Source organism: Roseimicrobium gellanilyticum, from assembly GCF_003315205.1.
Taxonomy (GTDB): Bacteria; Verrucomicrobiota; Verrucomicrobiia; order Verrucomicrobiales; family Verrucomicrobiaceae; genus Roseimicrobium; species Roseimicrobium gellanilyticum.
The window spans coordinates 1-57,671 of the sequence record NZ_QNRR01000021.1; the positions used below are offsets into that span (position 1 = coordinate 1).

The 57,671-nt window shown below is 60.3% G+C and carries 47 protein-coding genes (1 of these 47 running past the window's edge); 33 read left to right on the forward strand and 14 right to left on the reverse strand.

Features of this window, described 5'->3' with window-relative positions:
* Positions 1 to 142: 142 nt before the first annotated feature.
* Together DES53_RS31200 and DES53_RS31205 are read left to right on the forward strand one after the other, a co-directional pair.
* Positions 143 to 610 (forward strand): VOC family protein, encoded by a 468-nt coding sequence (locus DES53_RS31200; protein ID WP_113962266.1) that lies wholly within the window; start codon positions 143 to 145, stop codon positions 608 to 610.
* Complete coding sequence (locus DES53_RS31205) at positions 610 to 1,260, forward strand: hypothetical protein (RefSeq protein ID WP_147263738.1); 651 nt, start codon at positions 610 to 612, stop codon at positions 1,258 to 1,260. Before DES53_RS31200 ends, DES53_RS31205 begins: the two co-directional genes overlap by 1 nt.
* Positions 1,261 to 1,451: 191 nt before the next feature.
* On the opposite strand, the gene DES53_RS31210 is transcribed toward DES53_RS31205, so the two are convergent.
* On the reverse strand, positions 1,452 to 2,669 hold the full coding sequence (locus DES53_RS31210; protein WP_113962268.1) for a L,D-transpeptidase family protein: 1,218 nt from the start codon (positions 2,667 to 2,669) through the stop codon (positions 1,452 to 1,454).
* A gap of 41 nt (positions 2,670 to 2,710) precedes the next feature.
* Positions 2,711 to 4,507 carry a sulfurtransferase gene (locus DES53_RS31215; protein WP_113962269.1) on the reverse strand — a complete coding sequence of 599 codons (1,797 nt, stop codon included), beginning with the start codon at positions 4,505 to 4,507 and terminating at the stop codon, positions 2,711 to 2,713.
* Between the two features lie 349 nt (positions 4,508 to 4,856).
* Between DES53_RS31215 and DES53_RS31220 the strand changes: the two genes are divergently transcribed.
* The gene (locus DES53_RS31220) at positions 4,857 to 6,719 is read left to right on the forward strand and encodes a glycoside hydrolase family protein (RefSeq protein ID WP_147263739.1); all 1,863 of its coding nucleotides are present in this window, start codon (positions 4,857 to 4,859) and stop codon (positions 6,717 to 6,719) included.
* A gap of 102 nt (positions 6,720 to 6,821) precedes the next feature.
* Here the strand turns inward: DES53_RS31220 and DES53_RS31225 are convergent, their stop codons facing one another.
* Positions 6,822 to 7,586 (reverse strand): RraA family protein, encoded by a 765-nt coding sequence (locus tag DES53_RS31225; protein WP_113962271.1) that lies wholly within the window; start codon positions 7,584 to 7,586, stop codon positions 6,822 to 6,824.
* A gap of 153 nt (positions 7,587 to 7,739) precedes the next feature.
* Between DES53_RS31225 and DES53_RS31230 the strand changes: the two genes are divergently transcribed.
* Positions 7,740 to 8,150, forward strand: coding sequence for an ArsR/SmtB family transcription factor (locus DES53_RS31230; protein ID WP_113962272.1), 411 nt, complete (start codon positions 7,740 to 7,742; stop codon positions 8,148 to 8,150).
* Positions 8,147 to 8,614, forward strand: a complete 468-nt coding sequence (locus tag DES53_RS31235; protein WP_113962273.1) for an SRPBCC family protein — start codon at positions 8,147 to 8,149, stop codon at positions 8,612 to 8,614. The genes DES53_RS31230 and DES53_RS31235 overlap by 4 nt, the downstream gene beginning before the upstream one ends.
* 82 nt (positions 8,615 to 8,696) lie before the next feature.
* Here DES53_RS31235 and DES53_RS31240 read toward each other — a convergent pair whose 3' ends face one another.
* The gene (locus tag DES53_RS31240) at positions 8,697 to 9,485 is read right to left on the reverse strand and encodes an alpha/beta hydrolase family protein (protein ID WP_113962274.1); all 789 of its coding nucleotides are present in this window, start codon (positions 9,483 to 9,485) and stop codon (positions 8,697 to 8,699) included.
* Between the two features lie 283 nt (positions 9,486 to 9,768).
* On the opposite strand from DES53_RS31240, the gene DES53_RS31250 reads away from it, so the two are divergent.
* From DES53_RS31250 to DES53_RS31280, 5 genes are all read left to right on the forward strand, one after another.
* On the forward strand, positions 9,769 to 10,398 hold the full coding sequence (locus DES53_RS31250; RefSeq protein WP_113962276.1) for a Pycsar system effector family protein: 630 nt from the start codon (positions 9,769 to 9,771) through the stop codon (positions 10,396 to 10,398).
* Between the two features lie 56 nt (positions 10,399 to 10,454).
* On the forward strand, positions 10,455 to 10,784 hold the full coding sequence (locus DES53_RS31255) for a cupin domain-containing protein (protein WP_113962277.1): 330 nt from the start codon (positions 10,455 to 10,457) through the stop codon (positions 10,782 to 10,784).
* A 356-nt stretch (positions 10,785 to 11,140) separates the two neighbouring features.
* On the forward strand, positions 11,141 to 11,848 hold the full coding sequence (locus DES53_RS31260; protein WP_113962278.1) for a Pycsar system effector family protein: 708 nt from the start codon (positions 11,141 to 11,143) through the stop codon (positions 11,846 to 11,848).
* 172 nt (positions 11,849 to 12,020) lie between these two features.
* The gene (gene dnaX, locus DES53_RS33655; protein WP_211325757.1) at positions 12,021 to 13,934 is read left to right on the forward strand and encodes a DNA polymerase III subunit gamma/tau; all 1,914 of its coding nucleotides are present in this window, start codon (positions 12,021 to 12,023) and stop codon (positions 13,932 to 13,934) included.
* A gap of 529 nt (positions 13,935 to 14,463) precedes the next feature.
* Positions 14,464 to 14,778, forward strand: a complete 315-nt coding sequence (locus DES53_RS31280; RefSeq protein WP_113962280.1) for a YbaB/EbfC family nucleoid-associated protein — start codon at positions 14,464 to 14,466, stop codon at positions 14,776 to 14,778.
* A 16-nt stretch (positions 14,779 to 14,794) separates the two neighbouring features.
* On the opposite strand, the gene DES53_RS31285 is transcribed toward DES53_RS31280, so the two are convergent.
* Positions 14,795 to 16,159 (reverse strand): tetratricopeptide repeat protein, encoded by a 1,365-nt coding sequence (locus tag DES53_RS31285; protein WP_113962281.1) that lies wholly within the window; start codon positions 16,157 to 16,159, stop codon positions 14,795 to 14,797.
* A gap of 235 nt (positions 16,160 to 16,394) precedes the next feature.
* Between DES53_RS31285 and sugE the strand changes: the two genes are divergently transcribed.
* Entirely contained in the window at positions 16,395 to 16,709 is a 315-nt protein-coding gene (sugE, locus tag DES53_RS31290; protein ID WP_113962282.1) for a quaternary ammonium compound efflux SMR transporter SugE, read from the forward strand.
* 390 nt (positions 16,710 to 17,099) lie between these two features.
* Here the strand turns inward: sugE and DES53_RS31295 are convergent, their stop codons facing one another.
* The 5 genes from DES53_RS31295 to DES53_RS31315 all read right to left on the reverse strand — a co-directional run bounded on the left by DES53_RS31295 (position 17,100) and on the right by DES53_RS31315 (position 22,657).
* Positions 17,100 to 18,098: a beta-ketoacyl-ACP synthase III gene (locus DES53_RS31295; RefSeq protein WP_113962283.1), complete on the reverse strand. Its 999-nt coding sequence runs from the start codon at positions 18,096 to 18,098 to the stop codon at positions 17,100 to 17,102.
* A complete protein-coding gene (gene plsX / locus DES53_RS31300; RefSeq protein WP_113962284.1) occupies positions 18,091 to 19,104 on the reverse strand; it encodes a phosphate acyltransferase PlsX in 1,014 nt (337 codons plus the stop codon). The genes DES53_RS31295 and plsX overlap by 8 nt, the downstream gene beginning before the upstream one ends.
* A gap of 602 nt (positions 19,105 to 19,706) precedes the next feature.
* Positions 19,707 to 20,999, reverse strand: a complete 1,293-nt coding sequence (locus tag DES53_RS31305) for a phenylacetate--CoA ligase family protein (RefSeq protein WP_211325758.1) — start codon at positions 20,997 to 20,999, stop codon at positions 19,707 to 19,709.
* 211 nt (positions 21,000 to 21,210) lie between these two features.
* A complete protein-coding gene (locus tag DES53_RS31310; RefSeq protein ID WP_147263740.1) occupies positions 21,211 to 21,765 on the reverse strand; it encodes a hypothetical protein in 555 nt (184 codons plus the stop codon).
* A gap of 355 nt (positions 21,766 to 22,120) precedes the next feature.
* Positions 22,121 to 22,657, reverse strand: coding sequence for an acyl-CoA thioesterase (locus tag DES53_RS31315; RefSeq protein ID WP_245958305.1), 537 nt, complete (start codon positions 22,655 to 22,657; stop codon positions 22,121 to 22,123).
* Positions 22,658 to 22,685: 28 nt separating this feature from the next.
* Between DES53_RS31315 and DES53_RS31320 the strand changes: the two genes are divergently transcribed.
* Entirely contained in the window at positions 22,686 to 23,711 is a 1,026-nt protein-coding gene (locus DES53_RS31320; RefSeq protein ID WP_245958306.1) for a thiamine pyrophosphate-dependent dehydrogenase E1 component subunit alpha, read from the forward strand.
* A 311-nt stretch (positions 23,712 to 24,022) separates the two neighbouring features.
* Here the strand turns inward: DES53_RS31320 and DES53_RS31325 are convergent, their stop codons facing one another.
* Complete coding sequence (locus DES53_RS31325) at positions 24,023 to 25,189, reverse strand: hypothetical protein (protein ID WP_113962287.1); 1,167 nt, start codon at positions 25,187 to 25,189, stop codon at positions 24,023 to 24,025.
* Between the two features lie 286 nt (positions 25,190 to 25,475).
* Entirely contained in the window at positions 25,476 to 26,300 is an 825-nt protein-coding gene (locus DES53_RS31330) for a hypothetical protein (RefSeq protein WP_170157570.1), read from the reverse strand.
* 154 nt (positions 26,301 to 26,454) lie between these two features.
* On the opposite strand from DES53_RS31330, the gene DES53_RS31335 reads away from it, so the two are divergent.
* Both DES53_RS31335 and DES53_RS31340 read left to right on the forward strand, forming a co-directional pair.
* Positions 26,455 to 27,558: a site-2 protease family protein gene (locus tag DES53_RS31335; protein WP_113962289.1), complete on the forward strand. Its 1,104-nt coding sequence runs from the start codon at positions 26,455 to 26,457 to the stop codon at positions 27,556 to 27,558.
* Positions 27,559 to 27,659: 101 nt separating this feature from the next.
* On the forward strand, positions 27,660 to 28,262 hold the full coding sequence (locus DES53_RS31340) for a hypothetical protein (protein WP_147263742.1): 603 nt from the start codon (positions 27,660 to 27,662) through the stop codon (positions 28,260 to 28,262).
* Positions 28,263 to 28,264: 2 nt separating this feature from the next.
* Here the strand turns inward: DES53_RS31340 and DES53_RS31345 are convergent, their stop codons facing one another.
* Positions 28,265 to 30,067 carry a glycoside hydrolase family 15 protein gene (locus DES53_RS31345; RefSeq protein ID WP_113962291.1) on the reverse strand — a complete coding sequence of 601 codons (1,803 nt, stop codon included), beginning with the start codon at positions 30,065 to 30,067 and terminating at the stop codon, positions 28,265 to 28,267.
* A gap of 306 nt (positions 30,068 to 30,373) precedes the next feature.
* On the opposite strand from DES53_RS31345, the gene eno reads away from it, so the two are divergent.
* The 17 genes from eno (at position 30,374) to DES53_RS31445 (ending at position 54,754) form a co-directional block, all read left to right on the forward strand.
* On the forward strand, positions 30,374 to 31,660 hold the full coding sequence (gene eno / locus DES53_RS31350; protein WP_113962292.1) for a phosphopyruvate hydratase: 1,287 nt from the start codon (positions 30,374 to 30,376) through the stop codon (positions 31,658 to 31,660).
* Between the two features lie 26 nt (positions 31,661 to 31,686).
* Positions 31,687 to 32,022 (forward strand): FtsB family cell division protein, encoded by a 336-nt coding sequence (locus tag DES53_RS31355; RefSeq protein ID WP_113962293.1) that lies wholly within the window; start codon positions 31,687 to 31,689, stop codon positions 32,020 to 32,022.
* Positions 32,023 to 32,085: 63 nt separating this feature from the next.
* Positions 32,086 to 33,285 carry an LptF/LptG family permease gene (locus tag DES53_RS31360; RefSeq protein WP_113962294.1) on the forward strand — a complete coding sequence of 400 codons (1,200 nt, stop codon included), beginning with the start codon at positions 32,086 to 32,088 and terminating at the stop codon, positions 33,283 to 33,285.
* A 138-nt stretch (positions 33,286 to 33,423) separates the two neighbouring features.
* Positions 33,424 to 34,095 carry a carbonate dehydratase gene (gene can, locus DES53_RS31365; protein WP_113962295.1) on the forward strand — a complete coding sequence of 224 codons (672 nt, stop codon included), beginning with the start codon at positions 33,424 to 33,426 and terminating at the stop codon, positions 34,093 to 34,095.
* 299 nt (positions 34,096 to 34,394) lie between these two features.
* Positions 34,395 to 35,405 carry an AAA family ATPase gene (locus DES53_RS31370; protein WP_113962296.1) on the forward strand — a complete coding sequence of 337 codons (1,011 nt, stop codon included), beginning with the start codon at positions 34,395 to 34,397 and terminating at the stop codon, positions 35,403 to 35,405.
* Between the two features lie 488 nt (positions 35,406 to 35,893).
* Positions 35,894 to 36,790, forward strand: coding sequence for a DUF58 domain-containing protein (locus DES53_RS31375; RefSeq protein ID WP_113962297.1), 897 nt, complete (start codon positions 35,894 to 35,896; stop codon positions 36,788 to 36,790).
* A gap of 6 nt (positions 36,791 to 36,796) precedes the next feature.
* Positions 36,797 to 38,956, forward strand: a complete 2,160-nt coding sequence (locus DES53_RS33380; protein WP_170157571.1) for a VWA domain-containing protein — start codon at positions 36,797 to 36,799, stop codon at positions 38,954 to 38,956.
* Positions 38,957 to 39,123: 167 nt separating this feature from the next.
* A complete protein-coding gene (locus tag DES53_RS31395; RefSeq protein ID WP_113962298.1) occupies positions 39,124 to 39,579 on the forward strand; it encodes a transposase in 456 nt (151 codons plus the stop codon).
* 470 nt (positions 39,580 to 40,049) lie between these two features.
* Positions 40,050 to 42,380 carry a hypothetical protein gene (locus tag DES53_RS31400; protein ID WP_147263743.1) on the forward strand — a complete coding sequence of 777 codons (2,331 nt, stop codon included), beginning with the start codon at positions 40,050 to 40,052 and terminating at the stop codon, positions 42,378 to 42,380.
* A gap of 108 nt (positions 42,381 to 42,488) precedes the next feature.
* The gene (locus DES53_RS31405; protein WP_113962300.1) at positions 42,489 to 43,199 is read left to right on the forward strand and encodes a class I SAM-dependent DNA methyltransferase; all 711 of its coding nucleotides are present in this window, start codon (positions 42,489 to 42,491) and stop codon (positions 43,197 to 43,199) included.
* 68 nt (positions 43,200 to 43,267) lie between these two features.
* Positions 43,268 to 43,588, forward strand: a complete 321-nt coding sequence (locus DES53_RS31410) for a hypothetical protein (RefSeq protein ID WP_113962301.1) — start codon at positions 43,268 to 43,270, stop codon at positions 43,586 to 43,588.
* A 190-nt stretch (positions 43,589 to 43,778) separates the two neighbouring features.
* Positions 43,779 to 48,452, forward strand: a complete 4,674-nt coding sequence (locus DES53_RS31415) for a hypothetical protein (RefSeq protein WP_113962302.1) — start codon at positions 43,779 to 43,781, stop codon at positions 48,450 to 48,452.
* A 150-nt stretch (positions 48,453 to 48,602) separates the two neighbouring features.
* A complete protein-coding gene (locus DES53_RS31420; RefSeq protein ID WP_113962303.1) occupies positions 48,603 to 49,091 on the forward strand; it encodes a DUF2059 domain-containing protein in 489 nt (162 codons plus the stop codon).
* A 450-nt stretch (positions 49,092 to 49,541) separates the two neighbouring features.
* The gene (locus tag DES53_RS31430) at positions 49,542 to 50,681 is read left to right on the forward strand and encodes a prenyltransferase/squalene oxidase repeat-containing protein (RefSeq protein ID WP_147263744.1); all 1,140 of its coding nucleotides are present in this window, start codon (positions 49,542 to 49,544) and stop codon (positions 50,679 to 50,681) included.
* A gap of 493 nt (positions 50,682 to 51,174) precedes the next feature.
* The gene (locus DES53_RS31435) at positions 51,175 to 51,942 is read left to right on the forward strand and encodes a hypothetical protein (protein WP_113962306.1); all 768 of its coding nucleotides are present in this window, start codon (positions 51,175 to 51,177) and stop codon (positions 51,940 to 51,942) included.
* A gap of 414 nt (positions 51,943 to 52,356) precedes the next feature.
* Positions 52,357 to 53,865 (forward strand): ammonium transporter, encoded by a 1,509-nt coding sequence (locus DES53_RS31440; RefSeq protein WP_113962307.1) that lies wholly within the window; start codon positions 52,357 to 52,359, stop codon positions 53,863 to 53,865.
* A gap of 280 nt (positions 53,866 to 54,145) precedes the next feature.
* The gene (locus DES53_RS31445; protein ID WP_170157572.1) at positions 54,146 to 54,754 is read left to right on the forward strand and encodes a GNAT family N-acetyltransferase; all 609 of its coding nucleotides are present in this window, start codon (positions 54,146 to 54,148) and stop codon (positions 54,752 to 54,754) included.
* 53 nt (positions 54,755 to 54,807) lie between these two features.
* On the opposite strand, the gene DES53_RS31450 is transcribed toward DES53_RS31445, so the two are convergent.
* Complete coding sequence (locus DES53_RS31450; protein WP_147263745.1) at positions 54,808 to 56,103, reverse strand: hypothetical protein; 1,296 nt, start codon at positions 56,101 to 56,103, stop codon at positions 54,808 to 54,810.
* Positions 56,104 to 56,731: 628 nt separating this feature from the next.
* On the opposite strand from DES53_RS31450, the gene DES53_RS31455 reads away from it, so the two are divergent.
* Both DES53_RS31455 and sigJ read left to right on the forward strand, forming a co-directional pair.
* Positions 56,732 to 57,319: a hypothetical protein gene (locus DES53_RS31455; RefSeq protein WP_113962310.1), complete on the forward strand. Its 588-nt coding sequence runs from the start codon at positions 56,732 to 56,734 to the stop codon at positions 57,317 to 57,319.
* 178 nt (positions 57,320 to 57,497) lie between these two features.
* Positions 57,498 to 57,671 carry the beginning of an RNA polymerase sigma factor SigJ gene (gene sigJ / locus DES53_RS31460; protein WP_170157573.1) on the forward strand. It continues 729 nt past the right edge of the window, so the window shows 174 of its 903 coding nt (coding positions 1-174); it begins with the start codon at positions 57,498 to 57,500; its stop codon lies beyond the right edge, outside the window.

Here is a 57,671-nt window from a genome sequence, read left to right on the forward strand (position 1 = left end):
TGACTACTGACTACTGACTACTGACTACTGACTACTGACTACTGACTACTGACTACTGACTACTGACTACTGACTACTGACTACTGACTACTGACTACCGATTCCCCTTTCCCCATCACATCCGTCATGGCACTTTGGCCACATGAAAGCCAAGCCGATTCCCCAAGGATACGAAGGCGCGACGCCCTACCTCATCTGCAAGGATGCAAGGGCGGCAATTGAGTTCTATAAGAAGGCCTTCGGAGCGATTCTGGAATACCAGCTTCACATGCCGGATGGAAAGGTGGGGCATGCGGAGATCGAGATCGCGGGCGGCACGGTGATGCTGGCCGATGAATTCCCCGACTGGAAATGTCTGAGCCCGGTGACGATTGGCGGCTCGGGATCATCCACAATGATCTACGTGGAAGATGTGGACGCGCTCTTCCAGCAAGCGGTGGCTGCAGGCGCGAAAGTTCTGCAGCCACTGGAAAATCACTTCTACGGTGATCGCACCTGCAAGCTGGAGGATCCCTCAGGACACGCGTGGATGTTCTCCACTCACTTCGAGGATGTCTCCCCTGAGCAGATGCAGCTCCGGCTCAATGCGATGTGCCAGCAGGCCAGCTGATGAAGCCACCGACACGGATTCTCCTCAGTCTCGTAGGGGTGGCGGTTCTTGCGTATGTCATCGAGCGCCTTCCTGCTCGCAGGTCCTTTGCGCAATTGCGGCAGCATGCGCAAATCTACGATTGGTCTACGCCGGAGTGGGTTCCTGAGAAGTATGCTCCGCTGCTGCCGTTTGCATTTCCACAGACCATCGCACTGCAAAGCAAGCCCTCGGATCCGAAGGCTTTCACCTCAGCGCTTCGACGCTTGCGCAAGGTTACCACGATCTGGCTCTACTCCGAGGACGTGGGTATGGAGGTCTATGAGGCGCTCGGTTTCATACGCGGGGTAAGGGCTCTCAAACTGCACAACCTTCCCTCTGATGCGGCGTTCCAGTGCTTCACCCAGTTTGAATCCGTCGAGCATCTCACCCTCTTTGAAGCCCATGTCACTGACGACAGCCTTCCCCACCTCGAGAAGTTTCAAAAAGTGACCGAGCTCGAAGTATGCCTGACGAAGATTTCCACCTCGGTGGCGGAATCCGCGCTGAAACTGCCCAGGCTCGCCGATTTCCGCTATGCGCATAGTTCCGGACAGCACTTTAAGTTCAGCACCCAACCCGAAGCCATGTTGCGGGCAGCCCGGCCCGGGCTCGCGATTTCTTGGGAATAACATCGACAAACACGTCGTTGAGATTCGTCACGCACGTTCCTTCTCATCCTCTATCAAATTGAAACACTGCAGGACATCAAACCCTGGACCAACCGGCTCATCATTGGAACGTGCGTGGTGATGCACTTCGCCCTCGCGCTGGGTGAAACAGACGAGGCAACCGCAAGGGCGAGCAGGTGGACAGATGACACTCACGGATGCATGAGGATCAGCGAGCCCTCCTTCATCAGATCATACAGCGCCATGAGGTCCGCATGGCGCAGGCTCAGGCAGCCCCAGGTGAGATCCTGCGGGCCATCCGGCCAATCGCTGGCCCAGCCATGAATGCCCACGCCGCCACCAAGGCTCGTCTTTGCAGGTGGCATCTTTCGTACATTCGTGGCTGAGACGATGGCCGCACACTGACTGGCGGTGATGCGCCCTTCGGCAAGCGCGGTGCGAGCGTCGTTGGCATTGGGATAGCTGATGCGTATCCACGCCTTTCCAAGGTATTCACCATACTCTCCCTCGAAGGGTCCCTTCGCCTTTTGGCTGATGCGGTACTCCCCTTCCGGCGTGCGATTGTCCCCTTCGCGTCTCTTGGGGCCGATGGGGTCCTGACTCAGGGCGATGGGAAAGAAGCGTACAAGCTTCCCCTTGCGGAAGAGATACAGCCGGTAGTCACGCTTCATCGCGATGAAAACCTCCGGCTCACGTACAGGCACGAGGAGCTTGCGATGGTCGCGGATGAAGGTGGAAGGGGTGACGGAAACCAAAGCCGATGGCGTGTTCGGCGCCTCCGCAGGTGCCGCAGGTGCGTCTGCGAGTTGGATTCCCAGGATGAGTTGTGTGGGTGTGTCTCCTTCCGCTTTGGCAATGACACCGATTCGCTGGCGTCTCTTGACGAGATCTCCCACCTTGGCCCGGCACTCACCCACGCCGCGATACACGGAGGTGACGGTGCGCAGCATCCCGTTCTCCAAGAAGCGATGCTCAATCTCCAGCACCTGCCCGCCTGGCGAGTCACTGATGACACTCACCACGCCACTCGCGATGGCGTGCACAGGCTGGCCTGCATCCGTGGCTCCACCGCCTTTGCCGTTCCATGTTTCACTGGTGATGCCCAGTTGAGGACCTTCATGAGCTGAGGGCTCTTCTGGAACAACATTCCATCCTTGATGGTAGCGGCGGGTGGCCTTGTCACGATACGTGCCCTTTCCATTCACATCGCCGACGGGAAAATCAAAGCCGTCGCAGAGCGTGGAATCCAGCAACAAGGAAACACGCGGCACCTCGTGAAGTACATCCGTCGCTGCCAGCGGTGGCGTGGCGGCAGGCGCGCCCGGTGAGGGCGCGTGCTCGGAAGCATTCACAAGCGCTGCTCCTAGCGACCACAGTATCCAGAAGCGCAGGGGAAGCAGGAACCGCATGACTGGGACTGGAAGTGCGTGCGCGCTTGGCTATTCAGAATTCACTCCGCCCAAGCGGGTGCAGGCGCGGTGAATTCCACGCGCTCACGTGTCAGCGGATGCACGAACTGGATGCGCGAGGAGTGCAGGCAGAGCGGCGCGTCCTCAGGTTCGTGAGTCTGGGTGTCTCCGCGCTGGATGCCAGACAGATAGGCCTGGTCACCGAGAACGGGCCAGCCGAGGTGCGCGAGGTGGAGGCGAATCTGATTGGTGCGACCGGTAAGTGGCCGGGCCTCCAGGAGCGCGGTGCCATCGTCATCACGGCGCAGGACCTTGAACTCTGTGCGCGACTGCCTGCCATGGGCATCATCCACCTCACGGGTGCCCATGGTTCCTGACTCATTGCCGATGGGTGCATCACAAGCAAAGGCGTCCTGCTCCGGATGACCCTGCACGCGGACGAGGTAGAACTTCCCCACCTCGCCAGCCGTGAACTGGGGCTGCAGTTTCCCGGCGAAATGTTTGGTGCGTGCATACACCATGACTCCGCTGGTATTCGCATCCAGCCGATGGGCCTGGCGCGGCTTCTGCGGACGATACACCTCATGGAGGATGTGGCGGAGCGTATTGCGATTGAAGCGGCCACCGGGATGCACAGGCAGTGGTGCCGGCTTGTTCAGCACAATGATGGCCTCGTCCTCGTGCAGAATCTTGATGTCGGCATTTACATCCGGCTCGGTGATTTCTCCGAGCACATGGAGATAGCGCTGGCCTCCGTACACAACCTGTGTGGGTGACACGGGCTCATGGTCTGCATTCAAGACACGGCCTGATTCACATGCGGCGATCCATGCTTCGAGACTTACAGGTACGACCAGACGTGCCAGAGCCTCCGCCAGCGGCATGCCATCGCAGACTGCGGGAATGTTGAAGGGACGCAGATTCTCATACGGCGCGCTTCCAGGTAGTGGCGAGGTAAGCTTTGCAATCGCCTCCTGCCGGCGCGCGATGTTTTCCTGCATCTTATCCGCTGGCTCCTTAAAGCAATACGGACAGGACTCATTCACCACATAGCGCGTGTCCTGCTGGTCCTCCTCGCTCAAGGGCGTCTGGCATTGGAAACACTGGGTAGACTCCGTCTCTTGCAGCGCCGGGTCCACGCCCACTCGCTGGTCAAAGACAAAGCACTCGCCATCGTAGTGATCGGCGCCGCACTCCTCAAAATACTTCAGGATGCCGCCGTCGAGTTGCAGGATGTGCTTGAAGCCTTCGCGCTCCATGAAGGGCCCTGCCTTTTCACAACGGATGCCGCCAGTGCAGAACATCACCACGGGCTGATCCTTCATCCCCTCTGGCAGCTTGCGCACCGCGTCGGGGAATTGCTTGAAGGTATCAATGCCAATCGGCAGGGCGTTCTTGAATGTGCCGAGCTTCACCTCGTAGTCGTTGCGCGTGTCCAGCAGCGTCACAGGACGGCCTTCGTCCAGCCACTGCTTCAGCTCTTTGGCCTGGAGCTTGGGAGAGGTGCGCAGAGCGGGGTTGATGCCCTCCACCCCGAAGGTGATGATCTCCTTCTTCAACCGGACCAGCATGCGGCGGAAGGGCTGGTGATCCGTCTCGCTGTACTTCGGTGTGAGGTCTGCGAGACCCGGCAGTGAGCGCAACTCGGCCAGCAGCGACTCGATGCCCGGAGCCTCGCCAGCAATGAAAAGGTTGATGCCTTCCGGGCTCAGGAGAATGGTGCCCTTGAGATTCCAGCCCTTGCATTTGGCAAGCAAATGAGTGCGCAGCTCACGCAGGTCCTGCAAAGGGGCGAACTTGTAGGCGGCGATGTTCTGAATCGAAAGGGTGTCTGGCATAGGGAACTTGGCGGGGACCGCTCCACACGGGAGGGACCGGTAGCCTAGCGCAGATTCCGGAATAGTCAGGTCCGATGTGTGGTTCCGGCTCGCTCTGGCGTCAGGGCTCCTTTTGTCGCAAAGCAGCGAAAGCAGCAGAGCAGCAAAGGGATCAACGGAGGTTAGGCCTTCCGGCCTGACAGTGGGCGTTGGGTCTTCCGACCCGACAGCAGGATCCACTCGCGGCATGGTGCATTCTCTCTTTGCTGCTTTCGCTGCTTTGCGGCAAACCCCTCCGAAGGTGAACGAAGGAATGAGGTGCATCTCGCCGTAACAAGCGTCGCCTCAACCCAATTCCCACGCTTCTCCCATGACTCGTCTATCTCGTGGAATGTTCGCCCTCACGCTTGTCGCAGGCCTGCATTGTGTGCCTTCCCTCGCTCTGGCTACCGATGCCAAGGAGCACAAACCGGTGGCGCCGACCAGTGCAGAGCTGATGCCTGCAGACGCGCGGCGGTGGTCGCAGCACGAGAAGGCAGTGATGCTCACTGACCTCTCGCAGGTCACTCCGGCGTCAGCACTCACGAAGGGGATGCGTGAGAAGGGCAAGTGGAAGGTCATCCCCTTCGCCACAGCGGAGATGAAGGGCTGGGCACTCTCCACCTATGCCTTCACCAAGGCACCCATCATAGACCTGCCACTGAATGCGAAGGGGTGGCATGCGGTGTATCTCGGAGTGAGTTCTGTGTCCACGGGCTTTCGTGAAGCGAAGAATGGCATGCGGGCGAAGCTCAGTGAGGAGCGCATCTTCAAGCGCATGGCGAACAACATGGGCCTGCTGCCCAATCGGGTGGACATGATCCAGGATGAGTTCCTCACGGTGGCGCAGCTGGACGGGCAATCGCTGCAGATTGGCTCACTGCCGAATCTGCCTGCCACGATCTGCTATGTGAAGCTGGTGCCACTCACGGATGCGGAAGTCAGCACGTGGAGTGAGAAGCAGAAGAACACCAAACCCGGCGAAGGTACACGCACGTCCATCGCCACCTTTGATGGGCACAGCTGGATCTGGCCGTATGCGCCGGAGACGAAGGATGATCTGCTGGCGTCCTTCCGCGGCATGGAGAACACGGACATCGGCAAGTGGTGGTTCCAAGTGCTGGGTGCGGACCTCGTGATCTATCCCTCGAAGGTGGGCAACATTCCCGGTGAAAACACGGTCGATTTCCCCACACGCGAACACGAGTGGTTTGTGAACTCCATCAAGGACCTGCACAAGAAGGGCATCAATCCGCTGCAGGTTGCGCGGGAGGCGGCACGAGAACAGGGCGTGGAGTTCCACGTGATGCTGCGTCCCGCGGGATGGAAAGCCTCCATCCCGTACGAGGAGACGTTCGACAGCAAGTTCTACCACGCGCATCCAGAGTGGCGTTGTGTGGACCGCGATGGCACGCGCACCATGCACATGAGCCATGCAGTGCCGGAGGTACGGCAGCATCTGCTCGACATCCTCACTGAGACTCTGGAGCTCCAGCCGGAAGGCGTGGGCATTCTTTTCCATCGCGGCATGCCGCTGATGCTTTGGGAAGATGCCTTCCGTGCACGCTACAAGGAGATGCACAGCACGGAAGCTCGCGATGTGGATGAAGATGACCCTCGACTGCAGGCCACACGCGCAGCCATCATGACGGATTTCCTGAGACAAATCCGCACCCTGCTGGATGATACGGCGAAGAAACAGGGCCGAACGGAACGCTACAAGATCTCGCTGGGCACCTTCAGCAAGGAGGCGGACAACAAGCGTTGGGGACTCGACCTGCCGCTCTGGATCAAGGAAGGCCTCGTGGACGATCTGGGCGTGGCGTGGTTCGCGCATCACACGTCCTTCGCGCAGCCTGATATGGTGTATTACAAGAAGCTGGTGGATGGCACGAAGGTGGGTCTGTATCCTTTTGTGATTTCATGGAAGTCCGGCCAGCCCAAAAACCTGTGCACACAGGTGACGAACTTCTACAAGGGCGGCGCCACCGGCATTGCCGTGTGGGACCCCAGCGTGGAAGTGGGCTGGACGGAGAAGCCGCACGGGAATCTCTTCGAGGTCCTGGGCAGACTGGGGCATCGCGACGACGTCGCGAGGTGGTCCAAGCAAGGCGTACCAGTGCCGCTGGCCATCCCGCTCAAGAAGCTGGATGAAAATGAGTACAGCCGGTGGTTTCCGACGACGGGGTTTTAGGTGGTTCCAAAGTAGCTTCGGCTTCAGCCGAATGGAGCTGAGGCTACGTGGAGTCGGCCATTCGCGTCCTTTTTCGGCTAAAGCCGAAGCTACTTTCGGAACTCACCACTCCCCTTCCCGCTTGAACTTCTCACGCACGTTCTGGCTGAAGGTGGCGATGGACTTCTCCAGTTCCTCCGCAATTTCCAAGGTTGGACGTCCGGTGGAGTTGCGCACCACGGGGATGACAGTGTTGCACTCATTTGCGTCCATGAATCGTGCAGCTTCGAGAAGGCCGACCTGTTCTTCCGGCGGCAGCACCATGAAGCCATGCTTGTCTGCGTGAATGAGATCACCCGGATTCACCTTGGTGCCGAAGACCTCCACTTCACAGCCCCAGCGCACGGGTGTAGGAAAGGCGTGACCGACGCAAAGGCGGCGTGCGAGGGCCTTGAATCCGGCATTGGTCATCTCATCCAGGTCGCGAATGGCGCCATCCGTGATGGTCCCAATACAGCCCAGAGCACGATGCGCGTTGGCATTCACTTCTCCCCAGAAGGAACCAATCACGCGAGGCTTGTCGAGGTCCTGAATGATCACAATCTTCGGCCCTGGGATGCTGGCGATGTAACGGCGGTATTCTGCGCCGGCATTCGGGTTGGCTTTGCGGTGATTGGGATTGCTGGGCTCAATCACCACCGTGACTGCGTAGCCCACCATGGGCCCCATTTGCGGCATGAAGTCGCGCGTCTCCTCGATGTTGAAAGCATCCGCAGCCGGATTGCGCTTCGTGATTTGCTCCCAGCCGTTGTAGATGGTGGGTGTGTTCCAGCGCTTAAGTTGCAGGAGTTCGGAGTATGGGAGCTGCGGAGAGGAAGGAGTGGGCATGGTGGGGTGCGGTGAACCGGGAAAAATACAAGGCTTCTGGAGAAGCCTTCTACGTTCTTGAGGTACGCGTGCAAACATCAAGTTGCACCATCGCGCCCAGGTACCTGGTGAAAAGTTCTTGTAAACAGTTAACCTTTCGGTTAACTGTTTTTCATGCGCCGCCCCCCTTCCGTTCCGATTGCCCAGCAGCTCGATGCCGTTTTCGCGGCGTTGAGCGATGCGTCCCGGCGTCACATGCTGGAGCGCCTGCGGCAGGGTGAAGCCACGGTGGGAGAGCTGGCTGAGCCTCTGGACATGTCCCTGCCAGCCGTATCGAAACATCTGCGGGTGCTGGAGAATGCCGGTCTGCTGCAGCGCCGCGTGGAGGGGCGTCTGCACTACATCTCAGCCAATGCCGAGCCCCTCGACCAGGCCATGAGCTGGATGGAGCAGCAGCGTCAATTCTGGACCGGCAGTTTCGAGCGCCTGGAGAAACTCTTTCGCGACGCCAAGTCCACGCACCCGTCCATCACGCCTTCCACATCCCCATCCACCAGGAAACCCAAGCCCAAATCAAAACCATGAGCACTGCTACTCAGACGCCCCAAGTACTGAAACTCACCCACCGCTTCCCTGCCTCTTGTGAGCAGGTGTTTGCCGCCTTCTCCACCTACGAGAACTGGGCAGCCTGGTTTGGACCCGAGGACTGCAACGTTGTCGACGGTTTTGCTGACTTCCGTGAGGGCGGCAACTTCCTTCTGCACATGAAGTCGCCTCGTGGGCTCTTCATCGTGGGCGGCACATACAAGAAAATCGAACGTCCGCATAAGCTGGAATACACATGGCAATGGAAGGATGATGAGGACTGGGAAAATGTGGAGTCCCTCGTGCAGCTTGAGTTCGTTGCTGTGGGTGAGGAAACGGAAGTCCGTCTGACGCACACCGGCATCCCCAACCCCACCAGCTACGCCGGCCATGTGCATGGCTGGACGAGCGGCTGGACCTGCCTCGCGGCGTATCTGGAGAAGCAGGTCGGAGGAGCGAAGTGATGGAATGATGGAGTGCTGTTTGGAATGCTTCTTCTCTCAGAGATGAGGTTGGAGTATTCTCATTTTCGCTTCTCCATGGAGTCTAGGGCGCTTTAGCTCCGGCCTGCTTCAGTACAAACTCGAGCAACTCCTTGCTCTCAAAGAACGACGGCGTTGCCTGGTGCCCCTCCCCGGGAATGAGCTTCACGGTGATCGGGGCGCCGCCCGCTTCGTAGCGCGTTTTTAGAATGAGTGAGTTTTCCTGATAGGGCACGGCTTTGTCGACATCACCGTGCACGACGAACATCGGCACCTTTTTCTCGATCAACCCTTTCAGGTTATCCAGGGGATTGAACTCAGACAGTCTCGCGCGCATCTCGGCCTCGGACAGCTGGTAGTCCGCAAGTGTGACCGTCAGGTTCTTCATGCCCCAGGTTTCAAGATTGCATACAGGATAGATCCCCACGAACGCCTGCACTTTGTCAGGATTCCGCATGCCCCAGGCCAGCGTCATGAGTCCACCCCGGCTCTGACCGAGCAGGATCGGCTTGGGTGAAAATCCGCGCTTGACCATCTCATTGTAGAACAGGGTGAACTGCTCCGTGCTGGCAGGCCCACCCCGCACCTCTCCGAGATCCATCCCTGCAAGACTGATGCCTCCGCGCAGGAATCCCTCGAAGTACACCTTCTTCCCAGCGAGCGAGAAGCCCTTGATCACCGGCGCATACCAGACCCACGGCTTCCCCGCCCCAGGTTGTGGTGCCGCATAGAGGTAGGTCGTGTGGCCATTGACCTCGAACTTCTCTGCAGTCTTGGGCAAGGCGTCGTTCGCGGAAACCGCAGGTGCAAGGAGCAACAGGCTGATGACGCGCACGATACTCAGGTTCTTCATGGGTTGGGTCCTCCAGGGAAAGCTCAAGCCTGATGTACAAGGTCCGGTCTCGTACGGGCAAAACGCAAAACGCAGATGATCTCCTGGAACATGCAGGAATCACCTGGGAGAATGTGGGCGCATGCCAGGCTGGCAGGCGGCGTGCAGCAATCCGCGCCCACGCATTTGTTCACATTCCACCATTTGAAGTGGGTGAGAACTTCGCCATTCAGTGGGGCTCCCCCCCGTGACCGCGCGTGCGCGATACGGAATTCGATTGATCCATCGCCCTGCCAGACTCTCCATGGAGACCGCTGATACGTTTACCGAAGAGGACAAGGTCCCGGTCTATCCGAATCTGGTCACCAGCGATACGCCTCTCCGCGACACGCCGCTGGAGCTCACCCGCATCATCCAGGTGCTGTATGCCGATGTGGAGGCGCAGATCAACCGCGCAGACCTGAAGGCGCAAATCGCACTGAGCACCTCCGCCATCCTCGCTGCACTGGTGGCGAATCTGGGCATCGGCCTCGCCACACGCGAAGCGTCTGGCTGGACCGGGCTGGACTGGGCCGTAGTGACCCTGTACACCCTCTTCCTCACCTGTGCGTGCAGTTCCATCGTCCATGCGTTGCTGGCGGCATATCCACGGGCCGTCGGCAGAAAGGACACACACCGGGGCCTGCCGGGTCTGTATTTCTCCGGACATGTGATCCAGCTTCCCGCACCGGAATATGCGGGCCGGTTCATGGACCAGACCAATCGCGAGCTGCTGGAGCGGGTGCTGGTGCAGATTCACTCGAAGTCGCGCGTGCTGGAGGCGAAGCTACAGCATGTCCGCTGGGCATTGCGCCTCCTGGGCATGGCTCTTCTGCTGTGGGCAATCTCACGCGCGGTGGTCGTGATCGCGCACGGTCGTCTGCCGGGGACATAAGTCTGTGCACCTCGAATCCACTTGCCACCTGAGGGTGGCGAGCGTTGCATGCATGCATGTTTCCCTACATTGCACTCGCCGATGAGAAGCCGTGGCAGCCCGGTCCCTATGAAGGGGTGGAACTGAAAATCCTGCACAAGGATGAGGCCACGGGTGGCGTGGTGGTGCTGCGCAAGTTTGCCGCTGGGAGGATCATTCCCGCACATACGCATCCCCTCGCCAACGAGTGGGCCTGGGTGCTCTCCGGCGAATGGGAGGAGGAGGGCGTGGTGTATGCGCCGGGCACGCTCTTTCATGCACCGAAGGGCGTGAAGCACGGACCGCATGTGGCGAAGTCGGAGGTGGTGAGTCTGACAGTGTTTGATGGACCGCTCACGGTGGCGTGATATCAATGCGCCTCTCCTGACTTCGCGGCAGAGTCGAGGGGACGTGTGCAGGAGAGTTGGGTGTGTTCTCGTGCATGGGATTCAACACAGAGAAACGGAGACGCAGAGGAACTTCGGAAACTGAGAAGGGTCGATAGTTTATGGCTGATAGTTGATAGCCTGAGGAAAAGGGGCGCGCCCCAGCTCATGTCTACTGGCCAGCATTCTCGTGACCGCGGTGAACCACGTCAGCCCGCCCCCTGGTTCTCCGGTTCATGCTATCAACTATCAACCATAAACTACCAACCCTTCCTCTTGCGAAGCAACACGTGACCATGTCAAAATGAGCGCACTGCTGATGGCGCAGGACCCACACCATGGAATCTGCCAAGCCCTCCACATCGTCGTCTTCCACGTCAGCCACCTCCACCACACCGGCTGCTTCTTCGCCCACGGAGACAGATGCGCCTCCCCCACCCCCACCGCCCCCTCCGGTCCCAGTTTTCCCGACCACCGTCACGGCGACTACGCCGGTGGGAGGCACGCCGCTGGACATCACACGGGTGATACAGATCCTGTATCAGGATGTGGAGCTGCAGATCAACCGGGCAGACCTGAAGGCGCAAATCACCCTGAGCACCGCGGCCATCCTCGCGGCACTGGTGGTGAATGTAGGCTTCGGCATCACCACCCTCGAGCTGCGTCAGTGGATCCCCATGGAGTGGGTGGCCGGCGGAGTGTACCTCCTTTTTCTCATCTGCCTGTGTGCCACGATCATCCACGCATTGATGGCCACGTATCCCAGGGCAGTCTTGAGGACCAGGAATACCGTCACGAATCCCAGTCTCTATTTCAGCGGACACATCATCACCCTCGATTCGGAGGACTACGCCCAGCGCTTCGAGGAACAGAGCAATGCCGCCGTGCTCAGCCGTCTCATCAAGCAGGTGCATGCAAAGTCACGTGTGCTGGAGCTGAAGCTCTCGCACATTCGCGTGGGTCTGCGGTGTCTGGGCGTGGCCCTCATGCTCTGGCTGCTGGCACGTGGGTTGCTGGTGATTGCCTACGGGAAGCTGGCGGGGTGAATGCGGGCGTCGTGCTGGGCGTGTAGTGAGGTCGTGGGTTGTTTCCGGTTAGCCGGAAGCGTCCCCAACACGCGCCACCCCGCAAACTACCCCTACTGCCCCCTTGACACCTGAGCACGAAATTCAAAAACACCCGCTGGCATCCCCCACCCTCCCTCGCTAGCATGGGAGCGTGAGTTACCAGGTTTTCGCCCGCAAGTACCGCCCGCGCACGTTTGAGGACGTGCTGGGGCAAGAGCATGTTGTCCGCACACTGAGGAATGCCATCGCGCAGAATCGCCTCGCGCATGCCTACCTTTTCGTGGGGCCGCGCGGCACCGGGAAGACTTCCACGGCGCGCATCTTCGCCAAGGCGCTGAACTGTCCCGGTGGACCCATGGTGGACTTCGACCCGGATGATGAGGTGTGCCGCGAAATCGAAAAGGGCATCTGCCTGGACGTGCGTGAGATCGACGGCGCCAGCAACAACGGCGTGGAGCAGGTACGCGAGCTGCGGGAGGAGGTGAAGTTCGCCCCCAGCCGCTGCCGCTTCAAGATCTACTACATTGACGAAGTGCACATGCTGAGCACGGCCGCGTTCAACGCGCTGCTGAAGACGCTCGAGGAGCCGCCGGAGCACGTGAAGTTCATCTTCGCCACCACGGAGGCGCACAAGGTACTGCCCACGATCATCAGCCGCTGCCAGCGTTTTGATTTGCGCCGCATCCCCACGAGTCTGATCGCGAAGCACCTGTTGCACATCGCCTCGCTGGAAAATGTGAACCTCCACGAAAAGGCCGCGTACGCCATCGCCAAGGGCGCCGAGGGCGGCATGCGCGACGCGCAGTCCATGCTGGACCAGCTCGTGGCCTTCTGCGGCGAGAGCATTTCTGAGCAGGACGTGCTCGATATTTTCGGCTTCACCCAGGGGGAGACTGTGGCGAATCTCGCGCAGCGCATCCTGGAGCGCGACACCGTGGGCGCCCTGCGGGAACTGCATACGCAAGCCGATGGCGGCAAGGACCTGGCACGTCTGCTGGTGGACCTCATCCAACACCTGCGCACCATCCTGGTGCATCAGGTTGACCCTGCGGCTGCGGAAGAAGATTTGTCTCCTGAAGTCGCCGCCATGACGCGCACACAGGCCGCCATGGTAGATGCCGAGCGTCTGCTGCGCGTGATGGACGAACTGGCCGAAGTGGATGCGCGCATGCGCTGGGCGGGAAACAAGCTGCTGCATCTGGAGCTGGGCCTCATCCAGGCCGTCCAGACATTGGGCGAAGTGACGCTCAGCGATGTGATTCTGGCCATGAACGATGGCAGCGGTGGCGCGAATCTGGCTGCGGCGATGCCCCGGCGGGCTGCAGTGCCGGTGGCTCCTGCTCCGGCTGCGACGATCAGTGCTGCCCCGGCACCCGCGCCTGCACCGGTTCCAGTTCCGGCTCCAGCACCAGTCCCAGTACAAGCTACGCCTGCCCCAGTGCCAGCTCGGGCACCGGCACCGGCACCGGCACCGGCTCCGGCTCCGGCTCCTGTTTCCACTCAGCCTCCGGCACAGTCTGCCCCCGTGGCAGCACCGGTGCCGGCCCCTGTGGCACCTGCTCCCGCAGAGGAAGCCGCGCCTGCTGCAGCCGCGCCGCCCGTACCGGAAACTCTGGAGGAAGCGTGGAAGCACATCCTCGAGGCCGTGCACCAGACCTATCCCCTCTATGAGGAGTGGCTGCTCCATGGTGCCCTGCTGGAGCTCACCGGACAGACGGCCAAGATTGGCCTGCCCACCACCGAGTCCATGGCTCGCGAAAGCCTCCTGCGCCCCGCCAGCAAGGCCAAGGTGGAGGAGTGCATTGCCAAGGTGATCCAGCGCACGGTGAAGATGGAGGTCGTGCTCGACCCAAACCTCAAGCCGCCGCCCGCCACGGAGATGACCTTTGGCCTGAGCTTCGGCGACTCCACGCCCCCGCCACCGAAGGAAGCTGCAGCGCCCGCCGCCGCGCCCGCACCTGAAGCTCCCAAGGAACCAGAAGGCGTGGCCGCCGATCCGGAGTTCTACAACGATCCCCTGATCCAGGCCGCGATTGTGAAGTTCAAGGCGACGCTGGTGAAGTAAAGCTGGCCACTATGAATGCGATCCAAAGGTACAGTTATCTCCGTTTCGCAACGTTCATTGGCCTCGCCATTCATGCCACTACGATCCTTATTTCGATTCCCTTTTTCAGATTGGAGCCCGGAACCCCTATTCGCCCCATGAATTATGGGGTACTGCTCGTGGGGCTTGAGGCGTGCAGCATCTTTATTTGCTTTGTGCCGGCCATTCTATCTCTAACCACTGCGGGTCATCGCCTTGCCAGCATTACGTGCGGCCTAGTCGGCATCACGCCGTTCGTTACAGGAGTCGTGATGTTGGTTATAGCCATGGAGGTTCGTGGACTTAAACTGTTACACTAGGAACTCTGTTCACGGCGGTATAATGTCGCTGACATTGCAGGCAAAACACAGAAGCACTCCCTTCAATTGGCCTCAGAATCTGAGGTAATTTACAATGGCACGCTGACCCAATCCGACTTAAACACGGAATGCGAGAGGCGGACGAACTGATTCACTCCACGCCACTTCCACTCCTTACCCCCCCTTTTTCCATGAATATCCAGAAGATGCTCAAACAGATGCAGCGCATGCAAGCCGACATGGCGCAAACGCAGCAGGACCTCGCCAGCAAAACCGTGGAAGCCGCCGCCGGTGGTGGTCGCGTGACGGTCACCGCAAATGGCTCGCAGGAAATCACCAGCATCAAAATTGCCAAGGAAGTGGTGGATCCCGATGACGTGGAAATGCTCCAGGACCTCGTGCTCACCGCCGTGCAACAGGCACTCAGCAAGAGCAAGGAACTCGCCGCTGGTGAGATGGGCAAGATTACCCAGGGCATGGGCTTGCCTCCGGGAATGGGATTCTAGGCCCCTTCCCCCGTCTCTAGATTTTTTGCTTGTCCAGCACTCGCTCGAGCTCGACGAAGTACGAGCGAAGCTGCCTGGCGCGAGGACGCAGCAGAGCGTCCTTGAAGATGGAGAATTTGCGGAATTCAGCCTTGATGGCCTGGATCAGCATGGGCTCATCCATGACCACGCCGATGGACACAGCCAGCGCCGCAATGTTCGCGCTTTCGGGGAACTGCTTCAGGGCTTTCATCAAGACGGGGTCGTTTGCCTTCGCTGTACCGAGTCGAATTCTCTCCGACAAATAACCCACCGCAAACTTCTCATCGGCGGTGGCAGCCCATGCCTGCTCTTCGATGCCGAGCATTTCAGGCGTGCCTGCATGGAGGTTAGCGACCACGTTCCAGAGCGAAGCATCCTTGGGGCCTTTCGCCATTTTGCGAAGACGCGCGCCGAATTTCTCCCTGGCTGATTCTGTGGTCAGCAGGCCCGCGTCCATCGCAGAGCCCAGCATCATGGAGAGCAAGGCCCCATCCTCAGGCAGCGACTCCGCGGGATCCACCAGATAGCCGTGACTCAGCAAGATGGCTTTCATGGCTTCGAGTCTGGGCTCCTCTTCCATCCGGCATTGAGCCGCACAAATCGCGGCTTTGATCCGTGGATGCTCCGGCAGCTTCTTCAGCAATTCCACATCGCTCTCGAGATACACAGGATGCGGGCGCCGATTCCACCAATCCATCTCAAACTCCCCACTGAGCGCAATCAGCTGCACTGCGGCATCACGGTCTCCCTGCGCGGCCTTCTTCCGCAATTCGGCTCGACGCAGATTGGAAGAAGGACCTTGATAGACAGCGCAGACCAGCGATTCAAATTTTTCGAGTGAGCCGCCGTCCGCTTCTTCCGACTGTCTCCAGCGCGCCGAGGCTTCGCGAATCTTCCCAAGACGAATCAGACAGTCGGTGGCGAGACCGTGCACCGGGGCATAGTCGGGGGAAATTTTGGAGAAGGCATCATATGTCGCCAGAGCCCCGGCGTGCTCGCCCGCCCGGTGCTGCTGCATGGCCCACTCCAGAAGCACGTAGGGCTCTTCGGGGAATTTCGCCGCCACCTCCTTGTGCAGCGCATAGGACGTCTTCACGTCCATGCTATACAGAACATTGGCAATCATGAATGCCTGGGCGGGCGTGCGGGATGCTTCGGGAAAGAGATCCAGCACCATTTGATTAGCCTCCTCCACTTCGCCTTCGGCAACCATTTGTCCCAGCTTTTCATGCACCTCTCCAATGGCAGCGGAAGCTTCACTCACCGCTTCGTTGAAGTCTGCCTGGAGAAAACCGGTGAGGCTCAGCACGCACAAGAGCTGGAGCAGTGAGACGCTTTTGATCTTCGCCAGATGAATCATGATAACGCAAGGAATCCCCCCACCCTGAAGGCAAAACCGACACCTGTCACGATAAACAACCTTTATGCGCCACGACGCCCCGGCGGCGCCTCCCTTGACTCAGGGAAAAAATGATGCATCTTGTACGCAGGATATTCGTAGTTAATGAATGAATATCACGGACATTGGGGACGGCCCTGATGTTTCCTTCGCAGACAAGGGACGACCCTGCCACATTCATCCTCTTGTTCTTGTTATGTCCTGGATACTCTTGATCGTTGCCGCGTTGTTTGAAGTCGCGTGGGCTGTGGGCCTGAAGTTTACGGAAGGTTTCACCCGCCTGTGGCCTTCACTCGGTGTGGGTGTTGCGCTGGTGGTCAGCGTGGCTCTGCTCGGTTGGGCGGCGAAGTCGCTGCCTATCGGCACTGCTTATGCCGTGTGGACCGGACTTGGCGCTGCGGGCACCATCGTGTGCGGCATCCTCTTCCTTGGCGAGCCGATGACGGTGAACCGCATGGTATGCGTCGGGCTCATCCTCGCGGGAGTGATTGGGTTGAAGCTGGGTGAGTGAGTGTCAAGCGCTTGAAGTACCATCCACTCAGCACGTCAGCGTCCTTCTAATAAATGGACGGTAGGGATGCGCTCCTGCGCGTCCGTAGATAGCAGGCGGAGGCGGTGGGGCTGTTGCGACGTCGTAGGAGCATTTCACGCCATTGCTCCGCACCACCTCCGCCCACTTGAAGTCGGACGCGCAGGAGCGCGTCCCTACCACCATGTTTTTGGTTTGGGACGTTCGCCTTGCAGTACGAGATAACCCAGAACCGCTCAGATGAACGGGAGGCGAATGACGACCGCGTGGTCAGGACCACAGTCAACAGACGGGTTCAACAAGCGGACTGGAAAGTCCGCGCTCCTTTCAGTCGCTTCCTGACCGCACACGGGGTGTGCGGACCACCAGGGCTTACCACGCCACCACGGAACTGGCCCATGTGAAGCCGCCGCCGAAGGCGACGAGAAGAAGGATGTCTCCACTCTTCAGGCGGCCGCTGCGCTGGGCTTCATCGAGGGCCACGGGGATGGTAGCGGCGCTGGTGTTGCCGTATTTGTCCACGTTGATGAAAGTGCGCTCCGGCGGGACATTGAGACGCTCGGCGATGGCGGAGATGATGCGCGCGTTCGCCTGGTGGGGAATCACGAGCTTCACGTCTTCCGCCTTCACGCCTGCCTGCTCCAGGGCGTCGAGGCTGGCCTGGTACATGCGGGTCACGGCATGCTTGAAGGTCTCGCGACCTTCCATGTAGATTGTGTTGGGACGCAGGGCTACGTTCTCCGCGGTGATGGGGCAGGCAGAGCCGCCGCCGGGCACCTTGAGAAGATCCGCCAGCGTGCCATCGCTGCCCATCACGGTGGAGAGCACACGTCCGGGCGCGGTCTTGCGGTCGTCGCGACGCACCACCACAGCACCAGCGCCATCGCCGAAGAGCACACAGGTGTTGCGATCCTTCCAGTTGATGAGGCTGCTGAGCTTTTCCGCACCAATCACGAGCGCGGTCATGCGTGGGCCGCCATTGAGGAAATGGCGTGCTGCCTGCAGGGCATAGAGGAAACCAGAGCACGCAGCGCTGATGTCAAAGCCGATGGCATTCTTCGCGCCAAGCTTGCTCTGCACGAGGCAGGCGGTGGAGGGGAAAAACATGTCCGGCGTGACGGTGGCCACGACGATGAGGTCGAGCTCCTCGGGCTTCACACCCGCCGCTTCCAGCGCCTGCTTTGCAGCCGCGGTGGCCATGTCGCTGGTGGTTTCATCGTCGGCAGCGATGCGACGTTCCTTGATGCCGGTCCGGGTGGTGATCCACTCATCGGAAGTCTCCACCATCTTGGAGAGGTCGTCATTCGTGAGGACCTTGGAAGGCATGTAGCTGCCGGTCCCGATGATGCTGCATTGGCAGGGTTTAGACATGTGCGAAAACGTGGGAAGTAATGGCGGTCTGGATATGCGGATTGACCTCGTGCGTCACGGCCTCCATGCCCACACGGAGTGCGTTCATGATCGCGACGGGCGAGCTGCTGCCATGCCCGATGATGACTACGCCCTTCACGCCCAGAAGGGGGCTGCCACCGTAAGATTCGTAACTGCCGCGCTTCCTGACGGCGCGGAAAGCTTCCTGGGCCATGAGCGCGCCCATTTTGCGGACAAAGGAAGATTCAATCTCCCGCTTCAGCCAGGTGAACATGGCCTTCGCGGTGGCCTCGCAGCTCTTGAGCACCACGTTGCCGGTGAATCCGTCACACACGATGACGTCCAGCTCGGTCTCGAAGATATCGTGGCCCTCGACGTTGCCTTTGAAATTGACGGGGGCCTTCTTCAGCAGGCCAAAGGCCTCCTTCACCAGCAGATTCCCCTTGGAATCCTCCTCCCCCACATTCATGAGGCCCACAACGGGCGAGGATCTGCCGTGCACGTACTGGGCATAGGTGGAGCCCATGATGGCGTATTGCACGAGATGGCGGGCCGTGGCATCCGGATTGGCGCCGGCATCCAGAATGTAGCAGACGCCATGCTCATTGGGCATGGGGCTGGCGATGCCAGGGAAATCCACGCCCTCCAGGCGGCCCAGCATGAGAGTGCCGGCGGTAACGGAGGCTCCTGTATGCCCCGCGCTGACAACCGCCTGCGCCTGGCCCTGCTTCACCAAGTCCACCGCGACGGTGATGGAGGAATTCTTCTTCTTGCGCACGGCATCCAGGCCGGAGTCGTGCATGTCCACCACCTGATTGGCGGGTACAATCTCAATGCGCTCACGCTGACCCACCCGCTGGGCGTCCAACTCCGCTTCCAGAGCATCCTTTGGCCCGGTAATGTAGAACTTCTCAACGTCCTTGAGAGTCTCCAGGGCAAGTTTCAGCCCTCCAATGGGATTCTTGGGCGCTATGTCGCCGCCCATCGCATCGAGGACGATCTTCATGTGGGTTCTGAGGGGCGCATTTGCACGGTGAGGGGTCGGGCAGTTAGCGCAGGGCGAAAGCGGATGCAAGGCACAATCGGAGGAGCGGCGGAAAGTGTCGCGGGGTGGTGGTGCAAGGGTCAAATGAGGGGCGGCGGGAGGAGGCAACTTCTTGGGTGGCTTCCGGTTAACCGCAAAGAGGCGGAGAGGCAAAGGACGCAGAGGATGGGAAAAAAGCGGACTGCGTGAACTGGTACGCCTCGACGCAGGAGGAGGCAGAGACGCGGTGAGGGTGGCGCGAAAGGGACGACTTCGAACTGACCATGCGAGCGTGCCGGGTAGGTATTATCGCAAAGCGGCGAAAGCAGCCAAGCAGCGGAGAGCTTCAGCAAGGAGGTTAGGCGTCTGGCCGGAAAGTGGATGTTGGGCCTCTTCCCCGAGCGTCTCAGCCTCCTCTGCATCGAAGCGCACCACGCCTCCCGACTAACAAACCTTCAAGGCACCCAACCCTCCCCTCCTCTGCGTCCTTTGCCTCTCTTGCCCCTTTGCGGTTAACCAGAAGTTACCCACAAGATGAATTCCCTCACAGCCACTGACCGCACACGGAGTGGGCGGACCACCTGTCACACCCGCCGCCACCGGCGCGACTTGAAGTCGAACCTGGGAAGGGAACCTTGTGCCGCGAGACGCACGGGGATGCGGAGGCTGAAGGTATCGCGCAGGCGTTCCTGCAACTTGTGCACCACGGCATCGTCAGAGCCGGGCGAGAGTTCCACAATGAGCTCTATCTCATCCATGGCCTCGACTTTCCTCTGCTCCACCTGGAATTCAGCGATCTCCGGGAAGCGGCGGATCACATTCTCCAGGGCGCTGGGATAGATATTCACGCCGCGAATCACTGCCATGTCATCCACACGGCCGAGCACACCACCTTCGAGATAGAGCTTATCATCCACGCGGCGCGGGGCGACCCAGTCACCTGTGCAATAGCGGATGAGAGGGCACGCGGTGCGGTCCAGCGTGGTGAGGACGAGTTCGCCCTCCTCGCCTTCCTGCACGGCTTCACCCGTGTTTGGGTCCAGCACCTCGGCAAAATAGGAATCCTCGATCACGCAAAGGCTGGAGGGCTGGGCCGGATCTTCATAACTCACCGGACCAATCTCCGAGAGGCCGTGGTGGTCGAAGACTTTCACCCCGCCCCAGAGTTCATTGAGGCGCTCGCGCACTACCGGAATGCTCCCGCCCGGTTCCCCGGCCACGATGATGCGGCGGACCTTGAGATGCTCCAGATGCACGCCACTGGGCGCGCCGATATTCTCCCCGAGACGCAACGCATACGTGGGTGTGCAGCAGAGCACGGTCGCCTTGTAGCGGGCCATCATCTCCAGTCGCGCGTTGGTGGATTGACCTCCGCCGGGGATCACGAGGCAGTCGCGTGCGGCTGCCTCAAACGCCGTCCAGAATCCAAGGAAAGGACCAAAGCTGAAGGCGAAGAACACGCGGTCGCCCGGGTGGACGCCCGCAGCACGATACACCTGCCGCCAGCAGGAAAGCATGGACTCCCAACTTGCGGGTGTATCCAACACCGCCATGGGCGCGCCAGTGAGTGTGCCACTTGTCTGGCAGAAGCGCGTGTAGCGCTCAATAGGCTCCGTAAAGTTTGACCCAAAGGGCGGATACAGCAGGCGATCCTGCAGGAGATTCGCCTTCGTGGTAAATGGCACGCGCTGCGTGAAGTCCTCCAGGCTGTTGATGCCATATGGATCCACTCCGTGCTGCTGGAGGCGCAGCGAGTTGAAATTTTCCGTGGTGCCTACTTTCACCAGCAGGCGTTTCAGCTTTTCCCATTGCCGTTCGCGGAGTCCGGCCGTGGTGGCAGGGAGCTCAATGCGCATGGTGTGCGGGGAAACGGCCATGGTGAATGGGGCAAGGGAAACGAAACGATCAGTGTCAGTTATGGTTCGACCCGGAGAGCGCCTGGCGGTGCGGCATGACAATGCGAGCTTGTGATGCCATACCCATCAAGTGACGATGTTCTATCGTCAACTGGATTGGCACGGGACAATCCGCAACGCGGCTGCGGAGCGCTTACAATACGCTCCGGATTCGCCGGCTGGTTGCGATGGCTCAGTGACCAGGGGTCGACACAGCGGTGGCAGCGGGCTTCGGAGCAGCCGAAGCGCGGTTCGAAGGGGAGAAATAGGCCACCAGGAACGTGCCCACCGCGGCGAGGACAATGCCAATAAAGAAAGGAACCGGGATGGCCTTCAACCCACCTTCCGGGGGATGCATGACCATCGCCACGATGGTATTCACCACAGGCGCACCAGCAAAGACGATGGGCATGACCTGCGCAGGAGCCGCGCCTTTGAAAATGGCGGCGGCCGCACCGAGGGAGAGAATCAAGGTGAAAGCACCCACGGCACCGGCGACGCCCGCAAGGAAGCTCCAGGTGATGCCACCGCTGGTGAGACTCCAATTCGTACCACGCTGCATGAGCACAATCACCGGTCCCACGATGGCCACCACGAAATAGGCAACACCCACGAAGAGGAAGGCTTTCAGGCTGGCATTGGCCATTTCCGCACCGGCCGGCATCAGGCTGCGCCCCTTATGCAGGAGAATGCCATAGACGCCCCAGGAAAGGACGGTGAGAAGGGCGTAGATAAGCCAGGAGGACATGATGGGTTTCTTCTGTGGAGTGGAGGTCACGTGGAGGGTGAAGTTATGTGGCAGAACTAAACGCAAAGCAGTGATCCAGCTTTGCAGCAAACAGATTGTACAGGTCAAGCCGGTTGCAGAAAATCAGACTGCCGGTGGGCGGGAATTTGGACGGGGAGAATGGAACGCTGCAAACCTTTCCAACAGTGCTAGTCGAAGTGCTGGAATTCATCACAGAGACACGAAAACGCAAAGACACAGAGGATACAGAATCAAAACCGGTTGAGAGCACAGCACGCGGGCACTCTCATATTCTCACCCTTTCTGTGACTCCGTGTCTCCGCGCCTTTGTGTTGAACACCCTGACGCCCCACCCCTACCCCTTCCTCCCTGTCCCCAGCACTTCCGCGGGCGCGGTCTCCAGCCTGTCTCTCACACGAGCCGGGATCTCCACGGCCTTCATGCCACCTTTCTCCTTGTCCTTCTGCACGCACACGGCGGCAATGCGCCCTTCGGCAGCGAGGGTCCCGTCCAGCTTCCGCACGCGGAAGAGGTAGCGGATGGAGCGGGTGCGGAGTTCCTCCACGAGAAGTTCCACTTCCACCTCGTCTTCAAAGAAGAGAGGGGTCAGGAAATCGCAGGAGGCATGCACGCGAGGCCAGCCTACGGGGTTCCCTTCCAAGATGGTGCCCGGACGCTCCACAATGCTCAAGCCCAGCGAGCGGAAGAAGGCATGCTCGGCACGCTCCATAAACCGGAAAAAATTCGAAAAGTGCACAATCCCAGCCATATCCGTATCTGAAAACTGGACCAGATCGCGATGGAGGAAGCGGTGCTCAGGCATGCCCACGAGCATGGACTCGACAGGGCCACCTGCAAGAATTTCCTTCCCCGCCGGTAAACCTTGTGTCACACTCCGGCGCGCCCCCTCACCTCCCATCATGCCTGCGACACAGCCTGCTGTTCCGATCGACTCTTTGAAGGATAGCTTTCTGACAGCCTTTCGCCACATGGTGCGGGCTCGCATCCTTGAAGACAAGCTCGCCGCTCTTTACCGCGCTGGTGGTCGTATCGTGGGCGGCGTGTACATCGGCAAAGGCCAGGAGGCCTTCAGCTCCGCTCTGGCCGTATACCTGACGAAGGGCAAGGACATCTACGCCGGCCTCATTCGCGACCAGGCGGGGAAGCTGGCGTTCGGCGAGCAGATGCTGGACTGCACCCGCACCTACCTGGGCTCTTCCATGGGGCCCATGCGTGGTCGTGACGGCAATATCCACCGCGGTCGCCCCACTGAAGGTCTGCCCGCCATGATTTCCCACCTGGGTTCCATGGTCGGCGTGGTCTCCGGCATGCTCATGGCCCGCCGCATGCTCGGCAAACTGGGCGATGCCGTGGGTGCGACCTCCATTGGTGACGGCGGCACCTCGACCGGCGCCTTTCACGAAGGCTTGAACGTGGCAGCGGTCGAACGCCTGCCATTGATTATCTCGGTCGCGAACAATCAGTACGCCTACTCCACTCCCACCGACCGCCAGTATGCCTGCAAGAGCCTGGTGGACCGTGCGATAGGCTATGGCATCGAAGGCTATGAAGTGGACGGCACCGATCTGGCTGCCTGCCTCGCCGTTTTCCAGAACGCCGTGCAGCGCGCTCGCGCAGGCCATGGTCCGCAGATGATCGTGGGGAATCTCCTCCGCCTTTCCGGACACGGAGAGCACGACGATGCCTCGTACATTCCGGACACGACCAGGAAGCTTGGCCGCGACAGCCTGTTGCTCACAGAACAGAAGATTAAAGAGATAGGCTGGCTCTCCGAAGCCGAGTTGCGCGGAGTGCGTGAGCAGGCGAAGGACGAGGTGGAAAAGGCCGTGTCCCAAACGAGCCGCGAACCCGCCCCGGATCCCTTCCGCGAAACGTGGATGGCACTCTCCTCCCAAGGCCTAGCCGAGGGATGGGAGGTGCATTGAGCCGCGCCAGGAAGCCGGGTCTCCTGACCTGACAGAGGCCGACGGGTTTTCCTACCCGCCATTCGTGGTGGGCGATGTCACGCCACAGGGAGCTTTCGGTTAACCGCAAAGTAGCAAAGGACGCAGAGGAGCTTCGTGGTTTGGCTGGGAGGATGGTGAATGCGCCTTGAAGTGGTGCACTTCGTTGCAAAGGCGGCAGAGACGCGCAGGACGCCTGCCACCAACCTCTTGTGCTTTTTGCGTTTTTTCGCGGCTATTCTTTCAGTCGATGCAGTACGCAGGAAGTCGGGTCTCCCGACTCCCTTTGGATGCTACTTCTTCGGCATCAGCACTCCGGGCTTCTCCGACGCTTCCCTCGCCTCGAAGGCGCCTTTTGCACCGAAGGGATCCATGGGCCGCAGGACTTCTACCAGGAGGAAGACGCCCGCGGCGATGGTGATCCACTGGGGCAGACCAAACCACTTGGTATCGCCCAGCTTCTTTCTCGCGACCCGATGGACATCGAGGAAGAGGATCCAGGCGACTCCAAAGAACAGGAAGACCAGAATCTGGTTCATCTCCGAGTAACTGGCATTCATTTCGCAGACGATGTAGGGGGGCGGCTCACCCCCGCCACGCAGGATGATCTGGCTGACCTCCACCCGGTATTTCCCCACGGGCAGGCGATAGGACTTGTCAGCACCATGAAGACTGAGTTCCCCTGACAGATCGCTCTCCGGAATTTCCTTCTCACGGCTGTATTGCGCGCCATCGAACATGGAGATCCACTGGCTGCGCCTCACTCCGGTCTGCTCAGAAACAAGCGTGGTGAGAAAAAAGATCTCCTGATTGTGGATGAGGTGGTGGCTTTTCACCTCCCCCGACTTGTAGTCATAACCCTTGAGAAAGAATGACGGATAGAGATTGCCACGAGGCTTCAACTCGAAGGGACCGGCCTGCGCGGAAATGCGGTAATACCTGGCGTCGCCTTCCGTCTTCACCAGTTCGGGATTCGACAGGGGCATATTCAACTCGGTGCGCGAGCTGGTGTCCGGTGTGAGCATGTACACGCCCACGATCACAGCGAAGGCGATGGCCGCGCCCATCCAGAATTGCGCCACGCGCTTCGCCGCCAGGGGCACGGCACTCGGATGCGTGACCATGGCGCGGAACATCGCGAGGATGGTCGGCGGGATGTCCGCACGCTCGCCGCAGTAGGTGCACTTGGCGCCAGTACCGGCCTTCAGGACTTCGTCTGGCAAGGCGCCACCGCAGAGGCGGCACACCAGTGCCACCGTGTCGTCCTCACGGGGAAGGTGCCCCTCGAACCCCTGTGCACGCCTCACCTGTCCCCTCAGGGATACCAGGAGTGTATGGCAACCGGAGCAGCTCGTAGCCACATGTCCGCGCACCGGTGTATCCGCCCCGCATTGGGGACAGTTGACTTCATGAATGGCAGCGGCGGGCATGCGCCCTGCATGAAGCGCAGGTGAGCGCATGGCGCAACGGGGAAGAACACCCTTCGCGAGTCAACGTCATGGCTACGACGTGGTGGTGCGATGGAGACGCCTCCAAAGCACCTCGCGAGTGTATTCTCAGGATGCAAAGACTCGCGAGGTACACTCACCCTGCGCATCTCTGTCTCCTCTCCATCGAGACGCACCACCTCTCTCCGCGGTGCACCTCAAAACCAAAAGCTCCTCTGCGTCCTTTGCCCCTTTGCGTCTCTGCGGTTAACCGGAAACGTCTATATAACACCACTCGCGAAAAGACTCGCGAGGTGCGCTAGCTCCCCGTGCCCACGACGCGCGGCGATGCCGGTACTGCCGGAGCGCCGGGTGTTTCCGCGGGAGGCTGGGTGAAGTTCGGCCCCTCCACAAGACCCATACCGCCAAGGCTGGGCAGGCGCTCCATCGGCTCACGGTGATCGACGAACATGCGATCGAGAGCCACGCCAATCTCCACCCCGAAATCCCGTACATGAGCGGCAGCCGCCCGTGCCTGGCGGGAGAATCGCCGCTGGCCCATGACCGCGAACAGGAAGAAGAGCGCTCCAGCCAGCAGGGGCCACAGGACAGAACTCCACAAACCCACGCCCACCTCTCCCCTGCCGAGTCCATCAAGCAGGCACACCAGAGCGCCCACGAATCCCAGGATGGGCAGGCTCCACACCGCGATGCCATCAAGACCGGCAAGCATCGGACGCGTCACTTCATCCGTGACGTGACCCGAAGTGCGCAGCACGGCATCCGCCTGGGAAGGAGTGATGCGTCCCGCGGTGCGCAGGCGTGCCATGTAATTCTTGTCCACGGTATCCGTGCCCAGCAGATGCCAGGAAAGCTCGCGACAGGCATTCTGGTACACCGCCGCGCGTGCCGAGCCCGGAAAGACCATGCCGGTCTGGAACAGGGCGAGCAGATGGGCGGAACTGCGAAAGGCTGCAGTGAATTCCTCATCTGCCCGGGCTGTCTTGCCCACCTTCGAACCGCGAGCGAGCCATCCGATGCTGCTGCCGAGAAAGATGATGAGCAGCAGTCCACACCACAGCAGCGACAGCATGCTCGCACCCGTGAGACTTTTTTCAAATCCCGAGAACGAGAAGGCTTGCATGGAGAGAAGCGCGGCAATCTGGAGCATCTGCAAGGGATGCTAACGTAAATCGCTGTTCTGTCTTGAAAAAATTCCCCTTACGAAGGGCCCTCTTTTGCTTCCGTTCCTTCGATTCCATGCGTATCCATCGTCACAAGTTCGCCTCGCTGCATCGATGAAACGCTGGTCCCTGCACGTTGGAACATTCGGCGGCACGGAAGTGCGGCTGCATGCCACCTTTCTTTTGCTCCTTGGCCTTCTGGGCTGGATAACACTCGCCAACCACGGTCCGGCCGCGGCGCTCGATACGGTGGCGTTCGTCATCGCCATCTTCTTCTGTGTGCTGCTGCATGAGTTCGGCCACGTGATCGCGGCGCGTCGCTTTGGCATCCAGACCACGGATGTGACCCTGCTGCCCATCGGTGGACTCGCACGTCTGGAGCGCATGCCGCGCAAGCCCACGCAGGAGTTGGTAGTCGCGCTCGCGGGTCCGGCGGTGAATGTGGCGATCTTCCTGGCCATCTGGCCGTTTCTTCGATTTGTGCCGAGTCCTACGGTGGATTACGACATGATGCGGGCGCCCTTCTTCGAGAGACTGGCCTATTGGAATTTGATCATGGTGGTCTTCAACATGATCCCGGCCTTCCCCATGGATGGTGGACGCGTGTTGCGGGCTGCGTTGGCGCACTTCATGGAGTATGCAAACGCGACACGCATCGCCGCATCCATCGGCCAGACGATTGCGGTTTTTGCGGGCGTTTATTTCCTTTTCGTCCTGCAGAACCCCGTCATCGTCATCATCGCCATCTTCATCTTCCTCGGCGCTGGACAGGAGGCTGCGTACGTAAGTGACCAGGAGGCGATGCGCGGACTGCGGGTAAGTGATGCGATGCTTACGGAATTCCGCACGCTGCCCCAGGGCGCGGTGCTGCAGGATGCGGTGGATCTGCTGCTCGCTGGCACGCAGCATGACTTCCCTGTGCTGGATGAGGAGGGCCAGGTGCACGGCATGCTTAGCCGGACGTCCCTCATCAATGGTCTGGCGCAGCATGGTGCGCAGCAGTCTGTGTCCGCTGTCATCGTCCCCTGCGAGACCACGCTGAAGCCCTACCATCCCCTCCCGGATGCGGTCGAGCTTCTGCGCAGCAGTGCCTGCCCTGCCCTGCCGGTGCAGGATCCGCTCTCGGGAAAGTTGCTCGGCCTGCTCACGCTGGAGAACATTGGCGAGATGATGATGGTGCGCGCGGCGCTGGGACAGGGACGGCAAACCACCACCTAGACGAGACCCCGGCTCATTTTGCCGATGATTGTCTTGAATGAAGTCCGTGGTTTTTTCGTCACAGAGGTTTGCAATCATTTGAGACCATCCTCAGCACTCCCATGAAATCCGCTCTCCTCTTTCTCGCTGGAAGCCTCGTCGGCGCAGTCATCACCTGGTTCGTCTTCTCAAAAGACGTCATCATGGTTCCCAGTGGCACCACGCTGGTGGAGGTGAATCGATTCAATGGCAGCGCACGGGAGGTGTACTATTCCTATGAGGAGGCCAACCGCCTGCGAAGAGAGGAAGACCTGCGCGTGGAGAAGGAACAAGAGGCGTGGGAGAAAGCGAACAATCCCGCGGTCTCTCCAGACGTTGAGTCCAAGCCCGCGGAGCCTACACAGCTCGAACCGCTCTCCGCAGAGGACCTGGCGAAGGTGCAATTCATCGCGCGCATCGAGGCCAACAGCGGTTCTCCACGTCTCGACTACTCCATGTACAACGGTACCAGCAAGGCTCTCGTCCAGGCCACCGTTCGCGTAGAGGGTGTGCGAAAGGAAGGCAACATCCCTCTTGCCAGGGTAGTGGATGTTTCTCTGAACCTCAAACCTTCGACGGATAGCGATGGTTCCGCGCAGATTGAGCATGGGTACTTCAACCCTAACTCGGTGGAGGGGCTCAAAATCTCCCTGATCACGGTTCTCGCTCGCCCAGCAAAGCCGTAAATCTACTTCCCCGCCTTCGGCCTCTGGTGTGCAGGCCCACCTTCCTTCGAGAGATTGCGCGCCGTATTGATCAGCCCCACATGGGAAAAAGCCTGGGGGAAATTTCCCAGCATGCGTCCGGTGCGTGGGTCCACTTGCTCCGCGAGAAGGCCCAAATCGTTGCGCACTTTGAGCAATCTCTCGAACAAGGCGCGCGCTTCCATGAGGCGACCACACATCGCGTAGTTGTCCGCGAGCCAGAAGGAACACAATAGAAACGCGCCCTCGCCCGGCGGCAGTCCATCCACGTGCGAGCACTCCTCGCTGAGATAACGCAGCACATATCCCTCCACGAGCAACTCACGCTCCACGGCAGCAATGGTACCCTGCACACGCTCATCCTCGGGCGGCAGGAATCCGACCAGCGGAACCATGAGCAGGCTCGCGTCAATGGCATCCCCGTCATACACCTGCACGAAGGACTGCTTTTCCTTGTTGTAACCGCGTTCGCAGATCTCACGATGCAGCGCATCGCGGTGTTGCTTCCACTCATCGGCGGGTCCTTCCAAGCCGAAGCTCTCCACCGCCTGCACGGCACGATCAAAGGCGACCCATGCCATGAGCTTCGAGTGCGTGAAGTGGCGTCGCGGACCACGCACTTCCCAGATGCCTTCGTCGGGCTCCTTCCATGCAGTCTCAAGGAACTTCAGGATGGCACGCTCCATGGCCCAGGACTGCGGGGCGGAGTTGATGCCGGCGCATCGCGCCTGATGCATGGAGTCAATCACCTCGCCATACACATCCAACTGGAACTGGCTGTAGGCGGCATTCCCCACGCGCACGGGTGTGGAGCCTTCATAGCCCGGCAGCCATGGCAGTTCGTACTCCTCCAGGCGTCGCTCACCGGCGAGGCCATACATGATCTGCAGCTTGCCCGGATCACCAGCCACGGCGCGCAAGAGCCAGTCTCTCCAGTCGCGCGCCTCGCAGGTGTGCCCGCCCTGCATGAGGGTATAGAGCATGAAGGTGGCATCACGCAGCCAGCAGAGTCGATAGTCCCAGTTCCTCACGCCACCGATGAACTCCGGCAGGGACGTGGTGGCTGCGGCGACAATGCCACCGGTGGGAGCGTAGGTGAGCGCCTTCAGAGTCACCAGCGAGCGCTCAATCTCCTTGCACCACTCGCCACCGCACTGCGCATCTGCGAGCCAGTCCAGCCACCACTGCTCTGTCTCTTTGATTTTCTGCTGGGTGTTCCCGCGCTTGTCCGGCGGCTGGTGGGATGCATGCCAGAGAAGATCAAAGGCAACACTCTCCCCTTCTCCAATCTCGAACTCCGCCACCGTCGTGAGTCCTTCGCCATGGGTCTCCACGTCACTCCACAGGCTCAATGCATCCGGTCCTGCGACGGCTTCCAACCGGTCGTCGACGTGTCGCGTCCATGGAACAATGGACCCATAGTCAAAGCGCACGATGAGCAGCATCTTCATGCGCACCGTACCCCGCACCCCCTCCACGATTCGCACGATGTCGGCATCCCGCTCGCGGATGGGCATGGCATCCACAAGGCGCACGCAGCCGTCGGCGGTTTCAAATTCCGTCTCCAGAATCAATGTGCCATCGCGATAGGCACGACGGGTGGCGATGACCTCTTCATCCTCTGCCGGTGCAATCTTCCAACAACCATGCTCCTCTTTCCCCAGCAGTGCCGCGAAACACGCCGCCGAGTCGAACCGGGGAAAACAGAGCCAGTCGATGGACCCATTCCGCCCGACGAGGGCGACCGTCTGCGTGTCTCCGATGATGCCGTAATCCTCAATCTTCACCGCTGGCGGGATGGTTTTCTTTTTGCCATACTTCCGGAGAATCCCGGCATGGCTTCACCAAGGATTCGCACAACCCAGCCCCTCTGCGCCTATGTGGTGTGGCTGAGGCCTTCACCGTGAGCGACCTAGGCGGCCCGGCCACCTTGTACAAAAAGGCGCAAATGTGACGGATTTTTTGACGGGCCGGAAAATACTTCCGCACGTGAGATGGGTGTTTTCGGGTGGACATGGCCCCATTTTTCCGCGAGAGAAGGTCGCTTCTTGCCAGCCCGAGAAGCTTTAGCTATCTTAACCAATACCTCATCAATGGACGAATTGCTCATCACTCAAGTCATCGGTCGTGAAATCCTGGACTCCCGCGGGAATCCTACTGTGGAAGTAGACGTGTATCTGGAGTGTGGAGTCATGGGCCGCGCGGCAGTGCCGAGCGGAGCGAGCACCGGTGAACATGAAGCGCTGGAACTGCGCGACGGCGACAAGGGTCGCTACCTTGGCAAGGGCACCACAAAGGCCGTGGCCAATGTGAATGACATCATCGCCGAGCACATCGAAGGTCTGCCCGCCAACGAACAGGTGTTGATCGACAAGGCGATGCTTGACCTCGACGGCACCAGCACCAAGAGCAAGCTCGGTGCAAACGCCATCCTTGGCGTGAGCATGGCCGTGGCCAAGGCTGCCGCCAACGCTCTGAACCAGCCCCTCTACAAGTACCTCGGCGGCCCGAACGCCAAGGTTCTCCCCGTGCCGATGATGAACATCATCAACGGTGGCGCCCACTCGGATGCCCCGATTGATTTCCAGGAGTTCATGATTGTGCCCAAGGGCGCGCCGACCTTCCGTGAAGCGCTGCGCTACGGCGCGGAAGTCTTCCACGCACTGAAGAAGATCCTCCATGACCGCGGTCTGAACACCGCCGTGGGTGACGAGGGCGGCTTCGCCCCGACGCTCGACAGCGCGGACGACGCCCTCGCGGTGATCGCCCAGGCCATCGAGAAGGCGGGCTATAAAGTGGGTCAGGACATCTTCTTCGCCCTCGACGTGGCCGCCAGCGAGTTCCACGACAAGGCCAAGGGCAAGTACGTCTTCAAGAAGAGCGACAAGTCCGAGCGCAGCGACGACGAGATCGTGGCCTACTACCAGGGACTTCAGAAGAAGTACCCGATCATCTCGATCGAAGACGGCTGCGGCGAAAGCGACTGGACGGGCTGGAAGAAGCTCACCGACGCGATGGGCGCCAAGACCCAGCTCGTGGGTGACGACCTCTTCGTGACGAACGTCGAGTTCCTGCAGAAGGGCATCGACCAGGGCGTGGCGAACTCCATCCTCGTGAAGGTGAACCAGATTGGCTCGCTGACCGAGACCTTCGACGCCGTCGAGCTGGCTCATCGCCATGGCTACACGTCGGTGCTCAGCCACCGCTCCGGTGAAACGGAAGACTCCACCATCGCCGACCTCGCCGTCGCGACGAACTGCGGACAGATCAAGACCGGCTCCCTCAGCCGCTCCGACCGGATTGCAAAGTACAACCAGCTTCTGCGCATCGAGCAGGAACTGGGTGACAACGCCATCTACGGTGGCCGCATGAAGGTCTAGTAGAGTATATCCACACTCATCCCACCATGACTCTGGACGAAGCAAGCGACACGCACTCCGGTGCGGAACGCTCTTCGCTGCTCCAGAGTCTGGTGCGGCTGAATCGCTACGCGCTTCTCCTGCTCCTTGTCCCCGCCGGGGTCATCTACTTCTGGCCCGGCCTGGAGTGGAAGAAGCAGGAGGCCGCGAAACATACCCTTACCGAGCTCACCACCCAGCGCGACGCCCTGGCCCACAAGGTGGCCAAGCTCGAAAAGAAGCTGGAGCTCATCAAGAACGATCCCGAGTACCTCGAAACCATGGCTCGCGACAAGCTGAGCCTGCAAAAGGACGGAGAGATCATCCTTCACTTCGAGGAATAAGAAACTGGTCCGGGACACCCTCCCGCCACGTAACCTGACGTAACGCCGACCCCTGCTGCACCGATGCCGAGACTGCGCATCTTTGACCGATACATCTTCTCCCAAGTGGCCTGGTCCACCCTCATGGGGGTGCTCGTGCTCACCGGGGTCATGGTGCTGGGCACCGTGTTCAAGGAAATGGAGCGCCTGCTGGGTGACACCTCCTCCCTGCCCATCCTGGCGGTGCTGCAGTTCATCAGCTACGTCATTCCGTACTCGCTGATTTTCACCATTCCCTGGGCGCTGCTCACGGCCATCCTGCTCGTGTTCGGCCGCATGAGCGCGGACAATGAAATGACCGCCCTGCGCATGACCGGCATGCCCATGTGGCGCATCTGCATGCCCGTCTTCATCCTTGCCGTGGCCATGTCCGGCGTGTGCTTCTGGGTGAACATCCAGCTCGCCCCGATGGCGAAGACGAAGATCAAGCGCCTCTTCTACGATCTGGCACTCGATGATCCCGCCGTGCTCTTCCAGGAAGGCAAGGTGCTCGAGAAATTTCCCGGCTACCGCATCTTCACCAAGAAGCGCAAGGACAAGAAACTCTGGGACGTGGAGATTGTGCAGACCACCCTGGGCAACATGGAGCGCTACATCCGCGCGGAACGTGCCGAGGTGGAAGTGACGCCTGGCGTGACGGACTTCATCCTGCGCCTCTACGATTGCCAGATCGAAACCACCAAGGCAGACGAAGCCCCGCCCGCCCCAAGCGCTGCAACCGCCGCCGCAGCGACAGTGCCCGCCGCTCCTGTGGAAGATGACCCGAGCGCGAAGTTCCAACCGCTGTATGCGAAGGAGTTTGCGATTTCCTTCCCCCTCAGTGAGCTGAAGGCCAAGACAGAGCGTGTCTCGAACAGCATGAAGAGCACCGACGACCTCTGGACGGAGGTGAAGACCGGTGTCAGCGTGGTGAATGGCCAGCCGATGACGAAGTCCCTGATCTCCGCAGTGCGCACCGAAATCTCCCTGCGGTACAGCTTCTCCCTTGTGGCGATCGTGTTCTGCCTCGTGGGCATCCCTCTCGCCGTCACTGCCCAGCGCCGTGAGACCTCCATCGGCTTTGCCCTCAGCCTTCTGGTGGCTGTGTCGTATCAGGTGTTTGTGATTCTCGCGTCCAACCTGGCGGAGAAGCGCGGCGCGTATCCCCACATCTTGATGTGGCTCCCGACGCTGCTGTTTACCGCGGTGGGTGTGCGGTTGTTTTACAAGCTGAGCAGGAAGTAGGTAGCTCTAGTAGCGCCCGGCGAAGTCCCGCGAAGGAGAAATCCCTTCGCGAGCTCTGCATTTCACACAGGCTCGCGTGGCATGTTGCCTGCCGCGCCATTTGCAATTGGCCCGCGCGCTGCTAACCACAAGATTGCAATGCCAACACCTCCCCTGACTCCCCTGCTCTCCCAAAATCGTGCCTGGTCAGAATCCATGCGAGCGGAGGACCCGGAGTTCTTCATGCGACTGGTGGAGCAGCAGGTGCCCCAGTACCTGTGGATTGGCTGCTCAGACAGCCGCGTGCCGGCGAATGAAATCGTGGGCATGGCACCGGGGGAACTTTTCGTGCACCGCAACGTGGCGAATGTGGTGGTGCATACCGACCTGAACTGCCTCAGCGTGCTGCAGTACGCTGTGGAAGTGCTGAAGGTGAAACACATCCTTGTGGTGGGCCACTACGGCTGCGGCGGCGTGCGCGCGGCCATGCAGAACATGAAGCTGGGCCTCATCAACAACTGGCTGCGCCACGTGCAGGATGTGCAGCAGAAGCACAACTTCCAGCTCGATAAGATCGAAGACGAGGACGCCCGAGTGGATCGCCTGTGCGAACTCAACGTGGTGGAACAGGTGATGAACGTGTGCCAGACCACGGTGGTGGAAGGTGCGTGGGAACGCGGACAAGACCTCAGCGTTCATGGATGGATCTACCGCCTGAGCGATGGCATCATCCGCGACCTGAGCATCAACGTGACAGCCAATGACAATCTCGCGGAATGCCGCGACGCCGCCTCGACCAAGCTGATCGCAAAGGCGCACAAGTGGCTGTAGCAAAGTGGTTTCGACTTTCGTCGAATCAGGAACGCGTCAGGGTGGAAGTTCGCGTAGTGGGTAGATTCCAATTCGGCTGAAGCCGAGGCTACTTTGGAACCCGCTCCTTTGGGCTGCCAAGCCCCTCCCATCTTCCATCCTTCTTTTTTCCTCCTGCCCGTGGCAAAATCCTTGTGTGAACACAAGAACGATGCGAAGCGGGCGGATCGAGCTTTTCGGCCTTGAATGGATATTGATTGTCCGGGGAGCCTGTAAGTTTGCCCGGTTAAGGAACGTAAACTGACCACTGATCATCCCCCATGCCCGACATCTCAGATTCCCAGGCGGCCTCTCAACTGGTCAACGGTTACCAAAAGCTGCGCGCCGAGCTCTCGAAGCGAATTGTGGGTCAGGAAGACGTGATTGAGCAGGTGTTCATTGCCATGGCTGCGGGAGGCCACGCCCTTCTGGAAGGCGTACCGGGACTGGCAAAAACGCTGCTCGTCAAATCCTTCGCCGACGCCATCCATCTCACCTTCCGCCGTATCCAGTTCACCCCGGACCTCATGCCGGCGGACATCACCGGCACAGAAATCATCCAGGAAGATGAGCAGACTGGCCGCCGCAAGATGGTCTTTTTGCGAGGCCCCATCTTCTCCCAGATCATCCTGGCGGACGAAATCAACCGTACTCCGCCCAAGACTCAGGCTGCGCTGCTGGAAGCCATGCAGGAGCGCAGCGTGACCGTAGGTCAGGAGACCTTCATCTTGCCCAGACCCTTCTTCGTACTTGCCACGCAGAACCCGATTGAGCAGGAAGGCACCTATCCCCTGCCCGAAGCGCAAAAAGACCGCTTCCTCTTTCTCATCAGAGTCGCCTATCCCACCCGTGATGATGAACGCGAGATTCTGGCCCGCACCACTGGCATCGCAGGGGATGACATCCAACCCGTGCTGAGTGGTGAGGACCTGCAGCAGGCGCAGGCACTCGCGCGTCGTGTGCCGGTGCCGGATCACGTGACGGACTTCGTGCTCGACCTGGTGCGTGCCACGCGCACCACTGAGGCCGGCGTGAGCAGCTATGTGAAGCAAATGGTCGGCTGGGGCGCAGGCCCGCGTGCCAGCCAGCATCTCATCCTCTCCAGCAAGGTGCGTGCCCTGCTGCGCGGTCGCACGCATGTAACCATGGATGACGTGGAGGCCCTGGCCACCCCCGTGCTGCGCCACCGCCTCGTGCCCACCTTCCACGCCGAAGCGGAAGGCGTGACCGTGGACCACATCGTGAAGCACCTCCTTGAGAACACGAAGCGTCCGAGTGGGAAAGTGATGTGAGTTTAAAAGCGGGAAAGCACGGAGTGACTGGCAAGTAGGTCAGTTGCCCGACACAGGCCAACTCCTACATGGCAGAGTCTACCCTCCATCCATTCGCAGCTACCGACTTTTCAGCTTGTGTCCTCAGCCTCTCCTTCAACAACCTGATGCCTACCGTGACTTCATCAATGGTACGAACAGCCGCCGGATGCTGCTCATGCAGAGTCAGGCGACGTTCGAGAAAGGCTCGAATTTCAGGAGAGAGTGCTTCCGGCGCGCTAGAATGGATTTCTGCGAAGCTCTCTGAACTCATGCATGAAGTTAGCCCCTGTGATGGTCGACTTCAAGATGCACTGCGGTCAGCGAGCGCAGCAATCGCTCCAGCAGGCTGGAGACTCTGGAAAGCGGCAGCAGGCTGCACGCAGTCCAAGGTGGCTTCGCCACACAAGTCACCCCACGTCGGGCTCTACTGACTACTGACTACTGACTACTGACCATCTCCCCTCCCCATGGCCAAACTCTCCGACCTCCTACCTGCCGAAGATCTGGCGCAGCTCACCGGGCTGCCGCTCTTCGCGCGGACGGTCATGGAGGGTTTCTCCACGGGGATGCACGCCTCTCCGCATAAAGGATTCAGTGTCGAGTTCCGCCAGCATCGCCCGTATGTGCAGGGGGATGAAATCAAGCGGCTGGACTGGAAAATCTTCGGCCGCAGCGACCGCTTCTACATCCGCGAATACGATGAGGAGACGAATCTGCGCGCGACCATCCTGCTGGATGCCAGCGGGTCGATGAAGTACCGCGGCACGAAGGGACAGGTGAAGTTCGAGCATGCACGGAAGCTCGCGGCATCACTCGCGTATGTGCTCACCGGTCAGCAGGATGCCGTCGGCCTCGTGACCTTCGACAGCAAGGTGCGTGACTACATTCCCTGCCGCACGAAGACCACGCACCTGCACAACATCCTGGAAGTGCTCATGAAGACACAGCCAGGTCAGGATACCTCGCTCGCGGGTGTGCTGCAGAATCTGGCGCCACGCATGAAGCGCCGCGGGCTGCTCCTGCTGCTCTCGGACTGCTTTGATGACGCTGAAGCCCTGCTGCAAGCCGTCGGTGTCCTGCGGAAGCAGGGTCATGAGATCATCGTGTTCCAATTGTGGGATCGCGATGAGATCGACTTCCCCTTTTCACGCTGGGCGCGCTTTGAGAATCTGGAAAATCCCGAGGACTTCGAGCAGCTCGACCCCGTGGTGATCCGGCAGCGCTACCTGCAGGTGCTGGCGAAGTTCCGCGAGGAACTGCTCGAAGGCCTGCGCAAGCACCAGGTGGATCTGGTGCCCATCATGACAGACGAACCACTCACCGCCGCGGTGAAAAGCTACCTCGCGCTGCGCATGCGGCACTGATGCACGATGTGGTTTCTTAACGGCATCCTCCTGGCGGGCGCGGCAGCGTTTCTCATCCCGCTCATCATCCATCTGCTGAACAAGCGGCGGGTGGTGACCGTGGCGTGGGGCGCCATGCATCTGCTGCATGAAGCGCTGCGGCAAAAGAAGCGCAACGTGAAGGTGGAGCAGCTTCTTCTCCTCATCGCGCGCATCAGCATTCCCATCCTGCTCGCACTGTTCCTTGCCCGTCCCGTCTTCACCTTGCTGCGACAACTCCCCGGACTGAACAAGAACTCGCTCGTGGTGGTGCTGGACAACAGCTACTCCATGCGCGCCCCCGGGGAAGGTGGCAGTGCGCGCGATCAGGCACGCAATCACCTGCGCCGCATCTTCAGCGAACTGCCCGGCGGCTCGGATGTGAGCATCATCCTTGCAGGCAGTCCTCCACGACTGCTCATGGCGCAGCCGAGCACGGCCATGGATGTGGTGACAGAAGCCATGGACAGCGAGCCCAGCCTCTCTGGTCCGGTGAAGATCAGCGAGGCCTTCCAACTCGCGCAGGCAGAACTGAAACGCATGGGAAATGCGGGACGCGAAGTGCTCTTCATCTCCGACTTCCAGCAAGCCGACTGGCGCAATGTGGTGGAGGGCGGGACCGTCCCCGCACTCGATGCGCTGGCGAAGAACGAGCCAAAGCCGCTGCTCACCTTCCTGCGCGTGCCCAGTGAGTTGCAGGAGAATCTCTCCATCGCCGCAGTGGATCCTTCCGCGTTCGTGGTCGCGCGGGAGCAGGCCATCGCGCTGCGCACACGCATTCAGAATCATGGCACGCGCGCGTATCAGGACATCGCGGTGCATCTGGAGGCGGATGGCGTGCGCCTGCGCACCACACGTGTGTCAATTGCACCGAACGCGGAAACTGTGATGACACTCACCCATGCGTTCGAGACGGCGGGCGACCACTCCCTCACGGTGCGACTGGAGGGCGACTCTTTCCCTGAAGACAATGCTTTCTCCCTGGTCATCCCGGTGCGCGAGCAGGTGAACACGCTGATCGTCCACGGGGAAAACAAGAGTGGCACCTCGCTGGAGGGTGATGCGGATTTCCTGCAAATCGCGCTCACTCCGCACCAAAGCGCGGAGGTTTCCCTGAAGGACGTGATTCGCTCGGGACTCGTGGACTATCGCCAGCTACGGGACAAGGCCACCGAGGGTGCAGAGGTCGTGATCCTCGCGAACGTTTCAAAACTCAACGACAGGCAGTACAAGGACCTGGAGGAGTTTGTGAAGCGCGGCGGCGGCCTGCTCATCTTCGCCGGGCCTGACATGGATCTGCGCTGGTATGACAAGGAATTCTACCGCGATGGCAAGGGTCTGATGCCCTGTGCGATGTCCGGCTTCGGCCATGTGGATGAAGGGCAGTCTCCGGCGCGCATATTGAGCCAGCGCTTCACCCACCCTGCCACGACCTATTTCAACGACGCACGTGGTCTGCGCCTGCAGGATGCGGCTTTCAACCACTGGGTGCGCTTCGACAAGATCCAAGGTGACGCGCGTGTGCTGCTGAGCCTGGACCGCGGTGATGCCCTCCTGGTGGAGAAGCCCTATGGCAAGGGACGCGTGCTCGCGGTTTCTTCCACCGCGAATGCACGCTGGAACAATCTGCCACTGCAGCCTGTATTCGTACCGCTGATGCAGCGCCTGGTAACCTACCTCGCCACGCAGAACGCCGCGCCTCAGTTCCAGATGTGCGGCACCTTGCTGCGCGCGCCACTGGATGTGACCAGGGAGAAGTCCGAGTACGTGCTGACGGACCCCTTCAACAAGCTGCACGATCTCGTGGCAAAGAAGGACGAAACCGGTGCGGTGTATGTGGACTATGCCGCCACCTATGCACCCGGCCTGTATGAGCTGCGTCCCAAAGTGCCAAATGCCAACGAGCCTACACGCCGCTTTGCCTTCAATCTCGACCCCGCTGAATCCAATCTGACAGCCACACCCAGCGAGAAGTCCCGCGAAGTCGCCAGCCGCTTCGATGCCGGCTACGCCGAGAGCTACGACGAGTACGCCCGCCTCGACCGCTCCCGCCGCCACGGCACCGAACTGTGGCAGCCGATTCTCGTGCTGTTGCTCATCTTCCTCTTCGGGGAGGTGTTCCTTCAGCAGAGGATTGGGAAGGCGTGACCTCCCCTTCCCCATCAATCCAACCTCACCCACCTCCGTAATCAGTGTTTCATCTCCAACTATCTGCAATCCGCAGGCCGAAGGTCTGCTATAGGTCAGCCCAGGGCAACGCCCTGGGTTCCAGGGTCAAAATTCACAAGCCCTGAAAGGGCGGAATAGAACCTGCCATGGCCCAGTCACTCTCCAAAGTCCTGCTGCATGTCGTATACAGCACGAAGGATCGCGCTCCGTGGCTGAGTGACCCTGTGGTGCGAAAAGACCTGTACGCTTACATGGCGAGCATCATGAATGCGATGGATTGTCCTGCTCTGCTCATCAATGGCGTCGCGGACCACGTCCATACCCTGTGTCAGCTCTCCCGCAAAGTTGCCATCTGCGACCTATTGGAAGAAATCAAAAAACAGCCGTCAAAATGGCTGAAAACACAGGGCACATCATACCAAGGCTTCCACTGGCAAGCTGGCTATGGTGTCTTCTCCGTGAGCGAATCCAAGGGGGAGGATGTGAAGGCGTATATCCAAAATCAGGAGGAACACCATCGAAAGGTGTCATTTCAAGACGAGTTTCGCCGATTGTGTGAAAAGCACGCCGTTCCGTTGGATGAACGATATGCATGGGATTGAAGAACACATGACAATGCCACGCTTTATTCCGCCCTTTCAGGGCTCCATGATTTCCGGCAATATACCCAGGGCGTTGCCCTGGGCTAGCATGTTTCAGGCCTTCAGCCTGGAGTACAACAAGCGCGACTGACCACCGACTACTGACCACTGACCACTGACTACTGACTACTGACTACTGACCACTGACCACTGACCACTGACTACTGACTACTGACTACTGACTACTGACTACTGACTACTGACTACTGACTACTGACTACTGACTACTGACTACTGACTACTGACTACTGACCACTGACCACTGACCACTGACCACTGACCACTGACCACTGACCACTGACCACTGACCACTGACCACTGACCACTGACCACTGACCACTGACCACTGACTACCGACTACCGACTACCGACTACCGACTACCGACTACCGACTACCGACTACCGACTTCTCCCCCAAACTCACACCACCCTTGCCCCCCTCTCCCACACATACCTATCTTCGCTTCACAGGTGACTGGCCTCCGGTGCCGGTCTTCGCGGTGGCGATTGGGCTGGGACTGCTGATGTTTTTCTACTATCGCAGGGAACTGCGATTCCACTCAGGCATGGCAAGGTGGGTGCCCGCGCTGCTTCGTTCCATCGCGGTGTTCATGATCGTGATGTGTCTGGCGGGACCCATTCTGCGGCACGTGACCACTTTCCGACAGCTCGGGCGCGTGGTGCTCATGGTGGACGCGTCCGCGAGCATGTCCTTCACCGATGAACTGCCGCAAGCCAACGGCAAGGCTCCAGGCGAAGCGACAGCCGCACGAGAGGTGAAGCCGGCATTGCCCCGTTTCTCGCGTGCGGAGGATGCGCTTCTCACCCCGGGCATCTCACTCGCACGCCGCCTCGCGGAGAAGCATGATGTGGAGCTCTTTGCCCTGCGCGGATACAAGGCGGAGCGCCTCTGGTGGCAGCGCGATGAAGGGCGCGACATCTCTGGAGATCTGCCACTGAACTTTGAGTTCAAACCGGATGCCACCCTCACCAACCTGGATCAGCCGCTGCGCGATGCGCTCGGCCCCAGCCCGAACGGAGCTGCCCTGGTGCTGCTGACGGATGGCCAGCACAATGGTCCCGGCTCCCCCGAGGATCTCGCGGCCAGCATGGGTGAAAATGGCGTGCCCATCTTCACCGTGGGTTATGGCGCAGAACTCGCGCCGCCGGATCTCGCACTGCTGGGAGTGAAGGCGCCGGAGGCTGTCTTCTCGGAAGATCGCACGGAAGGGGTTCTCTTGATCAATGATGCCATTGCCGCCGGACTTCCGGCGATGGCCAGCATCACACAGGCGAACAAGGTGCTGTGGCAGCAGTCCTTCACCACCACCGGCAAGGGTGAGCGGCGCATGGAGTTCAGCTTTCCCGTAAAGGAACTCGCGGGTGACGTGAAGCAATCCCTGCGCCTGCTGAACGTGCGGGTGGAGCTCACCGGCAATGCCAGCGCACGCGACCGCATCACGGATAACAATCAACGCGTCATCGCCCTGCATCTGCTCACGCGGAAACGCAAGGTACTCATCGTCGATGGACGTCCGCGCTGGGAGACGCGCTATCTGAAAAACCACTTCGACACAGATGAGCGCTGGAAAGTCACCGCTGCGTTCGATGACTTCAAGGATGGCCCAAGTGATACGGTACAGGCAGCATTTCCCAAGACGCGTGAAGACCTGATGACCTACGACCTGGTGGTGCTGGGTGACATCCGCCCCAATGCCCTCCGTGAAGATCAGCAGGCCATGCTGATCGAGTTTGTGGAAAAGCGTGGCGGAGGACTCATCGTCATCGATGGACGCCGCGGACATCTTACCGAGTGGGCGAAGACGAAGGTCGGCAGCCTGATACCCGTCGCCTCGCGCGGGAAGAATGAACTCACCGAGCCCACCGGCTACCACCTTACCAAGGACGGCCTCACGCTGGAGGCGCTGCGCCTGGGTGACACCTCATCCACGAACGCAGCTCTGTGGACCAAGCTTCCCAAAGCCATGTGGACCTCCGCTGCGAGTCCGCAATCTGACGCCACCGTGCTCGCCCGCTTCGGAGGCAATGCAGAAAAGGATCAAGCTGCGCTGGTGTGGCGCCGTTATGGCGCCGGCAGCGTCCTGTGGCTGGGCACGGATGAGCTCTGGCGCTGGCGCTATGAAGTCGCGGACATGCATCACCAGAAATTCTGGATGCAGATCGCCTCGTGGATCGCCGCACCGCCATTTCTCGTGGAGAATGAGCGCGTGAGCCTCGGCATGGATCGCCTGCGCTATCAGGAAGGCGAAAGCGCGGAGCTGCGCGTGCGTCTGCGCGATGCGAAGGGCGCGGTGGTGGAAGATGCGAAGCCACGCGTGCATGTCTTCCGCAACGGTCTTGAGATTGCCACGCTGCAGCTTGACCCCGATGCGGCACACGGTGGCGTCTTCCGCGCCATGACCGGCGCGCTGCCCGGTGGGGATTATCAAATCACGGTCTCCGAGGCAAACCTGCCACCCGGCGATGTGAAGCTGGCCTTCCGCGTGGAGACGGGTGCGAATCAGGAATGGAGCCATCTCACCCTGAATCGTCCCCTGCTGGAAGGCATGGCTCGTGCCAGTGGTGGACGCTTCCTGCGCGAGGGAGACCTCTCCCAGTTGCCCGACTTGCTCCGTCAGCTCGACCGGCAGCAAACACGCGTGAAGGAAACGATCCTGTGGTCAAGCTGGTGGTGGTTTGGAATTGCGATGGTGCTGCTCACCATCGAGTGGCTTCTGCGGAAGCGGTGGCGGCTGGTGTGATAGCAACGCCGCAGGCGTTGATCCACCGCGACCGTTGGTCGCGGTGCGGTCCGCCTCACCACACCAGAAGTTTGTCGACGTCTGCTTACACGTAACTAAGTTGGACCGATGCACGCTGGAACCGCTGAGCTTTATGACGCCGTATACACCCGGATGAAGGATTACCGGGGAGAGGCGGAGAAGGTGCGAACCTGGATCGAGAAGCTGAGGCCGGGCGCGCAGAGCATTCTGGATGTGGCCTGCGGCACGGGGGAACATGCAAAGTACCTCTGCGCGAGCTACCAGGTGGATGGGGTCGACTTGAATGGGGACTACCTCACCGCCGCGCACCGGAAGAATCCCCAAGGGCGGCATGAGGTGGCTGACATGACCTGCTTCGACCTGCAGAAGAAATACGACGTGGTGCTTTGTCTGTTCAGCGCGATTGGCTACGCCATGACTTTGGAGAAGCTGAACTCGGCAATCCAATGCATGGCCGATCATCTGGCTCCGCAGGGAGCACTGATCGTGGAACCATGGCTCACGCCTGAACGCTGGAAGGCAGGGCGCCCGCACCTGGTTTCATTTGAGGAAGAGAACTTCAAGATATGCCGGATGAACACCACGGAAGTCCGTGGGGATCGGATCTCATTCATGCAATTCCACTTCCTGGTCGGGCGTCCGGCGGAAGTCATCCATTTCACGGAGGACCATGAGCTGGCGCTTTTCACCCAAGCGGAGATGCTGGGCGCGTTTCGGCATGCTGGACTGGAGCCCGAGTATGATGAAAAGGGAATTTTCGGAAGGGGCCTTTATTTTGCGAGGAAGGCCAGCGCTTGATCATCGGAGGAAGGACCACGTGAGCTTCCTGTCTTGCCATTTTTTGAGTCATACCTCATCATTCGTGCATGACCCGGCAGCAACTGGAGCACCTTGCGTATCAGGTCAGGGAAATCCGCGCGCGGCTTGAGAGTCCCCAAAGTGTCAGCTCGCTTCAGGAGGCGCTGTTCCTGGCACACAAGTTCCAGCAGTTTTCGTTTAACACGGAGCAATACAGACTTGAGATCGAGCCTGTCATCATGGGCATTGATCGGCTGATGGACATGGTCCCGGAGATCCGGAAAAAGGGGATGGGCAAGTTCAAGGAGGAGCAGCAATCGGCCGTGCAGGCGCTGACGGGTATGGGGGCACAAATGAGCGCCCGGCTGGAATCGGTGGCCCCATGGTAGGACTGGCTCTCCCGCTCCAGAGGCGGATGATTCATCCCGCTTGCCATCCCGCAGCCACCGGAAGACTGTTGGCAGGACTTTGCCTTTCCTCCCCAAGAAGCGGCCCTTCTGGAACGTATTAGAATAGGCCCGCACGCACCCTGCCCTCCCCGCCTGCTTCCACGAGCAGCCAAGTTCCCCATTTCCCCTCATGAGCACCAACACCTCCCTGCGCCCCATCACTCTGGAGGCGATTGGTCGTTTCCGGCAGCGTCGCAAGCAACTGCTCATCCAGCGTGCGTGGATGACAGCGGCCGTGGTGTTGCTCCTCCTGCTGCTCATGGTGGCGGTGGTGGACCGGCTCACTTTCATGGCGGACAGCATCCGCCAGTGGATGAGCTATGGGGCCTATGCCATCGCGGCGGTGGCTGCGTGGTGGCTGGGGCTGCGGATGGTGCGGCAGGCGCAGGATCTCTTCATCGCGGCCCGGCTCATGGAGAATGCCGATACGCGCATGCATGAAAAGCTGCTCTCCGCCGTGGAACTCTCCAAGGGCGACCCGGACCACCTGCCGGACTCGCCGGAATTCCGTGCCCTGCTGCAGGATGATGTGGCGAAGCAACTCGTGGGATTCGATGCCACGAAGATTCTCCCCTCCTCACTGAACCGCCGCTGGCTCATCACCCTGTGCTCGGTGGTGGCGCTCATCATCGGCTTGTGCTTTGTGGGCGGGCTGCACCTGCCCGGCTTCATGGCGCGAGCGGCGTTGCCGTTTGCCAACATCGGCCGCCCCTCCAGCACGAAGGTGCGCATTGTCACACCGCCAAAGGGAGATGCGCTCGTGGCCATCGCCTCCTCTGTGCCTCTCGGTGTGCAGATTGATGGGAAAATTCCCAACCGCATCCTGGTGGAGACCGTGAGCAATGGCGGCCGCCCCTCGCGCATGGAGCTCTCCCACGCAGGCGTGAACCGCTTCGATGGCAGCATCGGCATCGGTCAGCAGAATGTGCGCTACCGCGTGCTGGCAGGGGATGCCATCACGGCATGGCACACGCTTGAGGCCCGCCCGCGTCCGCGCATCGTGGAGTTTCAGAAGAAGATCACGCCGCCTGCCTACACCGGGCTGAAGGAGGAGACCATCACGGAAGACCACGGTGACATCTCCGCGCTGGAGGGCTCGAAGGTGACGCTCGTCATGAAGGCGAACCAGCCCATCGAGACCACCAAGGCCACGCTGCTGCCAGACATCGCCTCCGTGAATGTGACGCATGACAAGAAGGACATCCTCTCCGCAGAAATCACGGTGAATGGCAAGGCAGATGCGTGGCAGCTCGCGCTCACGGCGCAGGAGACGAAGTTCACCAACGAAGAATCCGCACCCTGGCGCATCGAGACCATCCCGGATCTGCCCCCGGCGATTGTCATCACCCAACCACGCGAGCAGCTCGAAGTGCGCGGTGATGATGCCGTGAAGGTGCTCGGCCATGCCACGGATGATGTGGGCCTGAAGCAGTGTGACATTTCCTATGCCATCAATGGTGCGAACTGGAAGGACACCGACCTCAAGGTACAGGCTGGCAAGGAGGCGGACATCAGCACCGAGTTCCGCCTGACGCCTCTGCCGGTGAAGCCGGGGGACACCGTGCTGGTGAAGCTCGCCACGACGGACGTGAAGGGACAACGCGCCGAGTCCACACCTGTCCGTCTGCTGATTGTGGAGGACAAGCTGGACCTCGCGCAGAGGCAGTTCGCCGCGCAGCAGCGCCGCCTCGCGCAGCAAGCGGTGGCCCTTGCGGAGGAAGCGCGGGAGATGCGCCGTGAAGCAGACAAGGTCCGTGATCCGAAAGAGCGCGGCAAGGATCCGCAAAAGGATGCGGAGTCTGATGCCGCGAAGGCGAAGATGAAGCAGAACCTCGCCGCCGTGCAGGAGAAGAGCAAGGAACTGTGGGAGCAGCTCAAGGAAAATGCCAAGCAGGCGCCGAACCCGCTGAAGGCGATGGAGGCAAATCTGGTGGGCCAGCGCCTTGCCGAGCTTCAGGGGATGCATCTCAAGGAAGTACAGGACCAGCTCCAGTCCGAGGAAGTGAGCGAACAGCAGCTCCGGCAGTCGGCGGATCGCGCGAACAATGCCGCGGAGACAGCGGCACAGGCATTGAGGGCCTTCGCCGCGGCAGACTCCGCACAGGCAGCACGCGAGTCCTTTGAGCACCTCGCGCCCCAGCAGAACCGTCTTGCGGACAAGGCCATCGATGCGAATCGCAAGAATGATGAGCGTGCGAAGTGGCAGGAGCAGCAGCGCGCAGCACTGGCCGCCTCCCAGACGGCGAAGAAGGATTTCGAGGCGCTGAAGGAGGTGATTCAAGAAGGCCGCCAGCGCGACGTGGCAAATCAAATCGACAATCTCACCAAGAAGAACACCGCGCTGGAAGCCTCACTCGATCGCGAGGGGCAGCATCAGTCGCCGGAGTATGTCTACGGCCAGGCGAATGAAATGCGCAACGCGGTGAACCAGGCGCGCGATACCAGCCGCTGGCTCGCGGATGAGACGGCGCAGAAGGCGAATGAAATGCGCGAACGCATGATGCAGCAGCAGAATCCCGCGCTGGCGAGCATCGACTCCGCACAGGACAACGCCGCAAAGGCCCTCTCCCAGATGAAGCGCGAGGAGGAAGCCGCCGCGAAGGGCAAGGAGAAGCCCAAGAAGGATGACTCGAAGGAAACCGAACCCCAGAAGGAGCAGGCGGCGGAGAAGCTGGCGGCGGCGGCACGGCAGTTCAAGGACCAGAGCGAGCTGCGCGAGCAGAACCACCAGACAAACACCCAGGCTGCGCTGGACATGAACCGCATGGGCCGCGCACTGGACAAGCTCGCGGAGAAGATTCGCCAGGACTCCACGTCCGAGCAGGTGAAGGACACGCTCGATCAGGCGCGCAAGCTTGCAGAGACTGCACGCACGCTGCAGGCGGACGCCATGGCCCAGGATGCCGCGCAGGCACTCCAGGAGTCACAGGACGCGGCGATGGCCCAGGCGGACCCCGCCAAGCAGGTGCCGGCCACACAGGCTGCTGCGAACCAGCTCAAGCAACTGCCCGAGGCCCTGCACCGCATGCAGCAGCATGACGCCGCGAATGCTGCGCAGGAGGCCATGAACAATGCGCAGTGGCAGCGTGACGAAACGCAGAACCAGCGCCGCCAGATGGCCGAGATGAAGCAGAACGGCCAGCAGCCCCAACCCATCCAGCCGCAGCAGAATCGTGCGCTGGAAGCGAATGCCAAGGCCGAGGCCAAGCTTGCAGAAGCGATGGAAAAGTTTTCTCCAAAGGTCGCCGAAGCACGGCAGAACCTCGAGGCCATGACCCCGAAGCTCAGCGAGCTGGCGAAGAATACCGCCTCCCAGCTGCAGCGCTCCCAGGAGCGAACGCAGCAGGCCGCACAGAATGCTGGGAACAACGAGCAGAGCCCCCAGGAAACCTCGGAGAAGGCGAACGCACTCATGCCCCAGGCGAAGGAGGACGCGCAGAAGCTTGCGGACCTGCAGGCCGCGCTGCGTCAGGAGGCAGACAAGGCTGATCTGAACAATGAACTGCAACGCCAGATGGCACGCACGGCGGACGTGGGTCTTGCCCAGATGCGCCAGCAGACGCCCCAGATTCAGCAGAACCTGCAACAGGCCGCGAATGCCTCGCAGGCGCCTCAACAAGCCCAGTCCCTGCAGAACGCCGCGAAAGCACAGCAGCAGACGGCGGACGGACTGAAGCAACTCGCGGAGAACCTTCAGAAGATGGAGAAGGGCGAGATGCTCGCACAGGATGCGCTCGCCGCGCAACAGGCCCTGGAGAAGGCCATGAACATCCAGCAGCCCCTGGATGAAGCGTACAACGAAGCCCAGAACATCGCTGAACTCATGGAGGCCGCCCAGGGTGACCCCAAGAAGGCGCTTGAGGCACTGGAGGCGGAACTGCAGAGAAATCCGCAGATGCAGCGCGCGCTCGGCGCCCTCGCCGCGCAGACGGCACAGGATTCCCAGCAGCAGCTCGCGCAGGCGCAGAACCAGCCTTTCATGACACAACCCGCCACGGAGTCAGAGGCGCAGGATCTTGCGCGTGTCGCACGGCATGAGGACCGTCTCGGCCAGCAGGAGGCCGCGAAACAGGTCGCGCAAGCCAGCAAGCAGCTGCAGCAGATGTCTGATGCCGCCAAGGCCGACCCGGGCAAGAACACGCCCCAGGCTGCCCAGGCCGCCACGCAAACGGCGCAGAACGCACAGCAGGCCGCCGCGCAGGCTGCGAAGGCTCAGGCCCAGACCATTCCCCCACCCTCCAACTTCATGAACGCTGCGAAGGCCTCCATGCTGGCCCAAGCCCTGGATCAGCTCGACCAGACGGTGAATGCGAAGCAGGCAGAGATGGCCCAAGGGCAACAGCAAGGCCAGCAGGGTCAGCAGCAGCAAGGGCAACAACAAGGCCAGCAACAGGGGCAGCAGCAGGGACAACAGAGTGGCCAGCAGCAGTCCGCCCAACAGGGTGCGCAGCAGAGTCTCGCCCAGGCGAGCCAGGCCCAGGCACAGAGCATGGCCCAGGCGCGCGCGCAGGGCATGGTCCCAGGACAGCAGCCCGCTCCGGGCAAGCAGATGGCCCAACAAGAGGGCATGAACCAGGACGGCCAGAACAGCCAGGCTCCGCAGGACCCGAGCGGCAAGCTCTCCATGACACAGACGAATCTGAACATGCCTGTGCTCAGCGTGGAGCAAGGCGGCGACTGGGGCCACCTGCCCAGCCGCATGGCGAAGGATCTCACCGAGGCCTCACGCCAGGAGCCCTCGCCGGAATACCGTGCAGCGATCGAGAGCTACTACAAGGCGATTGCGGAGAAGGCGAAAAAGTAGCGGCGGCGGAGAAATGGCACCGTGGCGAAGTTTTCCCTTGCAGTGATGGAAGAGCCTCCTTCATAACACCCGCGGAAGAATGCCGCTGCCTGGCGCCTGTCACTCCGGCAGGCCCATCCTACAGCCTCCGCAACTACGAATCATTCCATCATGAAAATTCTCAAAACCACGTTTCTTGCCGCCTTCATCCTCCCGGCGGCCCTGCTTCACGCCGAGCCTTCCGCCGAAAACCTGGCGGCCGCCAAGAAGCTCGCGGATACCATCAATCTGAAAGAGCAGATGGACGCGGGATTCGCGGCGATGATGCCGATGGTCGACCAGCTCTCGCAGCAGCTCAAGCTTGATGCGGCGGGCAAGGCGGAACTGGTCCAACTCTACAAGGACTGGTTCGAGAAGGACCTGGATCAGGCAAAGATGATGGGCAACATCGTCACCCTCTACGCGGAAACATTCACCGTTCAGGAACTGGATGGACTGCGCGACTTCTACCAGACGCCACTTGGCAAGAAGGCGCTGAAGGTCCTTCCCGAAATCATGCAGAAGGGTGCTCAGCTGGGCATGGACGAAGCCAAGACCAAGGAGCAGGCCCTCATGACCCGGCTGAATGCGTTCATTGAAAAGCACAAGCCCAAGAACTAGGACGGTCTGCTTTTCATCTTTTGGAAATGAAGCGGGGGCAGAAATGCCTCCGTTTTCTTTTGGAGTGGCGGCATCGTCGCCTTTTCATGAACTCTCCATCTTCCACCGTCGCGGCATTTCACCAGGGCTGAGAGCGACCATCCCCTCCTTTGAATGCGCCATCGAACGGTGCACGTACGCAAGTGATATTCATTCTCCTGCTTGCCACGAAGAACGTCAGGCACAGGAGGTGGAGCGTGGAGGATGGGGTGGACGAAGGCCCTCTGGGCTTTCCTCGCTTTCGGTACATGCCTGACGCATCTGTCTACCGCACAGGTGGCGGGCAGCACCTCCCCCTCTTTTTTCGCTGGCCGTGGAAGGATGATGGGCGGATGCTGCGATCTATCCTTGCCTGCTTTGAGCGTGCTGTTGAGTGCCTCACAGGTCGGTTTTGACAGAAGCGCAATGAACATGCTCCCCCACTCTCTCCAAAAGCGCGCGACGCGTTTCCTTGTATCCGTCCTTGGAGCGGGATTGTGTGTCGGGTCCTCCCTGCCATCTCAGGCGCAGGCTCCAGGCGACGCTGAGGCGCCGCCCATTTCGCCGGCGGTGAAGCAGAGTGTGGATCGCGCCGTGGCGTGGCTCCTCCAGCAGCAGCGGGCGCAGGGCTGCTACCTGGATGAGAATCGCGGTGATGCCGTGCCGCAGCACAGCGGGGCCATCACCTCGCTGGTGATCATGGCCCTGAGCAGCGTGGGTCACATGCCCACGGATCCCACGCCGGAGGGGCGCTCGCTGAATCGCGCCCTGCGTTTCATGGTGGACAATGTGGTGCCCACGGACACGGGCTACCTCGGGCAGGCGGACCGCTCCCGCATGTACGGACACGGCATCATGTCCCTGATGTACGCGGAGATGGTGGGGCAGACGCTGGATGATGAGATGGACAAGAAGATCCGCAGCCGCCTGCAACGCGCCGTCGATGTGATTATGCGCTCGCAGGATGTGGTGAAGAGCGAGGCGAACCGCGGCGGCTGGCGTTACGAGCCGGGCAGCAGTGACTCCGACATTTCCGTGAGCGTGTGGCAGGTGATGTCCCTGCGCGCCGCAAAGAACGCGGGACTGGATGTGCCCAAGGAAGCCATCGACAAAGCCGTGGAATACATCAAGCGCAGCTACCGCAGCGATCGCAATCCGGACGGCACACCGAAGAACATGGAGGCGGCCTTCAGCTATGAGCCCTACGGCGGCCGGCAGACCTTCTCCACCACGGCGGCGGGCATCCTCTCCCTGCAGGTGTGCGGTGAGTATGAGGCACCGGAGGTCATCGGCGGCGCGAACTTCCTGATGAAGAATCCGCCCGCACCAAGCGAGGCATGGTTTTTCTACGGCACGTACTACTACGCACAAGGCATGTACCAGCGTGGTGGCGAGCAGGCGGCCGTGGCCCGGCAGAAGACGGAGCAGATGCTGCTGGAACTGCAGCAGCCGAATGGCTCGTGGCAGCCGCGCAACGGGAATGAACGCAGCGCAGGCCCAGTCTATGCCACAGCACTGGCGCTGCTGAGCCTCTCCGTGCACCACCATTTCCTGCCGATTTATCAGAAGTAGTGGCGGCGCCCCCGGGCGATACACACAAGGCATGGGCACTGCCATGAATGCACGGTGGCCCGATGCGGCACTGTCTGGACAAAGTTATACCAGGACGAGTTGAAAACAGGTCTCTAAACGCGACGAACTTACCCAGCGCGTTGCGGCAGGCCCAAGGAACGGGAACGCCTCGTTCCCGTCAGCGGTCACCATGCTTGGTGATGTTGCGTGTCGAGTGCCCCCGTGTTCCAACAGAGTTCTTTGGCGGATACACGCCCTAAACCCTTTCACCCACGGGAACGAGGCGTTCCCGCTCCTTGGGCCTGTGCCACCTCCGTGTGTCTATGGATACGCTCGTCGTATGAACCATTTCAGGTAGTCCGACGTCTCATGCATAGACTCGGTTTCAACTTCCTTCGGTATTACTCGAAGCCAATGGTCATCGGATTCAGGCCCACCGCAATTTGGGATTTCCAATCCCATGAAAGGATGGTGAAATCTGCCGCATTCCTTCATGAAGCGCAGACTGCTGATCCTCTCCACGATCACGTGCCTCACGCTGCTTGCCTTGGTGCCGCTGGCCATGTCGGCATGGGCGCTCTCCATCCTGAGGGCGGAGGAAGGCCACCGCACGAAGGTCGTCTGGGGTGTTCCGAAGCCGCTCCAACAGCAGTTCTTGAAGAAATTCATCGCGCCCAAGAACTTCAAGTGGCGGCCGTACTCATTGACCATCGGTGGCTCTGTAAGCAACGCTGAACAACTGGCAGCGGCGCTCCCGTGGTTGCCGGGGACAGTGAAAAAGATGACCATCCTCATCCATGATGATGCGGATGCCCTCAAGGTGTACCACGCCTCCATGCAGCTCGATGAACTGGAACATTTCGCATTCACGGGCGCGGAGCTGGACCCGAAATCCATCGCGGAACTCAAGCGGCTGCCGCAACTGAAGACATTGACGCTCCAGTGGGCACCGGATGATTTGCGTGAGTTTCCCAAACTGCCCGCATTGGAGCATGCCTTTCTGAGTGTGAAAACGGTGAAGCCCGAGTCACTGGCCAGGGTGTATGCCTGCCCGAAACTGAAGCGCCTGCAGATTCTGGGAAAGTCCATGACCCTGGCAGAACTGCAGGCCTTTGACTGGCGGCACTCCTCCCTTCAGGAACTGATCCTGGGAAGCGTACAGGCGACGGATGCCGAGCTCGGAGCCCTGTTGGCAGACATCAAGAAGCAAGCACCAACCCTGAAGGTCCTGTACATGAACAATGGTCCCAAGAAGAAGTAGGACGTTTGGGTGACGTCGACGAAGGCCCTCGGGGCTTCCCTTCCCTGCTCCATTCTCGGCGGGTGGGGTATGGTGTGATGCCAGCCCTGCAGAGGGGGACTCACCGGCTCTTTTTGGTGCTGGGGGAAAGTGGATTATGGGTACCCATCCATATTTTTTGACGGCAGGGACACTGAAGACATTTCCACCGCAAAAGGTATTGAACTTCAAAAGCTTACGTGAAGTTCAGGCACACTCGTTTCGAGTCCAAATCAGCGAGTGAAACGTTAAAGCTGCTCCCAGCATGAACTTTTTTAAGCCCTAAGGCGGCAGTTGGCACGCCCCCTGCTTTCTGCGTCTCCGTTCTCGTTCGGCGTCACGCTCTTCCGCGGGGTCTCCGGCAGGCATCACGAAGACAATACATCACACCAACCTATGATTCGAACTCACATCCTTGGAAAAACCCAGCTCGTGGCGCTCGCTGCTGCTGCGATCCTTACGGGTGGCAGCTGGCTTTCGGCGCAAGACGCGCCGGCGCCTGCCCCGGCACCCGCCCCTGCTGCTGCTGAAGCCGCCGCTCCCGCGGAACCTGCTGACCCCACCTTGGAACAGCGTGTGGCTGACATCGAAGCATACATGAACAACGTCCAGCGTCCGACTGATCCTCCCGCTGGCGAAGAGCGCAAGGTGAAGTCCAACATTCCTGGACCTGGACCTGGCCACAATGCCTGGCAGATGACGAGCTCGGCCCTCGTGCTCTTCATGACCCTTCCGGGCCTGTTCCTGTTCTACGGCGGTCTGGTGCGCAGGAAGAACGTCCTCTCCGTGATCGCCCAGTGCATGGGCATCGCGGGTCTGGTCGCCATCCTCTGGTGGGCCGTTGGTTACAGTCTCTCCTTCGGTGGCACGGGCAAGTTCCTTGGTGATACCAGCATGGCCTTCCTCAAGGGTGTGGAACCCGGCAATACCGGTGCTGGCTACTGGTGGATCTCGGACGTGATGTGGTGCATTTTCCAGCTCACCTTCGCGATCATCACTCCTGCTCTTATCATCGGCGCCATCGCTGAGCGCATGAAGTTCATCTCCGTGCTGATCTTCGTGGCCATCTGGATGTTCGCTGTGTACTTCCCCTTCGCCCACATGGTATGGAGCACCTCCGGCTTCATGTGCGGTCCGCTGAACAAGGAAGCCACCATCAAGGCCATCGACTTCGCTGGTGGTACCGTGGTGCACATGACCTCCGGTTGGAGCGCCCTGGTGCTCTGCCTCATCCTCGGACCCCGCAAGGGCTACGGCAAGGAGCCAATGCCTCCGCACAGCATGGTGCTCTGCGCCATCGGCACCGGCATGCTCTGGGTTGGCTGGTACGGCTTCAACGCGGGTTCCGCGCTTGGTGCTGACGCCATCGCCTCCAACGCCTTCGGCACCACCACCTTCGCAGCGGCTACCGCTGGCTTCACCTGGGGTGTGCTTGAGTGGATTCTCCGTGGCAAGCCCTCCGTGCTCGGCTTCTGCTCCGGCATCGTGGCTGGTCTTGTGGTCATCACTCCTGCCGCTGGCTTCGTGACCCTGACCTCCTCGGTCATCATGGGCGTGCTCGCCGGTGTGGTTCCCTTCATCGCGTGCATCTTCATCAAGAAGGCTCTTGGTTATGACGACTCGCTCGACACCTTCGGTGTGCACGGCGTGGGCGGCACCCTGGGCGCCATCCTCACCGGCGTCTTCGCTGATGAGAAGGCCAACAGCGTGGTGGGCGGCCTCAAGGACGGCCTCCTCATGGAACAGCTCAAGGCGGTGGGTCTGACCATCGTGTGGGCTGTGGTGGCCACCGCGGTCATCGCCTTCATCGTGAAAGCCATCGTCGGCCTCCGTGCGACGCCCGAAGTGGAAGAGTCCGGCCTGGACCTTCCGGAACACGGCGAAGCCGGTTACGAAATGCACTAACACCAAGTTTGGGTTGTTACGGTCGGTTCCGTAATGCGAACGCCGGTGGGGTTTCCCCGCCGGCGTTTTGTTTTGGGTGGAGAAGAGGTGCGCAGTCCAAAGTAGTTTCGGCTTCCGTCGAGTTGGAACTGGAAACCTCTTGTGACTTGCCACGCGCTTTTGATTCGACTGAAGTCGAAGCTACTTTGGTGACAGGTTATCCAGTTGTCAGGCCCAAAGCGTAATGCACCATGCAAGTGACGCTCCGTCTCATCCAGACGTGCTGAGGCACAGTAAAGTCATGCAACAGGAGCCTGTGATATTTGCCACCCCAGGGTACTATAGTCGTGAATTGGCTGCTGAGGAAGTGCCGCAGTTACAGGCATTGTTTGACGCGAATCCGGAGTACTTCCTCGCGATGAACGGGCAGCCGCCACAAGGACACGAAGCGTGGGGAGAGTTTGGAGACTATCCCCCCGCGCACCTCCCGTATGCGAAGCGGTGGTTCGCAGGTCTCTTTGATGAACACGGGAAGATGGTGGGAGTAGTCTCGATGGTGTCGGATTTTTGCGTGGCTCACGTGTGGCACGTCGCACTGTTCATGATTGCCACCCGCTTTCAGGGGCAAGGTGTGGCCCGGGCGATCTATGAAGCGCTGGAAATTTGGATGCACGACTCAGGCGCGCGATGGATCCGGCTGGGCGTCGTACGAGGAAATGCCCGTGCGGAGCGTTTCTGGACGAGGCAGGGCTTTCAGGAAGTGCGTGCCCGCCATGTCGCTGAGCCGGATGGACGCACCACGAGCGTCCGCGTGATGGTGAAGCCGATGGAGCCATGGAAACCGGAGAGCGAGATCAAGGAATACCTGGCACGCGTGCCAAGGGACAGGCCGGAGTCAGAACTACCGTGAGGTCGCTGGCATCCGTCGCAACAGCCCACTGTCAGACCTGCACAGCCCACGCGCTACCTCGGCTTCATCAGCCTCACCGACTTGATTGTGATCGTGTCTCCAGCGCTGCCAACCGGTACCGGGTCGAAGCGCAGACGAATGATGCTACCCTTGTAGCTTGGGACACTTGCAAGATCGATCTCATAGCGATGAAACTCACCATCACCCTGGATGGGAAACTGGATGAAATCCTTCGCTCCCGGTGCGTCTTCACCGTGGCGCTGCCAGTAGACCACGGCCGTCTTGTGAGAGGTCTTGATGGCGCATTCGATCGACAACCGTGGAGCCTCTTCCGCGCGCCAGAAAGAAAAGGCGCTGAGCAATTGGGGGTCCTCCTGGTCGAGTGTCACCTGAAGCGCACCGCGGACGGGCCAGCCTGCATCCCGTGCGTTCATGTAGATCCAGCCTTGCCGGTCATTCTCAAACGTCCATGCCGGGAGCGCTGATGACGATGCCTTGCTGGCCATCGCGCGAGCGCGTATCTCTGCCAACGTTCCCGCCAGCAGCTCGTAGCGGAACTCATAGACGATGTTGTGGTCGAGAATCTCCTGTCCCTGGCCTGCGAGATAACCGGTGCTCGTGGCGTGCGTGTCGTTCGGTCCCGGCTTCCCCGCAAAACCGCCTGTGAAAAAGGTGCGCCCCGGCGTGAGCAGACCGAGGCCTCTGTCGTTGTCATCGAGCAAGGCAGCCCAGCCCTCCGTCCCCTGCCAGAAGGACCACGGATGCTTGCCCGTCGACTTGGGGATGATGTTCGCCGGAGCATCACTAAAAGGCTGGTCACCCGTGTAGCTCACCACGCGGTGGAAGGGAGCATTGGCATACACCGCCGGCAGTTCCTGGAGCCGCGCGGGATATTGCATCTTGTCGACGCGGGCATTGTTCAAGCGGGCACGCACCGTGACCACTGCACCATCCAGGCGCAGCCATGACTCGAAAGTACAATCCCCCGGCACGTTGTTGAGCGGCCACTGCAGCGGCAGCGTCTTCACATAGATCGACTGTCCATCGTTGCGATGCTCCAGCACCTTCGAGCCATGCTTGAAATCATCTCCCGCCTGAATGGGATTCCAGCCGATGTGTTCCCAATGTTCTGAAGGCTGCTGGCCATTCACCGAGAACGGCACCGGACCGGAAAAGAAGGAAAGCTGCACCTGCCGGCCGAGATCGAAGTTGTTGATCACATTCTCCTCCCCTGCCCTGGCCAGAAAGACAATGGCTCCGCCGCGATTCAAATCGATGCCGACCTTCACGTCGGCATTGCTGAGGTAGCTCATGCTCGCGCCATCGGGCACTCCTGCTGATAAGGCCATGAAGTGACAGCAGAAGAGAACCGGGAGGAGGAGAGTCGATTGAAGTAGCGTCCTATTCACGGGAAATGGTATGTGCCCTTCATGAAAGGCGTCTTGTGGATTCGTTCAACAGGTGAGTCACGGTAGCGCATAAACGTCATGGAGAAGGGCGATACGCACAAATGATCCGGATGCTGTGACGCGAGCAGCCCTGCTGCCGCTTTGCTCAAGTGCAGCCTGCTGCACGCCGCGTTGCGACGAAGTCGCCAAGTTTCTCTGGGCACTTTGCGCTACGAGCGAGCGTCACACTGTTGCCGACGCACGCAATGCCCAGGCATTTGGGAGCTTCGCTGCATCGAAACGCGCAGCAGGCTACGCCAGGGAAAGCGGCAGCAGGGCTGCGCGCAGTCCAAGGACGCTGCGCGTCATGGTCTCTGGATCATATGGGGAGGAACGTCAGAGTGAGCGGAAGGCCAAGCAGAAGATGGGTATGCGGAGGCCCTCGGGGCTATCCTACATGTCCTGAAGTAGTAACAGCACACACGGAGGAGACAGCGGCGCGGGCAAAGAAAATGAAAAGAAAAGTGCTCCGGCAGTCACAGTCCCGGGGGGCTGTCTCGTCATCACTGGTGACACCCAAGAAACGACCATGAAAAACACCACTACCCATACCGCCACCCTGGATGCCGAACCGCAAACCCAGCAAACCGCGAATCCGCCGCGCAGCATTGAAGCAGCACGGGAGGGGTTGCGGGCGTTTGCCCAGCACTATGACTATGATGTGAGCTATCTGGAGGCGCTTATGGACGCGTCGCCGGAAGCGTTCTTCGCGTTTGAAGCGGCCATGGGAGCAAGCCGGTTTCAGAAGGCGGCGCCGACGGAGTTGCTCGCCATCGTGAAGATCGCCGCGCTACGCACGGAGGACTGCGGTCCCTGCACAGAGTTGGCCATCAAGATGGGTCGCGAGGCGGGCATACCGGATGCGATCATGCGCGGTGCATTGCACGGCGGGAAGGGCCTGAGCCCGGAGCATCTGGACGTTTATCAGTTCGCCCACGCGGTGACCACGAATGAAGAGATGGACCCGGACCTGCTGCCGCGTCTGGAGTCCCGCTGGGGTCGCGAGGTGATGGCAGAGCTCGGAGTGGCACTCGTGGGCGCACGCATCTATCCTACGATCAAACGTGCTCTGGGATATGCAAAGAGCTGCTCGCTGATTCCCGGACTGCTCGCATAGGGCGCGGGAGGGTTGATGGTCTATGGTTGATAGTTGATAGCCTGAACCAGAGGCTGCTGACAGGCACCAAAATCGCAATGAGCGGATGGATTCCTCTTCAGACTATCAACGCACAACCACCAACCCTCAACTTTTCTCAAGCTATCAACTATCAACCATAAACCATCAACTCTTCCCCATGACCTTCTCCAACCCCCAGGCCGCCGCATTTGAAGAGCATCGCGGTCTGCTGACCGGCGTGGCTTATCGCATGCTGGGCTCCGTCAGTGATGCGGAGGATATGGTGCAGGAGGCGTGGCTGCGCTGGACAGGCGCGGATACGTCCGAGGTGAAGTCCCCCAAGAGCTGGCTG

Excerpts from the sequence above, each read along its gene's own strand:
- DES53_RS31205 (WP_147263738.1), top strand. The coding sequence starts at position 610 with ATGAAGCCACCGACACGGATTCTCCTCAGTCTCGTAGGGGTGGCGGTT.
- DES53_RS31335 (WP_113962289.1), top strand. The coding sequence starts at position 26,455 with ATGAAACGCTGGTCCCTGCACGTTGGAACATTCGGCGGCACGGAAGTG.
- DES53_RS31360 (WP_113962294.1), top strand. The coding sequence starts at position 32,086 with ATGCCGAGACTGCGCATCTTTGACCGATACATCTTCTCCCAAGTGGCC.
- DES53_RS31285 (WP_113962281.1), bottom strand. The coding sequence starts at position 16,159 with ATGATTCATCTGGCGAAGATCAAAAGCGTCTCACTGCTCCAGCTCTTG.
- DES53_RS31455 (WP_113962310.1), top strand. The coding sequence starts at position 56,732 with ATGAAAAACACCACTACCCATACCGCCACCCTGGATGCCGAACCGCAA.
- DES53_RS31395 (WP_113962298.1), top strand. The coding sequence starts at position 39,124 with ATGGCCCAGTCACTCTCCAAAGTCCTGCTGCATGTCGTATACAGCACG.
- DES53_RS31255 (WP_113962277.1), top strand. The coding sequence starts at position 10,455 with ATGTTTCCCTACATTGCACTCGCCGATGAGAAGCCGTGGCAGCCCGGT.
- DES53_RS31325 (WP_113962287.1), bottom strand. The coding sequence starts at position 25,189 with ATGCGCTCACCTGCGCTTCATGCAGGGCGCATGCCCGCCGCTGCCATT.
- DES53_RS31220 (WP_147263739.1), top strand. The coding sequence starts at position 4,857 with ATGACTCGTCTATCTCGTGGAATGTTCGCCCTCACGCTTGTCGCAGGC.
- DES53_RS31420 (WP_113962303.1), top strand. The coding sequence starts at position 48,603 with ATGAAAATTCTCAAAACCACGTTTCTTGCCGCCTTCATCCTCCCGGCG.
- DES53_RS33380 (WP_170157571.1), top strand. The coding sequence starts at position 36,797 with ATGTGGTTTCTTAACGGCATCCTCCTGGCGGGCGCGGCAGCGTTTCTC.
- plsX (WP_113962284.1), bottom strand. The coding sequence starts at position 19,104 with ATGAAGATCGTCCTCGATGCGATGGGCGGCGACATAGCGCCCAAGAAT.
- eno (WP_113962292.1), top strand. The coding sequence starts at position 30,374 with ATGGACGAATTGCTCATCACTCAAGTCATCGGTCGTGAAATCCTGGAC.
- DES53_RS31280 (WP_113962280.1), top strand. The coding sequence starts at position 14,464 with ATGAATATCCAGAAGATGCTCAAACAGATGCAGCGCATGCAAGCCGAC.
- DES53_RS31200 (WP_113962266.1), top strand. The coding sequence starts at position 143 with ATGAAAGCCAAGCCGATTCCCCAAGGATACGAAGGCGCGACGCCCTAC.
- DES53_RS31410 (WP_113962301.1), top strand. The coding sequence starts at position 43,268 with ATGACCCGGCAGCAACTGGAGCACCTTGCGTATCAGGTCAGGGAAATC.
- DES53_RS31210 (WP_113962268.1), bottom strand. The coding sequence starts at position 2,669 with ATGCGGTTCCTGCTTCCCCTGCGCTTCTGGATACTGTGGTCGCTAGGA.
- DES53_RS31305 (WP_211325758.1), bottom strand. The coding sequence starts at position 20,999 with ATGGCCGTTTCCCCGCACACCATGCGCATTGAGCTCCCTGCCACCACG.
- DES53_RS31215 (WP_113962269.1), bottom strand. The coding sequence starts at position 4,507 with ATGCCAGACACCCTTTCGATTCAGAACATCGCCGCCTACAAGTTCGCC.
- DES53_RS31225 (WP_113962271.1), bottom strand. The coding sequence starts at position 7,586 with ATGCCCACTCCTTCCTCTCCGCAGCTCCCATACTCCGAACTCCTGCAA.
- DES53_RS31260 (WP_113962278.1), top strand. The coding sequence starts at position 11,141 with ATGGAATCTGCCAAGCCCTCCACATCGTCGTCTTCCACGTCAGCCACC.
- DES53_RS31235 (WP_113962273.1), top strand. The coding sequence starts at position 8,147 with ATGAGCACTGCTACTCAGACGCCCCAAGTACTGAAACTCACCCACCGC.
- DES53_RS31240 (WP_113962274.1), bottom strand. The coding sequence starts at position 9,485 with ATGAAGAACCTGAGTATCGTGCGCGTCATCAGCCTGTTGCTCCTTGCA.
- DES53_RS31295 (WP_113962283.1), bottom strand. The coding sequence starts at position 18,098 with ATGTCTAAACCCTGCCAATGCAGCATCATCGGGACCGGCAGCTACATG.
- DES53_RS31330 (WP_170157570.1), bottom strand. The coding sequence starts at position 26,300 with ATGCAAGCCTTCTCGTTCTCGGGATTTGAAAAAAGTCTCACGGGTGCG.
- DES53_RS31405 (WP_113962300.1), top strand. The coding sequence starts at position 42,489 with ATGCACGCTGGAACCGCTGAGCTTTATGACGCCGTATACACCCGGATG.
- DES53_RS31440 (WP_113962307.1), top strand. The coding sequence starts at position 52,357 with ATGATTCGAACTCACATCCTTGGAAAAACCCAGCTCGTGGCGCTCGCT.
- DES53_RS31435 (WP_113962306.1), top strand. The coding sequence starts at position 51,175 with ATGAAGCGCAGACTGCTGATCCTCTCCACGATCACGTGCCTCACGCTG.
- DES53_RS31415 (WP_113962302.1), top strand. The coding sequence starts at position 43,779 with ATGAGCACCAACACCTCCCTGCGCCCCATCACTCTGGAGGCGATTGGT.
- DES53_RS31320 (WP_245958306.1), top strand. The coding sequence starts at position 22,686 with ATGCCTGCGACACAGCCTGCTGTTCCGATCGACTCTTTGAAGGATAGC.
- DES53_RS31450 (WP_147263745.1), bottom strand. The coding sequence starts at position 56,103 with ATGGCCTTATCAGCAGGAGTGCCCGATGGCGCGAGCATGAGCTACCTC.
- DES53_RS31250 (WP_113962276.1), top strand. The coding sequence starts at position 9,769 with ATGGAGACCGCTGATACGTTTACCGAAGAGGACAAGGTCCCGGTCTAT.
- DES53_RS31430 (WP_147263744.1), top strand. The coding sequence starts at position 49,542 with ATGCTCCCCCACTCTCTCCAAAAGCGCGCGACGCGTTTCCTTGTATCC.
- DES53_RS31370 (WP_113962296.1), top strand. The coding sequence starts at position 34,395 with ATGCCCGACATCTCAGATTCCCAGGCGGCCTCTCAACTGGTCAACGGT.
- DES53_RS31310 (WP_147263740.1), bottom strand. The coding sequence starts at position 21,765 with ATGTCCTCCTGGCTTATCTACGCCCTTCTCACCGTCCTTTCCTGGGGC.
- DES53_RS31340 (WP_147263742.1), top strand. The coding sequence starts at position 27,660 with ATGAAATCCGCTCTCCTCTTTCTCGCTGGAAGCCTCGTCGGCGCAGTC.
- DES53_RS31445 (WP_170157572.1), top strand. The coding sequence starts at position 54,146 with ATGCAACAGGAGCCTGTGATATTTGCCACCCCAGGGTACTATAGTCGT.
- sugE (WP_113962282.1), top strand. The coding sequence starts at position 16,395 with ATGTCCTGGATACTCTTGATCGTTGCCGCGTTGTTTGAAGTCGCGTGG.
- can (WP_113962295.1), top strand. The coding sequence starts at position 33,424 with ATGCCAACACCTCCCCTGACTCCCCTGCTCTCCCAAAATCGTGCCTGG.
- DES53_RS31375 (WP_113962297.1), top strand. The coding sequence starts at position 35,894 with ATGGCCAAACTCTCCGACCTCCTACCTGCCGAAGATCTGGCGCAGCTC.
- DES53_RS31355 (WP_113962293.1), top strand. The coding sequence starts at position 31,687 with ATGACTCTGGACGAAGCAAGCGACACGCACTCCGGTGCGGAACGCTCT.
- DES53_RS31230 (WP_113962272.1), top strand. The coding sequence starts at position 7,740 with ATGCGCCGCCCCCCTTCCGTTCCGATTGCCCAGCAGCTCGATGCCGTT.